This window comes from Candidatus Berkiella cookevillensis (assembly GCF_001431315.2).
GTDB lineage: Bacteria > Pseudomonadota > Gammaproteobacteria > Berkiellales > Berkiellaceae > Berkiella_A > Berkiella_A cookevillensis.
On the sequence record NZ_LKHV02000001.1, the window covers coordinates 2537546 to 2595216 of the forward strand.

At 40.8% G+C, this 57671-nt stretch carries 61 protein-coding genes, 7 tRNA genes and 3 rRNA genes (2 of these 71 running past the window's edge); 8 read left to right on the top strand and 63 right to left on the bottom strand.

What is annotated here, in order from left to right:
- The 46 genes from secY to CC99x_RS10915 all read right to left on the bottom strand — a co-directional run.
- Positions 1-525, bottom strand: the beginning of a protein-coding gene (gene secY / locus CC99x_RS10690; RefSeq protein ID WP_057624136.1) for a preprotein translocase subunit SecY. 810 nt of this gene lie to the left of the window's left edge; the window shows 525 of its 1335 coding nt (coding positions 1-525); its start codon is at positions 523-525; the stop codon falls past the left edge of the window.
- 3 nt (positions 526-528) lie between these two features.
- The gene (gene rplO / locus CC99x_RS10695; RefSeq protein ID WP_057624137.1) at positions 529-972 is read right to left on the bottom strand and encodes a 50S ribosomal protein L15; all 444 of its coding nucleotides are present in this window, start codon (positions 970-972) and stop codon (positions 529-531) included.
- Complete coding sequence (gene rpmD, locus CC99x_RS10700) at positions 973-1164, bottom strand: 50S ribosomal protein L30 (RefSeq protein ID WP_057624138.1); 192 nt, start codon at positions 1162-1164, stop codon at positions 973-975. It abuts the gene before it with no gap.
- The gene (gene rpsE / locus CC99x_RS10705) at positions 1157-1678 is read right to left on the bottom strand and encodes a 30S ribosomal protein S5 (protein ID WP_057624139.1); all 522 of its coding nucleotides are present in this window, start codon (positions 1676-1678) and stop codon (positions 1157-1159) included. Before rpsE ends, rpmD begins: the two co-directional genes overlap by 8 nt.
- Positions 1679-1689: 11 nt before the next feature.
- Complete coding sequence (rplR, locus tag CC99x_RS10710) at positions 1690-2058, bottom strand: 50S ribosomal protein L18 (protein WP_057624140.1); 369 nt, start codon at positions 2056-2058, stop codon at positions 1690-1692.
- Between the two features lie 13 nt (positions 2059-2071).
- Entirely contained in the window at positions 2072-2632 is a 561-nt protein-coding gene (gene rplF / locus CC99x_RS10715; RefSeq protein WP_057624141.1) for a 50S ribosomal protein L6, read from the bottom strand.
- Between the two features lie 18 nt (positions 2633-2650).
- A complete protein-coding gene (gene rpsH / locus CC99x_RS10720; RefSeq protein WP_057624142.1) occupies positions 2651-3046 on the bottom strand; it encodes a 30S ribosomal protein S8 in 396 nt (131 codons plus the stop codon).
- 25 nt (positions 3047-3071) lie between these two features.
- Complete coding sequence (rpsN, locus tag CC99x_RS10725) at positions 3072-3374, bottom strand: 30S ribosomal protein S14 (protein WP_057624143.1); 303 nt, start codon at positions 3372-3374, stop codon at positions 3072-3074.
- A 14-nt stretch (positions 3375-3388) separates the two neighbouring features.
- Positions 3389-3982 (bottom strand): 50S ribosomal protein L5, encoded by a 594-nt coding sequence (gene rplE / locus CC99x_RS10730; protein WP_057624144.1) that lies wholly within the window; start codon positions 3980-3982, stop codon positions 3389-3391.
- Entirely contained in the window at positions 3975-4313 is a 339-nt protein-coding gene (rplX, locus tag CC99x_RS10735; protein ID WP_057624145.1) for a 50S ribosomal protein L24, read from the bottom strand. Before rplX ends, rplE begins: the two co-directional genes overlap by 8 nt.
- Before the next feature lie 11 nt (positions 4314-4324).
- Positions 4325-4690, bottom strand: a complete 366-nt coding sequence (rplN, locus tag CC99x_RS10740; protein ID WP_057624146.1) for a 50S ribosomal protein L14 — start codon at positions 4688-4690, stop codon at positions 4325-4327.
- A 95-nt stretch (positions 4691-4785) separates the two neighbouring features.
- Positions 4786-5052 (bottom strand): 30S ribosomal protein S17, encoded by a 267-nt coding sequence (gene rpsQ, locus CC99x_RS10745; protein WP_057624147.1) that lies wholly within the window; start codon positions 5050-5052, stop codon positions 4786-4788.
- A gap of 5 nt (positions 5053-5057) precedes the next feature.
- Positions 5058-5249, bottom strand: coding sequence for a 50S ribosomal protein L29 (rpmC, locus tag CC99x_RS10750; RefSeq protein WP_057624148.1), 192 nt, complete (start codon positions 5247-5249; stop codon positions 5058-5060).
- Positions 5250-5663, bottom strand: a complete 414-nt coding sequence (gene rplP, locus CC99x_RS10755; RefSeq protein WP_057624149.1) for a 50S ribosomal protein L16 — start codon at positions 5661-5663, stop codon at positions 5250-5252.
- Between the two features lie 10 nt (positions 5664-5673).
- Positions 5674-6351: a 30S ribosomal protein S3 gene (rpsC, locus tag CC99x_RS10760; RefSeq protein ID WP_057624150.1), complete on the bottom strand. Its 678-nt coding sequence runs from the start codon at positions 6349-6351 to the stop codon at positions 5674-5676.
- A gap of 11 nt (positions 6352-6362) precedes the next feature.
- Complete coding sequence (rplV, locus tag CC99x_RS10765; protein ID WP_057624151.1) at positions 6363-6701, bottom strand: 50S ribosomal protein L22; 339 nt, start codon at positions 6699-6701, stop codon at positions 6363-6365.
- Between the two features lie 9 nt (positions 6702-6710).
- Positions 6711-6995, bottom strand: coding sequence for a 30S ribosomal protein S19 (gene rpsS / locus CC99x_RS10770; protein WP_057624152.1), 285 nt, complete (start codon positions 6993-6995; stop codon positions 6711-6713).
- Between the two features lie 2 nt (positions 6996-6997).
- The gene (gene rplB, locus CC99x_RS10775; RefSeq protein ID WP_057624153.1) at positions 6998-7840 is read right to left on the bottom strand and encodes a 50S ribosomal protein L2; all 843 of its coding nucleotides are present in this window, start codon (positions 7838-7840) and stop codon (positions 6998-7000) included.
- A gap of 12 nt (positions 7841-7852) precedes the next feature.
- Entirely contained in the window at positions 7853-8164 is a 312-nt protein-coding gene (rplW, locus tag CC99x_RS10780; RefSeq protein ID WP_057624154.1) for a 50S ribosomal protein L23, read from the bottom strand.
- Complete coding sequence (rplD, locus tag CC99x_RS10785) at positions 8161-8775, bottom strand: 50S ribosomal protein L4 (RefSeq protein WP_057624155.1); 615 nt, start codon at positions 8773-8775, stop codon at positions 8161-8163. Before rplD ends, rplW begins: the two co-directional genes overlap by 4 nt.
- A gap of 12 nt (positions 8776-8787) precedes the next feature.
- Positions 8788-9447: a 50S ribosomal protein L3 gene (gene rplC / locus CC99x_RS10790; RefSeq protein ID WP_057624156.1), complete on the bottom strand. Its 660-nt coding sequence runs from the start codon at positions 9445-9447 to the stop codon at positions 8788-8790.
- A gap of 8 nt (positions 9448-9455) precedes the next feature.
- Complete coding sequence (gene rpsJ / locus CC99x_RS10795) at positions 9456-9767, bottom strand: 30S ribosomal protein S10 (protein ID WP_057624157.1); 312 nt, start codon at positions 9765-9767, stop codon at positions 9456-9458.
- A gap of 17 nt (positions 9768-9784) precedes the next feature.
- Positions 9785-11842 (bottom strand): elongation factor G, encoded by a 2058-nt coding sequence (gene fusA, locus CC99x_RS10800; RefSeq protein ID WP_375338907.1) that lies wholly within the window; start codon positions 11840-11842, stop codon positions 9785-9787.
- Positions 11843-11910: 68 nt separating this feature from the next.
- A complete protein-coding gene (rpsG, locus tag CC99x_RS10805; RefSeq protein ID WP_057624159.1) occupies positions 11911-12399 on the bottom strand; it encodes a 30S ribosomal protein S7 in 489 nt (162 codons plus the stop codon).
- Positions 12400-12445: 46 nt separating this feature from the next.
- Positions 12446-12826: a 30S ribosomal protein S12 gene (rpsL, locus tag CC99x_RS10810; RefSeq protein WP_057624160.1), complete on the bottom strand. Its 381-nt coding sequence runs from the start codon at positions 12824-12826 to the stop codon at positions 12446-12448.
- A gap of 213 nt (positions 12827-13039) precedes the next feature.
- Complete coding sequence (gene rpoC / locus CC99x_RS10815; protein WP_057624161.1) at positions 13040-17248, bottom strand: DNA-directed RNA polymerase subunit beta'; 4209 nt, start codon at positions 17246-17248, stop codon at positions 13040-13042.
- Positions 17249-17330: 82 nt separating this feature from the next.
- Positions 17331-21428: a DNA-directed RNA polymerase subunit beta gene (rpoB, locus tag CC99x_RS10820; RefSeq protein ID WP_057624162.1), complete on the bottom strand. Its 4098-nt coding sequence runs from the start codon at positions 21426-21428 to the stop codon at positions 17331-17333.
- Between the two features lie 164 nt (positions 21429-21592).
- Entirely contained in the window at positions 21593-21970 is a 378-nt protein-coding gene (gene rplL / locus CC99x_RS10825; RefSeq protein WP_057624163.1) for a 50S ribosomal protein L7/L12, read from the bottom strand.
- 49 nt (positions 21971-22019) lie between these two features.
- Complete coding sequence (rplJ, locus tag CC99x_RS10830; RefSeq protein ID WP_057624164.1) at positions 22020-22541, bottom strand: 50S ribosomal protein L10; 522 nt, start codon at positions 22539-22541, stop codon at positions 22020-22022.
- A gap of 392 nt (positions 22542-22933) precedes the next feature.
- Positions 22934-23641: a 50S ribosomal protein L1 gene (rplA, locus tag CC99x_RS10835; RefSeq protein WP_057624165.1), complete on the bottom strand. Its 708-nt coding sequence runs from the start codon at positions 23639-23641 to the stop codon at positions 22934-22936.
- A 3-nt stretch (positions 23642-23644) separates the two neighbouring features.
- The gene (rplK, locus tag CC99x_RS10840; RefSeq protein ID WP_057624166.1) at positions 23645-24073 is read right to left on the bottom strand and encodes a 50S ribosomal protein L11; all 429 of its coding nucleotides are present in this window, start codon (positions 24071-24073) and stop codon (positions 23645-23647) included.
- A 54-nt stretch (positions 24074-24127) separates the two neighbouring features.
- Positions 24128-24685: a transcription termination/antitermination protein NusG gene (gene nusG, locus CC99x_RS10845; RefSeq protein ID WP_057624167.1), complete on the bottom strand. Its 558-nt coding sequence runs from the start codon at positions 24683-24685 to the stop codon at positions 24128-24130.
- 2 nt (positions 24686-24687) lie between these two features.
- Complete coding sequence (gene secE, locus CC99x_RS10850) at positions 24688-25068, bottom strand: preprotein translocase subunit SecE (protein WP_057624168.1); 381 nt, start codon at positions 25066-25068, stop codon at positions 24688-24690.
- Positions 25069-25095: 27 nt separating this feature from the next.
- Positions 25096-25171 (bottom strand) — tRNA-Trp (locus tag CC99x_RS10855).
- A 59-nt stretch (positions 25172-25230) separates the two neighbouring features.
- Entirely contained in the window at positions 25231-26415 is a 1185-nt protein-coding gene (gene tuf / locus CC99x_RS10860; RefSeq protein ID WP_057624169.1) for an elongation factor Tu, read from the bottom strand.
- A 70-nt stretch (positions 26416-26485) separates the two neighbouring features.
- Positions 26486-26560: transfer RNA gene (locus tag CC99x_RS10865), tRNA-Thr, on the bottom strand.
- A gap of 23 nt (positions 26561-26583) precedes the next feature.
- Positions 26584-26657 (bottom strand) — tRNA-Gly (locus CC99x_RS10870).
- 39 nt (positions 26658-26696) lie between these two features.
- Positions 26697-26781: transfer RNA gene (locus CC99x_RS10875), tRNA-Tyr, on the bottom strand.
- A gap of 143 nt (positions 26782-26924) precedes the next feature.
- Positions 26925-26997: transfer RNA gene (locus CC99x_RS10880), tRNA-Thr, on the bottom strand.
- Between the two features lie 91 nt (positions 26998-27088).
- Positions 27089-28072, bottom strand: coding sequence for a biotin--[acetyl-CoA-carboxylase] ligase (locus CC99x_RS10885; protein ID WP_057624170.1), 984 nt, complete (start codon positions 28070-28072; stop codon positions 27089-27091).
- A gap of 62 nt (positions 28073-28134) precedes the next feature.
- Positions 28135-29049: a CPBP family intramembrane glutamic endopeptidase gene (locus CC99x_RS10890; RefSeq protein WP_057624171.1), complete on the bottom strand. Its 915-nt coding sequence runs from the start codon at positions 29047-29049 to the stop codon at positions 28135-28137.
- Between the two features lie 50 nt (positions 29050-29099).
- Positions 29100-29372, bottom strand: coding sequence for a hypothetical protein (locus tag CC99x_RS10895; RefSeq protein ID WP_259596684.1), 273 nt, complete (start codon positions 29370-29372; stop codon positions 29100-29102).
- A 107-nt stretch (positions 29373-29479) separates the two neighbouring features.
- A complete protein-coding gene (locus CC99x_RS10900) occupies positions 29480-30841 on the bottom strand; it encodes a CoA transferase (RefSeq protein WP_057624173.1) in 1362 nt (453 codons plus the stop codon).
- A 160-nt stretch (positions 30842-31001) separates the two neighbouring features.
- Positions 31002-32357, bottom strand: a complete 1356-nt coding sequence (locus CC99x_RS10905; protein WP_057624174.1) for a hypothetical protein — start codon at positions 32355-32357, stop codon at positions 31002-31004.
- 271 nt (positions 32358-32628) lie between these two features.
- Positions 32629-33579, bottom strand: a complete 951-nt coding sequence (locus CC99x_RS10910) for an electron transfer flavoprotein subunit alpha/FixB family protein (protein ID WP_057624175.1) — start codon at positions 33577-33579, stop codon at positions 32629-32631.
- A 1-nt stretch (position 33580) separates the two neighbouring features.
- The gene (locus CC99x_RS10915; protein ID WP_057624265.1) at positions 33581-34333 is read right to left on the bottom strand and encodes an electron transfer flavoprotein subunit beta/FixA family protein; all 753 of its coding nucleotides are present in this window, start codon (positions 34331-34333) and stop codon (positions 33581-33583) included.
- Positions 34334-34462: 129 nt separating this feature from the next.
- On the opposite strand from CC99x_RS10915, the gene CC99x_RS10920 reads away from it, so the two are divergent.
- Together CC99x_RS10920 and CC99x_RS10925 are read left to right on the top strand one after the other, a co-directional pair.
- The gene (locus CC99x_RS10920; protein ID WP_057624176.1) at positions 34463-36094 is read left to right on the top strand and encodes an electron transfer flavoprotein-ubiquinone oxidoreductase; all 1632 of its coding nucleotides are present in this window, start codon (positions 34463-34465) and stop codon (positions 36092-36094) included.
- A gap of 75 nt (positions 36095-36169) precedes the next feature.
- Entirely contained in the window at positions 36170-37039 is an 870-nt protein-coding gene (locus CC99x_RS10925; protein ID WP_083477316.1) for a helix-turn-helix transcriptional regulator, read from the top strand.
- A gap of 73 nt (positions 37040-37112) precedes the next feature.
- On the opposite strand, the gene CC99x_RS10930 is transcribed toward CC99x_RS10925, so the two are convergent.
- From CC99x_RS10930 to rpsP, 6 genes are read right to left on the bottom strand one after another with little or no spacing between them, the layout of a single operon-like run.
- Positions 37113-37874 carry a DsbC family protein gene (locus tag CC99x_RS10930; RefSeq protein ID WP_057624178.1) on the bottom strand — a complete coding sequence of 254 codons (762 nt, stop codon included), beginning with the start codon at positions 37872-37874 and terminating at the stop codon, positions 37113-37115.
- Between the two features lie 46 nt (positions 37875-37920).
- On the bottom strand, positions 37921-38397 hold the full coding sequence (locus CC99x_RS10935; protein WP_057624179.1) for a methylated-DNA--[protein]-cysteine S-methyltransferase: 477 nt from the start codon (positions 38395-38397) through the stop codon (positions 37921-37923).
- Between the two features lie 24 nt (positions 38398-38421).
- Positions 38422-38805 (bottom strand): 50S ribosomal protein L19, encoded by a 384-nt coding sequence (rplS, locus tag CC99x_RS10940; protein WP_057624180.1) that lies wholly within the window; start codon positions 38803-38805, stop codon positions 38422-38424.
- A 16-nt stretch (positions 38806-38821) separates the two neighbouring features.
- The gene (gene trmD / locus CC99x_RS10945; RefSeq protein WP_057624266.1) at positions 38822-39571 is read right to left on the bottom strand and encodes a tRNA (guanosine(37)-N1)-methyltransferase TrmD; all 750 of its coding nucleotides are present in this window, start codon (positions 39569-39571) and stop codon (positions 38822-38824) included.
- 8 nt (positions 39572-39579) lie between these two features.
- On the bottom strand, positions 39580-40146 hold the full coding sequence (gene rimM / locus CC99x_RS10950) for a ribosome maturation factor RimM (RefSeq protein WP_057624181.1): 567 nt from the start codon (positions 40144-40146) through the stop codon (positions 39580-39582).
- The gene (rpsP, locus tag CC99x_RS10955; protein WP_057624182.1) at positions 40136-40402 is read right to left on the bottom strand and encodes a 30S ribosomal protein S16; all 267 of its coding nucleotides are present in this window, start codon (positions 40400-40402) and stop codon (positions 40136-40138) included. The genes rimM and rpsP overlap by 11 nt, the downstream gene beginning before the upstream one ends.
- A 253-nt stretch (positions 40403-40655) precedes the next feature.
- Here rpsP and CC99x_RS10960 point away from each other — a divergent pair, with 253 nt between their 5' ends.
- Together CC99x_RS10960 and CC99x_RS10965 are read left to right on the top strand one after the other, a co-directional pair.
- A complete protein-coding gene (locus CC99x_RS10960; protein ID WP_057624183.1) occupies positions 40656-41597 on the top strand; it encodes a DMT family transporter in 942 nt (313 codons plus the stop codon).
- A 140-nt stretch (positions 41598-41737) separates the two neighbouring features.
- Positions 41738-42235, top strand: coding sequence for a hypothetical protein (locus tag CC99x_RS10965; RefSeq protein WP_057624184.1), 498 nt, complete (start codon positions 41738-41740; stop codon positions 42233-42235).
- Between the two features lie 71 nt (positions 42236-42306).
- On the opposite strand, the gene ffh is transcribed toward CC99x_RS10965, so the two are convergent.
- Positions 42307-43677 carry a signal recognition particle protein gene (gene ffh, locus CC99x_RS10970; protein ID WP_057624185.1) on the bottom strand — a complete coding sequence of 457 codons (1371 nt, stop codon included), beginning with the start codon at positions 43675-43677 and terminating at the stop codon, positions 42307-42309.
- Between the two features lie 88 nt (positions 43678-43765).
- Here ffh and CC99x_RS10975 point away from each other — a divergent pair, with 88 nt between their 5' ends.
- The 4 genes from CC99x_RS10975 to CC99x_RS10990 all read left to right on the top strand — a co-directional run bounded on the left by CC99x_RS10975 (position 43766) and on the right by CC99x_RS10990 (position 47233).
- Positions 43766-44539 carry a cytochrome c biogenesis protein CcsA gene (locus CC99x_RS10975; protein ID WP_083477317.1) on the top strand — a complete coding sequence of 258 codons (774 nt, stop codon included), beginning with the start codon at positions 43766-43768 and terminating at the stop codon, positions 44537-44539.
- Between the two features lie 13 nt (positions 44540-44552).
- On the top strand, positions 44553-45836 hold the full coding sequence (locus CC99x_RS10980; protein WP_057624187.1) for a CNNM domain-containing protein: 1284 nt from the start codon (positions 44553-44555) through the stop codon (positions 45834-45836).
- Between the two features lie 153 nt (positions 45837-45989).
- On the top strand, positions 45990-46619 hold the full coding sequence (locus CC99x_RS10985; protein WP_057624188.1) for a DotI/IcmL family type IV secretion protein: 630 nt from the start codon (positions 45990-45992) through the stop codon (positions 46617-46619).
- A gap of 2 nt (positions 46620-46621) precedes the next feature.
- Positions 46622-47233, top strand: coding sequence for a DotI/IcmL family type IV secretion protein (locus CC99x_RS10990; protein ID WP_057624189.1), 612 nt, complete (start codon positions 46622-46624; stop codon positions 47231-47233).
- Positions 47234-47428: 195 nt separating this feature from the next.
- On the opposite strand, the gene CC99x_RS10995 is transcribed toward CC99x_RS10990, so the two are convergent.
- The 10 genes from CC99x_RS10995 to tyrS form a co-directional block, all read right to left on the bottom strand.
- Positions 47429-48505 (bottom strand): tetratricopeptide repeat protein, encoded by a 1077-nt coding sequence (locus CC99x_RS10995; RefSeq protein WP_057624190.1) that lies wholly within the window; start codon positions 48503-48505, stop codon positions 47429-47431.
- Positions 48502-48915: a cytochrome c-type biogenesis protein gene (locus tag CC99x_RS11000; protein WP_057624191.1), complete on the bottom strand. Its 414-nt coding sequence runs from the start codon at positions 48913-48915 to the stop codon at positions 48502-48504. The genes CC99x_RS10995 and CC99x_RS11000 overlap by 4 nt, the downstream gene beginning before the upstream one ends.
- Before the next feature lie 3 nt (positions 48916-48918).
- Positions 48919-49521 (bottom strand): DsbE family thiol:disulfide interchange protein, encoded by a 603-nt coding sequence (locus CC99x_RS11005; RefSeq protein ID WP_057624192.1) that lies wholly within the window; start codon positions 49519-49521, stop codon positions 48919-48921.
- Positions 49518-51428, bottom strand: a complete 1911-nt coding sequence (locus tag CC99x_RS11010; protein WP_057624193.1) for a heme lyase CcmF/NrfE family subunit — start codon at positions 51426-51428, stop codon at positions 49518-49520. Before CC99x_RS11010 ends, CC99x_RS11005 begins: the two co-directional genes overlap by 4 nt.
- Positions 51429-51522: 94 nt before the next feature.
- Positions 51523-51638: ribosomal RNA gene (rrf, locus tag CC99x_RS11015) — 5S ribosomal RNA — on the bottom strand.
- Between the two features lie 161 nt (positions 51639-51799).
- Positions 51800-54705, bottom strand: a 23S ribosomal RNA gene (locus tag CC99x_RS11020).
- A 191-nt stretch (positions 54706-54896) separates the two neighbouring features.
- A tRNA-Ala gene (locus CC99x_RS11025) sits at positions 54897-54972 on the bottom strand.
- Positions 54973-55018: 46 nt separating this feature from the next.
- Positions 55019-55095, bottom strand: a tRNA-Ile gene (locus CC99x_RS11030).
- Positions 55096-55209: 114 nt separating this feature from the next.
- Positions 55210-56750: ribosomal RNA gene (locus CC99x_RS11035) — 16S ribosomal RNA — on the bottom strand.
- Together the 16S, 23S and 5S rRNA genes with 2 tRNA genes alongside form the textbook arrangement of a ribosomal RNA operon.
- 708 nt (positions 56751-57458) lie before the next feature.
- Positions 57459-57671 carry the 3' portion of a tyrosine--tRNA ligase gene (gene tyrS, locus CC99x_RS11040; protein WP_057624194.1) on the bottom strand. It continues 996 nt past the right edge of the window, so 213 of the gene's 1209 nt are visible here — the last part of the coding sequence; its start codon lies off the right edge, out of view — the gene reads right to left on this strand; the stop codon is at positions 57459-57461.

Below are 57671 nucleotides of genomic sequence, written 5' to 3' on the forward strand. Positions count from 1 at the left end.
GCCCACACCTTTTTCAGTGATTTTTTCACCCAGCCACATTAAGAACATTGTTCCTGTGACCAAAGAAAAGGTTGTTGTAACATAAAATATAACGCCAGTATGCATAGCAGCCGATCCTGCTAATACTTTACTCATACCGAAAGCTTGAAAGAATGCTAAAAACAGCGTTCCATAGCGCGTATACTGCGCAATCTTTCTTCGACCTGTTTCGCCTTCTTTCTTTAACTGCTCTAATTTAGGAGATACTACCGTCATTAACTGCATGATAATGGATGCAGAAATATAGGGCATAATCCCTAGCGCAAAAATAGATAGACGTTGTAAAGCACCGCCCGAGAAAACATTTGCTAAACCTAGAATATTACTTTGTAGATTTCCAAATAACTCGCTTAAACGTCCTGGATCTATGCCTGGGACAGGTATGTGTGCTCCAATTCGAAATACCACGAGCGCCCAAAAAACAAACCATAAGCGTTGTTTGAGTTCTTTTAGTCCACTCGAATGCTGTCCACCCATCCCCTTCATAAATTAATTCCCAGCCTCTACTGTGCCACCTGCTTTCAAAATAGCTTCTTTGGCACCGTTGGTTAAGCGAACTTCTGGCGCAATCTTCAAGGCTTTGTTGATTTCGCCTTTCATCATGACTTTAACAAATTTGATGTGTGCATTAACAATATTTGCTTCTTTTAAAGTCTGCAAATTCACTGTATCCACTTCCATTTGATTAAGTTCATTCAAACGAATTTCTTGTGATAACAATGATTTTCTTGAGCAAAAACCAAATTTTGGCAAACGTCTTTGCAAAGGCATTTGACCGCCTTCAAAACCAACTTTATGGTAGCCACCAGATCGTGATTTTTGACCTTTATGTCCACGTCCACAGGTCTTGCCTAAACCACTACCAGGACCACGACCAACTCTTCTCGCTGTTTGTTTTGAACCAACAGCAGGCTTTAAAGTATTTAACTTCATTTAAAGCTCCCTTACTGAAACCATATAAGAAATTTGATTAATCATTCCACGGTTTGCAGGTGTGTCAAGCACCTCTACTGTCTGATTAATGCGTCTTAATCCGATACCGTTGGCACTTGCAATATGATTTTTTTTTCTGCCTGATAAACTTTTAGTTAAAGTAACAGACACATATTTCGCTTGATTAGACATTTGATTTTTCGCCTGTAATTTCTTCAACCGTTTTACCACGCTTGTCCGCAATTGTAGAAGGAGAATAAGAATTCTTTAAGCCCTTCATTGTCGCACGAACAACGTTAACCGGATTGGTTGAGCCATAGCATTTTGCCAATATATTGTGCAAACCCGCTACTTCGAAAATAGCTCTCATTGCACCACCAGCAATAAGACCTGTACCATCAGACGCAGGCTTCATGAGTACTTTTGAAGCACCATGTTCTGAAATAATTGTATGATGGAGGGTATCCCCTTTCATTGGGATGGTAATGAGATTTCGTTTAGCATTTTCCATCGCTTTACGAATTGCCTCTGGCACTTCTCTTGCTTTACCACGACCGACACCAACTCTACCCTGTCCGTTACCAACAACAGTCAACGCAGAGAAACCAAAGATACGTCCACCTTTAACTACTTTTGCAGTTCTGCGAACTTCAATTAGTCTTTCTTCGTATTGTCCTTCGGTAATTTCATTAGCTGATTGTGACATTAAAAGATTCCTCAAACGTTTACGCCATTTTCACGCACTGTTTCAACAAAAGCTTTCAAACGGCCTTGGTATTTAAAACCACCTCTGTCTGAAGCAACTTTTTCAACACCTGCTTGTTTAGCTCTTGCCGCTAGTAATTTACCAACTTCAGTCGCCACTTCAGTTTTACTTTTGCCATTTAACTTTGCGCGTAACTCTTTATCTAAACTACTCGCGCAAGCCAAAACTTTGCCACCTTCAGCAGCAATAATTTGGCCATAAATATGGCGAGGTGTGCGATGTAAACAAAGTCTAGCAATACCTGTTTCAGCACCAAGTTTTTTAATGTGTAGAGTCGTTTTTTGGCTTCTACGTAAACGCTGTGAACGTTTATTAATCATACACTGCCCTTAGTTATTTCTTTTTGGTCTCTTTCAAAATAATACGTTCGTCATGATAACGGATACCTTTGCCTTTATAGGGCTCTGGTTTTCTAATACCTTTACGAATATTTCTAATATCCGCAGCTACCTGACCAACCAAATGCTTTTCGATACCCTTAACGATAATTTCTGTCGCGCTGGGTGATTCAAAAACAATTCCTTCCGGTGCCGTATATTCAACAGGATGGGATAGACCAAGCGTCAAATTCAGCTTTGTTGTTTTGCCAGCAGCAACTACTTGTGCTCTGTAACCTACGCCTACCAACACCAATTTCTTTTCAAAACCATTGCTGACGCCATGAACATGGTTACTTAACAATGCACGTGTTGTGCCTGCTAATGCATCACCGTTTGTTAGTCCTTCGCTTGGTTTAACGGTTATTTCGTTATTTGCATATTCAACACAAATACCTTGAATTAACGACTGCGTTAATTCGCCTTTAGAACCCTTAACCTTTACAAGACTAGCTTCTATTTTGATATCCACACCGTTTGGAACTGGTATGGGCTTTCTTGCTACTCTAGATGACATATCATTATCCCACTCAGTTTAAGCCACAAAACATAATACTTCGCCGCCTTGACCTAGCTTGCGCGCATCACGGCCTGACATTACGCCCTTAGAAGTAGAAACGATAGCAATACCTAAACCGTCCATTACTTCAGGGATTTCATCGCTGGAAAAATATCTTCTTAATCCAGGCGTACTCACTCTTTTAATCGTGTCGATAACAGGTTTTCCGTTAAAATATTTTAACTGAATTGTTAACTCAGGTTTTGCTTTGTCATCATTAACAGAAAACTTCTCAATGTAACCTTCTGCTTGTAGCACTTTTGCTATAGCAGCTTTAAATTTTGAAGCAGGCATTGTAACACTGTCAAAGTGCGCTTTATGTGCATTTCGAATTCTTGTTAACATATCAGCAATTGGATCTTGCATACTCATAACTTTAATAAACCTCTTTCAGGTGTTACCAACTTGATTTAACTAGGCCAGGAACTTCACCACGCATGGCAAGTTCTCTTAACATATTTCGACAAACACCAAACTTTCTGTAAACGCCTCTTGCACGGCCTGTCAATTTGCATCTATGAGACAAACGAACGTAAGAAGAATCCCTAGGCAACTTTTCCATTTCAGACAATACTTGATATTTTTCTTCAATAGACAAAGATGGATCGCTTAGTTTCTGCTTTAATGCTTCTCTCTTTTCACGATGTCGTTGCAAGTAAATTCTCTTATCTTCACGACGCATCATTCGGTTGCTTGCCATATTAATATGCCTCTTTAAACTTTTTGTTCCCTGAAGGGTAAATTGAACGCTTTTAATAATGCGTATGCTTCTGCATCTGTTTTTGCAGTTGTTGTGATCGTAATATCTAAACCACGAATGCTATCAACCTTTTCATATTCAACTTCTGGAAAGGTGATCTGTTCTTTGAGTCCTAAGCTGTAATTGCCTCTTGAATCAAAAGAACGAGGATTAATACCTCTAAAATCTCTTACACGTGGTAACGCAACTGTAACGAGTCTATCTAAAAACTCATACATTCTGTTGTCGCGTAAAGTAACTTTACAGCCAATTGGCCAACCTTCTCTGATTTTAAAACCAGCGATAGATTTTCTTGTTTTTGTGATAACTGCTTTTTGACCAGCGATCAATGTCAATTGTTCTTCTGCAAACTTAACGATTTTCTTATCTTCAGCTGCTTTGCCAACACCCATATTAAGAGTGATTTTTTCAATTTTTGGCACTTGCATAACATTGCCATAATTGAATTGCTTCATTAACTGAGGCGCAATAACTTCTAAATATTTTGCTTTTAAACGCGCTACATTCGCATTTACTGCTGCAGTTTTTGTTGTTTTTTGCTTAGACATCTACCACCTCGTTAGAAGCTTTAAAATAGCGAACTTTTCTTCCATCTTCTAAAGTCTTCATGCCAACTCGACTTGCCTCATTAGAGGTTGGATCAAGCAACATAACATTGGAATTATGAATAGGCTTTTCCTTAGGGATGATTCCACCTGGTTTTTGCAGTTGTGGATTTCCGCGAGTATGTCTCTTTACAACATTAATCCCTTCAACAAGTACATATAGGCCTTGTTGTGGTTTATTTTTCTTGGTCAAAACGGACAAAATCTTTCCTGTTCGACCTTTGTCTTTACCTGTTATAACTTTGACTAAATCGCCTTTTTTAATTTTACGCATAATGCTCACTCTTAAAGGACTTCTGGTGCTAGAGAAATAATTTTCATGAACTTGTTTCTAAGTTCTCTGGTGACTGGCCCGAATATACGAGTGCCAACAGGTTGCATTTGCTCGGTGAGCAAAACGGCTGCATTACCGTCGAATCGAATTAAAGAGCCATCGTCTCTTCTAATGCCTTTCCGCGTACGAACGACAACAGCAAAAAGCACGTCACCTTTCTTTACTTTGCCTCTAGGAATGGCTTCTTTGACAGTTATTCTGATAACATCACCAATGCCGGCGTATCGTCTCTTTGACCCACCTAACACTTTGATGCACATCACTCTGCGTGCGCCGCTGTTGTCTGCCACATCGAGCACACTTTGCATCTGAATCATGATTTCACTCCGACTTCACAATACGATATGGCCAAAAGGCCAAGATTTTATCACTCTTATGTTCTTTAGTGAATGCCCATATTTAACAATCAAGACTAACTTAATTGGTTTTTAGCAGCTTCTACTATTTTGACCAATGCCCAAGTCTTGGTTTTTGATACAGGACGAACCTGCTTAATCTCAACCAAATCACCCATATGGCACTGATTATCCTCATCGTGAATGTGGTATTTAGTTCTACTTCTCATTACCTTACCGTAGGTTTCATGGCGCTTAGCCCATTCAACAACAACGGTTCTAGTTTTGTCTCTGCTATCACCAATGACACGTCCAACTAAGGTACGAATAATTTTCTCAGCCATTAGGACTATCCTCTTTGCTTCTCAGTTAAAATTGTTTTTACACGTGCAATGTTTTTTCGAATTTCACGAATACGGTGCGTTGTTTTAACTTGACCGTTACTCACTTGCATTTTCAAAACAAACTGCTCTGTACGGAACTCAGAAAGCACTTTTTTTAGAGATTCCATATCAAGAGATTTTAAGCTATCAATTTTCATCTACATCACCGTTCTTGCAACTAGTTCAGTTTTAACAGGAAGTTTTGCAGCCGCTAATTGAAAGGCCTGCATGGCAACTTCTTGTGTTACACCTTGAATCTCATAGAGAACTTTTCCAGGCTGCACGAGTGATACATAGTACTCAACGTTACCCTTACCTTTACCCTGTCTGACTTCCAAAGGTTTTTGTGTAATTGGTTTATCTGGAAATATACGTATCCAAATCTTACCGCCACGCTTAATAAAACGCGTCATTGCTCGTCTTGCGGCCTCGATTTGTCTTGCTGTAATACGACCTCTTTCTACAGTTTTCAAACCGAAATCACCAAAACTCACATCGCTTCCCCGATGCGCTAAGCCTCGGTTACGGCCCTTGTGTTGTTTTCTATATTTTGTCCGTTTTGGTTGTAGCATGAAATGCCCCCTACGCTTCAACAGCAGCAGCGTCAGCGCGACTACCTGCCGTCAAATCTTTATCTAAAATTTCGCCCTTGAAAATCCAAACTTTAACGCCAATGATTCCATAGGTGGTTTTGGCGCGTCCTTCGGCATAATCGATATCCGCACGGAAAGTATGTAATGGCACACGGCCTTCACGATACCATTCAGTTCTTGCGATCTCAGCACCGCCTAATCTACCAGAAACACAGATTTTCACGCCTAAAGCACCAAATCTCATTGCGTTACTGACCGCACGCTTCATCGCTCTTCTGAACATAACGCGTCGCTCTAATTGTTGAGCGATACTTTCAGCAACCAAATAAGCATCTAATTCAGGGCGTCTAATTTCTTCAATATTGACATGCACAGGTACACGCATAATTTGAGAAATTTTTCTTCTTAATTCTTCAATATCTTCGCCTTTCTTACCAATCACCACCCCTGGTCTTGCAGTGTGTATGGTAATGCGAGCATTCTTTGCAGGTCTTTCAATTTGAATACGGCTTACAAATGCACTTGCCAAACGCTGTCTTAGATATTTACGTGTTTTAATATCACTTAATAGTGTTTCAGGGTAGCTCTTTGCATTCGCGTACCACATCGAACGATGTGTTTCGATAATACCTAAGCGTATACCTGTTGGATGTACTTTTTGACCCATGAAAACCCTCTCTACGATTCTATTTCACCAACCACAATTTTAATGTGGCTGCGACGTTTTAAGATTCTGTTGCCTCTACCTTTAGCTCTTGGTCTAAAACGCTTTAACATAGGGGCTTCGTCAACCATGATTGATTGAACTTTCAGATCATCAATATCCAACCCTAGATTATGCTCAGCATTAGATATTGCAGAATCGAGAACTTTTTTAATAATTTGAGCTGCTTTCTTCTCGATATATTGCAACTTCTCAACAGCCTTCTCAACTGGCATTCCTCGTATTTCGTTTGCTACCAGACGACATTTCTGAGGAGATAATTGAGCATTTCTCAATATTGCTTGCGCTGACATTTAACTCTCCTACTTCTTGGTCTTTTTATCACCAGAATGACTACGAAATGTTCTGGTGGCTGCAAATTCGCCGAGCTTGTGGCCAACCATGTTTTCACCAATGAGTACTGGTATAAACTTGTTTCCACAGTGCACCATCAAGGTAATGCCAACGAATTCAGGAATGATTGTGCTACGTCTTGAGTAAGTCTCAACAACGACACGACCTCTGGCGCCTGCTTTGTCACGAGCATTTACCACTTTTTTTAATAATTTTGGACTGCAATACGGTCCTTTTTTTAATGAACGAGCCACCCTTAACCTCTCTCACCTTTCTTTTTGCCGCGACGGCGAACAATTAGTTTATTAGATGGTTTTTTACGACTACGCGTCTTTGTACCTTCCAACAAGCCATTGAAATTACAAGGAGGACGACCACCTGATGTACGCCCTTCACCCCCACCCAATGGATGGTCAACAGGATTTTTCGCAACGCCCCGAACTGTGGGTCGAATACCGCGCCAACGCTTAGCACCCGCTTTACCAAGCACTCTTAAGTTATGCTCTTCATTACCAACAATCCCGATTACTGCGCGACATTCTGCTAATACTTTACGCATTTCTCCAGAACGTAAACGAATGGTGGCATACGCACCTTCTCGCGCCAATAATTGCGCAAAACTGCCAGCACTTCTTGCAAGCTGACCGCCTTTACCTGGTTTCAATTCGATACAATGAACATTCGCACCAACAGGAATGTGAGTCATTGGTAAGCAGTTGCCTGGTAAAATTGAGACATCTGGACCTGATTGAACAGCATCACCAACTTTCAGACCTTTGGGCGCAAGAATATATCTACGCTCACCATCTTTGTACAACAATAAAGCGATACGTGCGCTACGATTAGGATCGTATTCAAGTCTTTCAACTTTAGCAGGTATACCATCTTTTGTGCGTTTAAAATCGATGTCTCTTAAACGTCTACGATGACCACCACCACGATGCGTAATAGTGATACGACCTTGGTTGTTACGACCGCAGGTACGATTCTTCTTTTTTGTTAAGCTTTTAACCGGCTTACCAGTATGCAATCCTACCGTTTTAATATTTGTCTTAAAACGTTGCCCTGGTGTGGTTGGCTTTAATTCAATCACTGCCATAATCTGATACCTTTATTGAGATGCCATTTCAGCAAAATTAATTTCATGACCAGGTTTTAATGTAATATAAGCTTTCTTACTTGCTTTTCGACGGCCTCTGGTTTCACCAAATTTGACGAAATCACGACGCTTAATCAAAGTACGAACGCTCTTAACCTGAACACCCTTAAAAAAAGTCTCAACGGCTTTTTTAATCTGATCTTTTGTTGCTTTTGGATTAACCCAAAAAGCAACAGAATTTTCAGCTTCACCACTTCTAGTCGTTTTTTCAGAGGTTATTGGCGCTACTAGCACATTTATCAAATTATCTTCTGAACAAATCATGCTAATGCCCCCTCAAGATGTCTTAATGCGTCAACAGTCATCACAACATGATCATATTGTACAAGCTGCAGCGGATTAACTTGGTGTGCTAAAGCAACAGAAACATTGGGTAGGTTTCTTTGCGCAAAGTACACATTTTCATCCAGCGTTTGTGACACAATCAATGTTCTATCAAGTTTTAAGTCTTTTAACTTGTCAACAAGTAACTTAGTTTTAGGCTGTGCTAAGGTAAATTCCTGAACAACCTTCATTCTGTCTTGTCGAACCAACTCTGACAGTATGCTTCGTAAAGCACCCTGATACATCTTTTTATTAACTTTTTGTGAGTGATTTCTGGGTACAGCAGCAAAAATTTTACCGCCCCCACGCCAAATAGGACTTCTAATGGTACCAGCACGTGCACGGCCTGTACCTTTTTGACGCCATGGTTTTGCACCACCACCACTTACATCTGATCGGCCCTTTTGAGCTTTTGTACCAGCTCTTCTTCCTGCCATAATGGCAGTCACTACTTGGTGAATTAATGGTTCATTAAATTCACGATTAAATAGTGTTTCGGACACATCAATACTATCTGCATTACCTGATGACATAGCCAAAGCAAGCTTCATTCAACGTTCCTCCTAAGCAGTCACCGCGGTTTGTTGTTTTTTAACTGCGGGTTTAATCATAACATAACCGCCTGGCGCACCGGGCACGGCCCCTTTGATTAACAATAACTGCTTATCTTTATCAACTCTAATAACTTCTAAATTCTGTACTGACACTTGAACATCGCCCAGGTGCCCCGACATTTTCTTCCCTTTGAATACGCGACCTGGCGTTTGGTTTTGACCAATCGAACCGGGTGCACGATGAGAGACAGAGTTACCGTGTGTTGCATCTTGTGTTCTAAAGTTATGACGTTTTACACAACCTGCATAACCTTTACCTTTAGAGTGACTGGTTACATCTATTTTTTGACCTGCTTGAAACATATCAACTTCAATAGATTCGCCAGCTTGCCAATCTTTTTTATCATTGGCACCTAAGGTGAATTCCCATAATCCAACACCTGGCTCAACGTTTGCTTTAGCAAAGTGACCAGCCATTGGCTTATTTACTCTATTTTTCTTCTTTAAACCAGCTGTAATCTGAATAGCTTCATAACCATCAGTTGCTTTTGTTTTGAGTTGAGTAACTCTATTTGGTGCAACCTCAACAACAGTTACAGCTACAGATGTCCCGTTCTCTAAAAAGACACGCGACATACCAATTTTCTTTCCAATCAAACCCAAAGACATGATTCCCCCTAGCTCACAGCAATCTGTACATCTACACCTGCAGCCAAATCTAGCTTCATGAGGGCATCAACTGTTTTATCGGTTGGCTCTACAATAATCACTAGACGATTATGGGTGCGAATTTCATACTGATCTCTTGCATCTTTATCAATGTGCGGAGAAATCAAAATTGTAAATTTTTCTTTACGAGTAGGCATTGGAACAGGGCCTCTCACTTGAGCACCTGTTCTTTTTGCCGTATCTACAATTTCTTTTGCAGATTTATCTATTAGCTTGTGATCAAATGCTTTCAATCGAATACGAATAACTTGACCTTTCATTCTCATTCTCCGCTCAATTATCGGCGACTTTTATTAATAACTTCTTCTGCAACATTTGCTGGCGCCTCAGCATATTTACAAAATTCCATAGAATAGGTTGCTCGACCTTGCGTTGCAGATCGAAGATCTGTCGCATATCCAAACATTTCAGATAAAGGTACTTCAGCCATAATTGCCTTACCAGCAGGGCTATCATCCATACCAAGCAACACACCACGTCTACGACTGATGTCACCCATGACATCACCCATATAATCTTCAGGTGTAGCGATATCAACCTTCATAATAGGCTCTAACAGTTTAGGTCCAGCTTTGAGCGCACCTTCTTTGAAGCCCATAGAACCCGCAATCTTAAACGCCATTTCACTTGAGTCTACTTCATGGAATGAACCATCAAATATTGTTACTTTGACATCTACGACTGGGAATCCAGCAATAACACCATTTTTCATTTGTTCGACGATACCTTTCTGAACAGCTGGTATGTACTCTTTAGGTACAGCACCACCCTTGATCTCGTCACCAAATTCAAAGCCTTCACCAGGTTTTCTTGGCTCAATACGAAGCCAAACATGACCATATTGACCACGACCGCCTGATTGACGAACAAATTTACCTTCTTGCTCAACGGTTTTGGTAATTGACTCGCGGTAAGCAACCTGAGGAGCGCCCACATTGGCCTCAACAGAAAACTCACGCTTCATACGATCAACAATGATTTCTAAATGCAATTCACCCATACCAGCAATAATGGTTTGGCCTGATTCTTCATCGGTTGATACTCTGAAAGAAGGATCTTCTTTAGCCAAACGTCCCAAAGCAACACCCATTTTTTCTTGATCAGCCTTAGTTTTAGGCTCAATAGCAACAGAAATTACAGGCTCTGGGAATTCCATTCTTTCTAAAATAATTTCATTATTTTCATCAGAAAGCGTATCACCTGTAGTGGTATTTTTAAGCCCCACAACCGCAGCGATATCTCCTGTGCGTACTTCTTTGATTTCTTCTCTATGATTAGCATGCATCTGAAGAATACGACCAAAACGCTCTTTTTTGCCTTTAATTGTATTTACAACAGAGGTACCAGCTTGGAGTGTACCAGAGTAAACTCTAAAGAAGGTTAAGGTACCAACGAAAGGATCGTTGATAATCTTAAAAGCTAATGCTGAAAATGGTGCGTTATCATCTGCTGCACGTGTCAATTTCTTATCTGAATCAGAAGTTGATTCACCTTCAACAGGTGGAACATCTAAAGGTGATGGCATGTAATAAACAACCGCATCCAATAATGCTTGTACGCCTTTGTTTTTAAAGGCAGAACCGCATAAAACAGGAACAATTTCACTGTTTAATGTTCTAACACGGATACCTTGACGAATTTCATCAACAGTAAGCTCACCTGTTTCTAAATATTTTTCCATCAACTCTTCAGAAGATTCTGCAGCAGCTTCAACGAGTTGATCATGTAATGCTTTGGCTTCTTCTTGTAACTCTGCTGGTATTTCTTTTTCTTCAAAGCGCATACCTTGAGTTGCATCATCCCAGTGAATAGCTTTCATGATGACAAGATCAATAACGCCTTTAAAATTCTCTTCTGCACCCATGTTAAGGTGCAAAGGAATTGGATTTGCGCCTAATCTGTCTTTAATTTGCTTCACAACACGTTGGAAGTTAGCGCCAGCTCTATCCATTTTGTTTACAAAGGCCATTCTGGGCACTTTATATTTATTGCCTTGACGCCATACGGTTTCAGATTGGGGTTCTACACCACCTACACCACAGAATACAGCGCAAGCACCATCTAATACACGCAATGAACGTTCTACTTCAATGGTAAAATCAACGTGACCTGGCGTATCAATAATATTGATACGATGCTCAGCCATCTCTTGAGCCATACCTTTCCAGTAGCAAGTTGTTGCAGCACTGGTAATCGTTATACCGCGCTCTTGTTCTTGGGCCATATAATCCATAACAGCTGCGCCGTCATGTACTTCACCAATTTTGTGCGATACGCCCGTATAAAATAATATGCGTTCGGTAGTAGTGGTTTTACCCGCATCAATGTGCGCCATAATACCAATATTTCTGACTCTGTTTAGCGGAACTGTTCGTGCCACGCTATTTCTCCCAAGTTCTCAAATTACCAACGGAAATGTGAAAAAGCTTTATTTGCTTCAGCCATACGATGCGTGTCTTCTCTCTTCTTGACCGCACCACCTTTTCCGCGACCGCCGCCTTCTTCATCTGCAGCATCCATAATTTCGGCAGCCAATCTCAATGTAATGCCTTTTTCGCCACGTTTACGAGCGAAATCAACAATCCATCTCATTGCGAGTGTTGCGCTACGTTGCGCACGCACTTCAATAGGAATTTGATATGTCGCACCACCCACACGGCGAGATTTAACTTCAACCGCAGGACGTACGTTATCGATGGCACGTTTGAATACTTCTAAAGGATCGCGATTAATACGTTGCTTGATGATATCGAGCGCACCGTACAATGCCTTTTCCGCAACAGACTTTTTGCCATCCCGCATTAAGTGATTAATAAACTGTGCTAACAACTCGCTTCCGTAAATCGGATCGGGTAGCTTCTTTCTTTTAGCAACAATTCTTCTTCTTGGCATAATAGCTAATTCCTAAATTGAATTAAGATATAAAGTTTTTAACGATCTATGCAGCCGCTTTAGGACGCTTAGCACCGTACTTAGATCTACCTTGTTTACGTTTTGCTACACCTGAGGTATCCAAGCTGCCACGTACAACGTGATAGCGCACACCAGGTAAGTCTTTTACCCTACCGCCTCTGATAAGCACAACAGAGTGCTCTTGTAGGTTGTGGCCTTCACCACCAATGTATGAAGTTACTTCATAACCGTTAGTGAGCTTAACACGGCATACTTTTCTGAGCGCCGAGTTTGGTTTTTTAGGTGTAACGGTATATACGCGGGTACAAACGCCACGACGTAAAGGCGATCCTGTTAATGCAGGACTTTTTGATTTCTTTGTTGATTTTTTCCGCCCTTTACGTACCAACTGATTTATTGTTGCCATAACGCTAGAAAAACTCCTTAAGGTTTATAAATGTGAAAAAGCACTTTACCCATCGCGACACTCACGGGGTAAAATGCTAGATCGTTTGGCACTTATTTTAAGCGCCTACTATAGGACTACGAGTATTTTAATGTAGTCCGTTTTTAATAAGTCAGAATTAAGAACCGAATTCTACTCTTCCTTGAGCACAACCACAAATTTATTTTAAAGATTTTATGATGTTGATGAGTTAAGCATCTCACTAAGAGCATGCTGAACATCACTCGCTGTCATTACATTCTTTTGCTCATCGGGTCCATTATCTAACTGACTAGCAAGCCGTTTGCGTTTTCTCTGCTTATGACTGGCCAAACCAGTACCTGCAGGAATCAATCGGCCTACAATCACGTTTTCTTTCAGCCCTCTTAATTCATCACGTTTACCACTTACCGCAGCTTCCGTTAAAACACGTGTGGTTTCTTGGAAAGATGCAGCAGAAATAAAGGATTCTGTCGCCAAGGATGCTTTGGTAATACCTAATAAAACGCGCTCAATACGAGCAGGCATTTTATCTTGCGGTAAAGCATCATTCACATCTTGAACATGGGTTATTTCAAGTTGATCACCTTTTAGCAATCGAGTATCACCCACGTCAGAGACAATAACTTTTCTCAGCATCTGTCTAACAATGACTTCAATGTGTTTATCGTTGATACCCACACCTTGTAAACGATAAACATCTTGAACCTCATTCACGATGTAATTTGCTAAGGCACCAACCCCCAACAGTCTTAAGATATCGTGCGGATTTGAAGGACCATCAGCAATGACTTCACCACGCTCAACGTGCTCACCTTCAAATACAGCAACATGTCGCCATTTTGGAATGAGCTCTTCATGCGCATCTCCACCATCTTGAGGTGTAATAATCAATCGACGCTTACCTTTAGTCTCTTTACCAAAACTAATCACACCTGACATTTCTGCCAAGATAGAAGATTCTTTTGGCTTGCGTGCTTCAAACAAGTCCGCAACACGTGGCAAACCACCTGTGATATCCCTTGTCTTAGAGGTTTCTTGTGGTATACGCGCTAATACGTCACCGACACGAATTGGCTTATTATCTTCTACGAGCACAATTGCATTCGCAGGTAAGAAATAATGTGCAGGTAAACTGGTACCCGCTAAGCAAAGTTCTTCACCATTTTCATCCACTAACTGAAGCATTGGACGAAGTTCTTTACCAGAACTAGAGCGGTGATGTTTTGCATCACTGACTACAATACTAGACAAACCTGTGACTTCGTCTGTTTGACGATGCATGGTTACGCCATCAATCATATCCACAAATTTAACAAAACCTGCTACCTCAGTGATGATGGGATGGGTATGTGGATCCCAGTTTGCAACGGTTTGCCCTCCCTTCACATCTACACCATCTGCAATACTTAAGACTGCACCATAAGGTAAGCGGTAACGCTCTCTATCTCTGCCGTGTGAATCCATGACAGATAATTCACCAGAACGAGAAACCGTCACAAAGTTACCTGCAGCATTCTGTACTAACTTAACGTTATGTAGCTTAATTCTACCATCTGATTTCACCATTACGCTATTTTCAGCCGTTGTTCTTGATGCAGCACCACCGATATGGAAAGTACGCATGGTTAACTGTGTACCAGGTTCACCAATAGATTGAGCCGCAATAACACCAACAGCTTCACCAATATTAACCAAGTGACCTCTGGCTAAATCACGCCCATAGCATTTAGCACATACGCCATATCGTGAAATACAGGTAATAGGCGAACGCACTACAACTGTATCAACAGCGTGATTTTCAAGTATTTCTACCTTATTTTCATCTAACAATGTGCCAGATTCAAACAATAATGTTTCTGTATTTGGCTGATAGACAGGCGCAGCCAATACACGTCCCAATACACGTTCACGTAAAGGCTCTACGACATCACCACCCTCAACATGTGGAGACATTGGCAAGCCTTCTGGTGTACCACAATCAATTTCTGAAATAACCACATCTTGCGCAACGTCAACGAGTCGACGTGTTAAATAACCTGAGTTTGCTGTTTTTAAGGCAGTATCGGCCAAACCTTTTCGCGCACCGTGGGTTGAAATAAAGTACTGAAGTACGCTCAAACCTTCACGGAAGTTTGCGGTAATTGGTGTTTCAATAATCGAACCATCTGGTTTAGCCATCAAGCCCCGCATACCTGCTAACTGACGAATCTGAGCAGCAGAACCCCGCGCTCCTGAGTCCGCCATGATGAAAACAGAGTTGAAGGAACTTTGGGTTTGCGTTTTGCCTTCTTTGTCTACAACTTCTTCAACAGACAGTTGATCCATCATCGCTTTTGCAACTTGATCGTTAGCACGCGACCAAATATCAATAACTTTATTGTAGCGCTCACCATGCGTTACTAAACCTGAAGCAAATTGTGTTTCAATTTCTTTTACTTCATTTTCTGCGCGATCAACAATTTCTTTCTTAGCATCAGGTATGACTAAATCATTAATACCAATTGAGCTACCAGAAATCGTTGCGTATCTGAACCCTGTGTACATGAGTTGATCTGCAAGAATAACTGCTTGCTTCAAACCAACTTGGTGATAGCACTCATTAACGAGTTTAGATATTTCTTTCTTCGTTAGAATGCGGTTAATTCTGGCAAAAGACATACCTTCAGGCAGAATTTCAAATAAAATAGCGCGACCAACCGTGGTTTCAACTAAGGTTAATTTTTGAACACCTTCTGTCGTAACAGGAACACGTACTTTAATTTTAGCGTGCAGATCAACGCATCTATTGCCGTAAGCTCTTTGCACTTCTCCTATATCAGCAAAGATCATGCCTTCGCCTTTTGCATTAATCTTTTCACGTGTCAGATAATACAAGCCTAAAACGATATCCTGAGAAGGCACAATAATAGGCTCACCATTTGCAGGCGATAAAATATTATTGGTCGACATCATCAATGCGCGCGATTCTAATTGTGCTTCTAAGGTTAACGGTACATGTACGGCCATTTGGTCACCGTCAAAGTCCGCGTTATAAGCTGCGCACACTAAAGGATGTAGCTGAATCGCCTTACCTTCAATCAAGGTTGGCTCAAATGCTTGAATACCCAATCTATGTAAGGTTGGTGCACGGTTTAGCAATACAGGATGTTCACGAATCACTTCTTCAAGAATATCCCACACTTCTGGCCCTTCTCTTTCAACCATTTTCTTTGCAGCTTTGATGGTTGTTGCTAAGCCTCTTAATTCTAATTTGCTAAAAATGAACGGTTTAAATAATTCAAGCGCCATTTTTTTAGGCAGACCACATTGATGCAATCTCAAAGTTGGACCCACAACGATAACGGAACGACCAGAATAGTCCACACGCTTACCAAGCAAGTTTTGTCTAAAACGACCTTGCTTACCTTTGATCATGTCAGCTAATGATTTCAAAGGACGCTTGTTAGATCCAGTAATAGCACGACCACGACGACCATTATCCAACAAAGCATCAACTGCTTCTTGAAGCATTCGCTTTTCGTTACGAACAATAATATCTGGCGCATTCAGATCTAATAATCTCTTCAAACGGTTGTTACGATTGATAACGCGTCTATAAAGATCGTTCAAATCAGAGGTTGCAAATCGGCCACCATCTAATGGTACCAAAGGTCTCAAATCAGGTGGCAATACAGGTAAAACTGTTAAAATCATCCATTCTGGTTTGTTACCAGAACTTAAGAATGCTTCAATCAGTTTGAGGCGTTTTGCCAATTTTTTGATCTTCGTTTCGCTAGATGTAGTTGGAATTTCTTCACGAATATTTTCAGCTTCTGTTTTAAGATCAATATCTTTCAACAGTTCTTTAACAGCTTCAGCACCCATTTTGGCATCAAATTCATCGCCATGCTGTTCAATTGCTTCTAAATATGCTTCTTCAGATAACAACTGTCCTCTTTCCATAGACGTCATACCTGGATCAATCACAACATAGGCTTCAAAATAAAGTATGCGTTCAATGTCTCTTAAGGTCATGTCTAACAACAAACCAATACGAGAAGGTAAGGATTTTAAGAACCAAATATGCGCAACAGGAGACGCTAACTCTACGTGCCCCATTCTGTCACGTCTTACTTTCGCTAATGTGACTTCAACACCACATTTTTCACAAATAACACCACGATGCTTAAGGCGTTTATATTTACCACATAAGCACTCGTAATCTTTAACGGGTCCAAATATCTTGGCACAAAACAGGCCATCACGTTCTGGCTTGAAAGTTCTATAGTTAATGGTTTCAGGTTTTTTCACCTCACCATAAGACCAAGACATGATTAATTCAGGTGGCGCAAGACTAATGGCCACTCTATCAAAATCATGAATCTTATTTTGCTGGCGTATGATAGAAAGTAGATCTCTCAAGGGTATTCTCCGTCATTACGTTATCTTCTAGTCACAGCACACGAACAATGGGCAACACTTTTTATCAGTGCTGCCCATTACATTAATTCTCATGCTCTAATTCAATATTGATAGCCAAGGATCGAATTTCCTTAACAAGTACGTTAAAGGATTCAGGCATACCAGCATCCATTCTATAGTCACCATCGACAATATTTTTGTACATTTTGGTACGACCAGCGACGTCATCCGACTTCACTGTTAGCATTTCTTGTAAGGTGTAAGCTGCACCATATGCTTCTAGTGCCCACACTTCCATTTCCCCGAAACGTTGTCCACCAAACTGCGCCTTACCACCGAGCGGTTGCTGTGTTACCAAGCTATAAGAACCTGTAGAACGTGCATGCATTTTGTCATCTACTAAGTGATTTAACTTAAGCATGTACATGTAGCCTACTGTTACTGGACGATCAAAAGATTGACCAGTACGTCCATCATAGAGCGTTGTTTGGCCGTTATCTGGCAAACCAGAAAACGTCAATAATGATTTAATTTCCATCTCTGTTGCGCCATCGAATACAGGAGATGCGATTGGCACACCTGCTGACAGATTTCTACTCATTTCAAGAATTTCTTCGTCTGACAATTGATTGAAATCAACTCTGTCTTTCTTGCTCATGTTGTAGATCTTGTCTAAATGCTCACGCATTTTCTTCGCAGTTGCTGTTGCACTATCTTTCATCAGCTTGTCAATTTGCTTACCAAGACCTTTAGCAGCCCAGCCCAAATGCGTTTCAAGAATCTGTCCAACGTTCATACGAGAAGGAACACCAAGAGGATTTAAAACGATATCAACCGGCGTACCATCTGCTAAGTACGGCATATCTTCAACAGGTGTAATAGAAGAAATAACACCTTTATTTCCGTGACGACCAGCCATCTTATCACCAGGCTGAATTCTTCTTTTCACTGCTAAATAAACTTTAGCAATCTTCAAAACGCCAGGCGCAAGATCATCACCTTGACTTAATTTCTTACGTTTGGCTTCCAGATTCAGCTCATAATCTTTGCGCAATTCAAGTAAATGTTTTTGATAACCCTCTAGTTGCTCTGTTGCTTTATCGTCACGTAAACGAATTTCAAACCATCTTTCATGACTCAACCCATCTAAATAAGCAGCATCAATGGTAGCGCCAGTTCTGAGCTGATTGGGTCCACCTTCAGCCACTTTATCGATTAAGAGTTTCTTAACACGAATATAGATGTCGCCTTCACGGATTCGCATTTCATCGCCTAAGTCTTTCTTCACGCGATCGAGAGCCATCTTTTCAATTTGTAAGGCTCTGGCATCTTTTTCAACGCCGTCTCTCGTAAATACTTGAACATCGATGACGGTACCATTCATGCCAGTAGGCACACGCAAAGAAGTATCTTTTACATCAGATGCTTTCTCACCGAAAATAGCACGCAATAATTTTTCTTCTGGTGTTAACTGTGTTTCACCTTTTGGCGTTACTTTACCAACCAAAATATCGCCAGATTCAACTTCAGCACCAATATAAACAACACCAGATTCATCGAGCTTGTTGAGCGCACTTTCACCCACATTTGGTATATCTGAGGTAATTTCTTCAGGTCCTAACTTGGTATCACGTGCCACACAAGTAAGCTCTTCAATATGAATACTTGTGAATCTGTCTTCTTCTACAACACGCTCAGAAATCAAAATAGAGTCTTCGAAGTTGTAGCCATTCCAAGGCATGAATGCTACCAACAGGTTTTGCCCCAAGGCTAATTCACCCATGTCTGTAGACGGACCATCTGCAAGTACGTCACCCGCACGAATAACATCGCCCACACTAACTAATGGCTTTTGGTTAATACAGGTATTTTGGTTAGAACGGGTATATTTTGTAAGGTTATAAATGTCTACACCTGCGTCTGCAGCATCTTTGGTTTCATTATCTGCAACGCGCACAACGATACGTGCCGCATCCACAGACTCAACCACACCAGAGTGTTGCGCAACAACCGTTACCCCAGAATCACGCGCTACAATTCGCTCAATACCCGTTCCGACTAAAGGCTTTTCAGCTTTTAAGGTTGGTACAGCTTGGCGTTGCATGTTTGACCCCATGAGCGCACGGTTCGCGTCATCATGCTCTAAGAAAGGAATTAAGGCTGCTGCTACCGATACGATCTGCTTAGGCGACACGTCCATATATTGAACTTTGTCAGGCGTTGTAAAGGTAAACTCATTTTTATGACGGCAAGGCACGAGTTCATCAATTAAATTGAGATCTTTATCTAAAGTAGCATTTGCCTGCGCAATAACGTATCCGCCTTCTTCAATTGCAGATAGATATTCAATATCACCTGTTACTCGTCCATCCACAATCTTACGGCATGGTGTCTCTAAGAAACCGTAGCTGTTTGTTCTTGCATAGACTGACAATGAGTTAATCAAACCAATGTTTGGTCCCTCAGGTGTCTCAATAGGGCATACACGACCATAATGGGTTGGATGTACGTCACGAACTTCAAAGCCTGCGCGTTCACGTGTTAAACCACCAGGCCCTAATGCAGAAACACGACGTTTGTGTGTTACTTCAGATAAAGGATTATTTTGATCCATAAACTGAGAAAGCTGTGAAGAACCGAAAAATTCTTTAATCGCAGCAGAAACGGGTTTAGCATTGATAAGATCTTGTGGCATTAAGTTATCAGATTCAGCCATGCTTAAACGTTCTTTTACAGCACGTTCAACACGCACCAAACCAACACGGAATTGGTTTTCTGCCATCTCACCGACACTTCGCACGCGACGATTTCCTAAATGATCGATATCATCTACTTCACCACGACCATCACGGATATCAATCAGTACTTTTAAGACAGCAATAATATCGTCTTTAGAAAGTACACCAGGTCCAATAATTTCATCTCTGCCCACGCGACGATTGAACTTCATTCGACCAACAGAAGATAAATCGTATCTTTCTTCAGCAAAAAATAGATTATTGAAAAGTGTTTCTGCGGCATCTTTAGTCGGTGGTTCACCAGGACGCATCATTCGATAAATTTCTATGAGTGCTTCCATTTGTGATTTGGTTGGATCAATTTTAATGGTCTCAGATACATAAGGACCATGATCCAAATCATTGGTAAATAAAGTGTCTACTTCAAATACTTTTGCTGATAAGACAGCTTCTAAAACTTCTGGCGTTATTTCTGAGTTAGCAGCAACAACAATTTCACCGGTCTCTGTATCGACGATGTCATTCGCCAAGATTCTGCCATAGATATAATCTCTTGGCACACGTAATCTCGTTAATTTGAGCTTTTCCATTTGACGAACATGTCGAGCCGTAATACGTCGACCTTCTTCAATCAACATATTTCCTTTGCTGTCTTTAATATTGAAGCGAGCTGTTTCGCCTCTCAAACGCTCAGGAATCAAGGTTAAGATCAAGTCGCCATTTTCAAATTTAAAATGATCTTTTTCAAAGAATAGATTTAACATCTGCTCAGTGCTATAACCCAAGGCACGAAGCAAAATAGTTGCTGGAATTTTGCGCCTTCTATCGATACGCGCATAAATTGCGTCTTTAGGATCGAATTCAAAATCTAGCCAAGAGCCACGGTAAGGAATCACGCGAGCAGAATAAAGTAACTTTCCTGATGAATGTGTTTTACCACGATCATGATCAAAAAATACGCCAGGAGAACGGTGCAATTGAGATACAACCACACGCTCTGTACCATTAATAACAAAGGTACCAGAATTTGTCATGAGTGGAACTTCACCCATGTATACTTCTTGTTCACGAATATCTTTTACTTTTTTAGTATCACCTGTTGCCTCTCTATCAAAGATCACCAAGCGAACTAGAACACGTAAAGGCACAGCATAGGTCAAACCACGTTGTTGACATTCTTTGACGTCAAATGCAGGTGCGCCCAAGGTGTATTTGACATACTCCAATTGAGCATTGCCAGAAAAACTAATAATTGGGAATACGGATTTAAAGGCTGCTTCTAAGCCTATATCTATACGCGCATCTTCAGCGCATTCATCTTGTAAAAATTTAGATTTATATGAGGTCAGCTGTATATCCAGCAGGGGCGGAACCTCCAAAGTGTCTAATCGTTTACCAAAGTCTGCACGGGGTCGCTTTTTTTCGGTATAGGATAGTTCCATCGGGAGTCCTCAGTGTAATTTAAAGAATAATATAACTTGCAATGAGCAAAATCGTACATAACAAAACAGGTCTGAGTAAATTGCATGCAATTTAGTCAGACCCATTTTTGTTGCTTACTTGTTTGCTTAAAGCAACAAGCAAGACTTTTTAATCAGTCAATTACTTACTTGACATCAACTTCAGCACCCGCTTCAACGAGTTGCTTCTTGATGCTTTCAGCTTCAGCTTTAGAAACGGCTTCTTTAACAGGAGCTGGCGCGCCTTCAACTAATGCTTTAGCTTCTTTTAAGCCAAGATTTGTAATGGTACGAACAACTTTAATAACATCAACTTTCTTGTCGCCGAAACCTTTTAAGATTACGTCGAATTCAGTTTTTTCTTCAGCAGCAGGCGCAGCAGCACCCGCTACAGCAGCTACAGCCACAGGTGCAGCAGCAGAAACACCGAGTTCGTCTTCCATTTTCTTAACTAATTCAACAACTTCCATGATTGAAAGTTTAACGATGCTGTCATAAATTTTTTGTACAGTAGATTCAGACATTATTTTTCTCCCGAAATATCAACTGGTATTTTAAAAGTTCTGTTAAAACTTATTGTTGTTGTTTTGACAAATCATCCAAAGCTCTAACGAGCATCTGAGTTGGCTCTTTGATGGTACGTGCTAACTGTGTAGCAGGCGCCATTAACATTGCAGCTAATTGGCAGAGTGCTTCGTGTTTGGTTGGCAATGAAGCAACGGCTTCTAAGTGGCTAGGTGCATAATATTCACCCGCAACTGATAAGCCTTGAACTTTAAATGCTTCATTTTCTTTTGCAAAATCACGAAACAGCTTTGCAGCTGCACCTGGCTCATCTTTGGAAAAACCAAAAACAAGAGGTCCTGTTAATTTGTCATCTAAGCACTCAAAACCAGTACCTTTAATTGCTCTACGTGCTAAAGTATTTCTGATTACACGTAAATAAATACCAGACGCTCTTGCTTTTCTTCGCAAGTCCGTCATTTTAGGTACTGCTATGCCACGATAATCTGCCACTACTAACGAAATAGATTCGCTAGCGACAGTAGAGACTTCGGCGACGATTGCTTTTTTATCTTCAAGATTTAACGCCACCTGATTGCTCCTCATCTATCTAAAAGCTAGATTATATTGTGCTATTCATACATATAATTTTTAGACACTTTGGTTATTGATAACTTGCAAAGCACATGTAAAAATCATGGCAGCTCGTCACACAATCCCTATACCAAAAAACTATTTGTACTCATCATGCAGCAACATAATCACTGCGGTTTGCAACTGAATAATCAGTTGCATGCTTTAGCCTACGCAGGTAAACTCAAAACGTTACATTAAGGAAATCGTTTTATACGCTTCACACCTGCGGTCTTTGTACTGTAACCGCTCTTACTCTTAACTGAGGGGCCTCTGTGACCTTTCGGTTTCAAGACCTCAATACCAGCTCGAGAATGCTACAGCAAACCACTTTTCATTGAATCTCTAAATTAGAGATCCAATGAAGATTTATCTACGACGAGACCAGGTCCCATTGTGGTAGATAGAATAACTTTCTTAAAGTAAACACCTTTAGATGTACTGGGTTTTGCTCTGCGCAAATCAGCCATTAATCTATCAAGGTTTTCACGTAATGCTTGCACAGTGAAATTTGCTTTTCCTATTGTGCAATGAATAATACCGCCTTTGTCTGCACGGAAGGTAACCTGACCTGATTTAGCATTATTAACAGCTTTCTCAACGTCTGTTGTTACAGTGCCGACTTTAGGATTTGGCATTAAACCACGTGGGCCTAATACACGACCTAATAAACCAACAATTCTCATCGCATCAGGGGTTGCAATAATAACATCGTAATCAATCTTACCACTGTCTGCTTTTTGCTTAAGTTCTTCAGCCAGATCTTCAAAACCAACAGCATCAGCACCTGCTGCTCTTGCTTTATCAGCATTTGGGCCTTGAGCGAACACAGCAACACGCATTGTTTTACCTGTGCCATTTGGCAGAATACTTGCGCCACGTACCGCTTGATCAGATTTCTTAGGATCAACACCTAATATAATTGCGGCATCAACACTTTCTAAAAATTTTGTATTAGAAAGACTGGTTAATAATTTAAGCGCATCATCAGGAGCATAGATCTTCGCCTTGTCATATTGCTGGCGAACTTGTTTCATTCTTTTTGATATTTTTGCCATGGTTTAACCCTCTACCTCAATACCCATACTACGTGCGCTACCAGCGATTGTTCTTACAGCACTTTCAAGACTACTTGCTGTTAAATCGGGCATCTTGGCATTAGCAATTTCTTCTACTTGCTTGAGGGTTACTTTACCCACTTTTTCAGTATTGGGTCTGCCACTTCCTTTTTGTAGGCCTGCAGCTTTAATTAATAAGAAGGCAGCTGGAGGCGTTTTGATGATAAAGGTAAAACTTTTATCACTATAAACTGTAATAATTACTGGCAAAGGCAAGCCTTTATCATAACTTTGAGTTTGTGCATTAAACGTTTTGCAAAACTCCATGATATTAACACCATGCTGACCTAATGCAGGACCAACAGGTGGACTTGGATTTGCTTCTTGTGCTTTTACTTGTAACTTAATATAGGCCGTTACTTTCTTTGCCATTATTTCACCTCTGCGGGTTCAAACGCTTATTACAATGAATAAGCTCCCCAATTTTTAAGTTTTCTCAACTTGACCAAATTCTAATTCTACAGGTGTAGAACGGCCAAAAATCAAAACAGCCACTCTTAAGCGACTCTTTTCATAATTAACTTCTTCAACAACACCGTTAAAATCAGCAAATGGCCCTTCAATCACTCGAACCACTTCACCGGGTTCAAATATGGTCTTAGGTTTAGGTTTATCAACACCTTCACGCATTCTGTCTAATATTGCTTTGGCTTCTTTATCACTGATAGGTGCAGGTCTATCAGAGGTGCCACCAATAAATCCTAATACCCTAGGTGTACGACGTACTAAGTGCCAAGTGTCTTCATCTAAAGCCATTTGAAGCAGTACGTAACCTGGGAAAAATTTTCTTTCGCTTTTATATTTATGGCCATTGCGAATTTCAATCACCTCTTCAGTTGGGACTAAAATTTCGCCAAATTTATCATCAAGATGATTAACCCGAATACTTTCTTTTAAATTTCTTACAACTTGATTTTCATAACCAACCAAAGCTTGAATAACATACCAACGCAGTTCGGTTACTTCACTTTTTTCAATATCCATCGTTAATGCGCCCCATATCCGGTCAGCAAAGCAATAAGTTTTAGAAGTAGAGCATCAATACCCCACAAAAGGAATCCGACGATAGATACGATTGCTAAAACCATGAGGGTTGTTTGAATAGTTTCTTGGCGATTAGGCCATACGACCTTTCTTAATTCTGCTCTCGCTTCGAGCGCAAATTGCCAGAATTTTTGTCCTTTACTTGTTCGCAGCGCCACAAAACATGTAGCGGCAACAACAAATAACAATACAAGTAAACGAATCAATACCGATTGATCAGAAAAGTGGTGGTTGCCGATTACACCAGATGCAATCAATGCAACGACTACTGCCCATTTAAAGGAATCCATGCTACCACCGTGGGTTTTGGTCTGATGACTCATTTATGGAACTACCACCTATATGTAAGTTGGCAGGCCAGGAGGGGCTTGAACCCCCAACCTGCGGTTTTGGAGACCGCCACTCTACCAATTGAGCTACTGGCCTAATACACAAACAACTGCACCCAAGGAGCACTTGGGGCAGTTGCTTTAAGAGACAATATACTAGTCGATAATCTTAGCAACAACACCCGCACCAACGGTCTTGCCACCTTCACGAATAGCAAATTTCAATCCATCTTCCATTGCGATAGGTGATATCAATGTAACGGTTACAGTAATGTTATCACCAGGCATAACCATTTCGGTACCTTCTGGCAAGTCAATCATGCCTGTTACGTCAGTGGTTCTGAAGTAGAACTGAGGACGATATCCACTTAAGAATGGTGTACGACGTCCGCCTTCTTCTTTAGATAAAACGTAGATTTCAGCTTGGAACTTGGTATGTGGGGTGATGCTCTTTGGAGCAGCAAGAACCTGACCACGTTCAACGTCTTCACGTTTTGTACCACGTAATAATAAACCAACGTTGTCGCCCGCTTGACCTTCTTTAAGCATCTTACGGAACATTTCAACACCTGTTACAGTTGTTTTGACGGTGTCTTTCAAGCCGATGATTTCAATTTCTTCACCAACTTTAACAATACCTCTTTCAATACGACCTGTTACTACAGTACCACGGCCAGAAATAGAGAATACATCTTCTACTGGCAACAAGAATGGCTTGTCAACTTCACGTGTTGGCAATGGGAAGTAAGAATCCATTGCTTCAACTAATTTGTAAATTGCACCTTCGCCGATATCACTTGTATCACCTTCAAGTGCTTTTAAAGCTGAACCGGTAATAATAGGAATATCATCGCCAGGGAAACCATAGCTAGACAATAAATCTCTTACTTCCATTTCAACGAGTTCTAATAATTCAGCATCATCAACCATGTCTGCTTTGTTTAAGAACACAACAATGTGTGGCACACCTACTTGGCGCGCTAACAGAATGTGCTCACGTGTTTGTGGCATTGGGCCATCAGCAGCAGAACATACTAAAATAGCGCCGTCCATTTGAGCAGCACCCGTGATCATGTTTTTAACGTAGTCAGCATGTCCTGGGCAGTCTACATGTGCATAGTGACGATTGTCAGATTCATATTCGACATGCGACGTAGAAATTGTAATACCGCGCTCACGTTCTTCAGGTGCTTTATCGATATTTGCGTAATCAACAAATTGCGCTTGGCCTTTAGACGCCAATACTTTTGTAATTGCCGCAGTTAATGTGGTTTTACCATGGTCCACATGCCCAATTGTACCCACATTGACATGTGGCTTAGTACGTTGAAATTCAGCCATTTTATTAAGCCCCCTGATATTTAACTAAAATTGCATGCCTAAAAAAAAATAAAACTAAACTCCAGAATTCTGGAGCCCACAACCGGGATTGAACCGGTGACCTCTTCCTTACCAAGGAAGTGCTCTACCACTGAGCTATGTGGGCATAGCTGCCACATAATCAGCTTTTGGAGCGGGTGATGGGAATCGAACCCACGCTATCAGCTTGGAAGGCTGAAGTTCTACCATTGAACTACACCCGCAAAAGCAATACGCCCACTGACGATTACGCTTTAAAACTTTGGTGGAGGGGGGAGGATTCGAACCTCCGAAGGCAGAGCCGTCAGATTTACAGTCTGATCCCTTTGGCCGCTCGGGAACCCCTCCCAAAATGAGAAGCACGTATTCTGCTCAACCCATCATGTCTTGTCAACTTTTAACAGGCGAAAAAAGTCAACCGACATCGCTCTCTGGGATTAGCCGAGAATAAACGCCTTCACTATTACTAGATCTTTACCTGCCTAATTTGAAGCTGGCAACAGGATTTGAACCCGCGACCTGCTGATTACAAATCAGCTGCTCTACCAACTGAGCTATGCCAGCAAAATGAGTCAATAAGATAACTTGATAACAGTCACCTAGTCAGGCCATTCTACTGCCATGCTGCGCGCTAAGCAATTACTTAATGAAAGAATTATTCGTATTTTATGCTTACATTTCCGTATGTGAGCGCTTTTAGGGCTCCAGCTACCTCAACAAGCAGCTCTCCACGCTTATTAATGCCTCGATATTGCCCCTGTTCTTTTGAAAACGGGGTGCTAATTTCAATTTGCTTATCCTTTAAAAGATCAAAACGCTCCCACTGTGAATAAAAATGATCAAAGCCAAATTGATCAAATAATACAAAGTCTGTTAAAAGTTTATTAATTAACTTTCCAGCAAATAGGTTACGCCCCAAAACCTGCCCCAGCACAGATTTCAAATCAGTCCATTGTTTATCAGCAGGCTCAAATCCCTCCATATCAAAATTAAGACCTATTCCAATAACCACATGGATGATTCCTTCCGCTTGCTGAGCAGGATTGCTTTGTGTCTCAATTAAAATGCCACCAATTTTTGCAGATCCATACATAAGATCGTTAGGCCACTTAATACCTAAGCCTTCTGGCAATGTGCAAAAGCCTTCAATGGTATTCAGAATGGTCGTTGCAATGCTTAGGCTAAATCCTGATATATTTTGCACAGCATTGAAACAACCATAGACGGACAGGTAAAGATTTCTACCAAAGGGTGATTGCCACACTTTGCCTTGTCGGCCTTTACCTTGGGTCTGAGATTCACTCAAACAAATGCTGAAGGGCTTCTGACCATAAGCAATTTGTGACAATAAATAATCATTAGTAGACGCAACAGCTGGTAAAACATCAAATTGATAAATTTGCTTTTGTACAAGATCGCTTAGCTCAGACAATATCTTATCCTTGTCTAACAACTCCAATGGCTGTGTTAATTTGTAGCCACGAGAACGAACAGCATCAATAGACACGCCCAACGATCGTAAATATCGGATTGCTTTCCACACGGTTGTACGACCAACCCGCAAATCTTTTGCGAGTTCAACCCCCGAATGAAACTTAGCATCTTTTAAACGTTCAATGATCTCAAAAGCCACTTGCATTTTGAAAGCCAAATAAATTATTTAAGACAAAAAGCTATTATAGCGCGATCACCGTGCTATTTTCATGTCGCCATACGCAAAGCTGGATAGCTAAAAGCCAAAAAGTGAATGCTGTTCACGGTGAAATGAACAAAAATACTCGCTTCTATTTTCTTAGTGCGGATATAGGCATATCCAATAAATAAACCAAAGATCCCAGCTAATAATATATGAAGCCAGCCCCCCTGAAAGTGAAACAGCCCAAATAAAGCGGAAGCAAGAATCAACGCCAACCACTTTCCACCTGATACATTTTGAAACTGCAACATCAGAAAATGTTGGATCATGCCGCGAAAAATAGCCTCTTCTGCAAGACAAACAAACAATAAATTATGAAAAGCCCATAGAAAGAAAAAATTAGTCGGCTTAATATCAATACCAACATACTGAAAATAAAGCGCCCCCCCCATAACAACAGGTACGCATAAACAAAGTGGTAGTAAAGATAATTTTAATACTGGCTTCCATGCCCCTTCATTCATGAGAGAGCTTGAACTAAACCATAGAAAGAATAACCCTACTAAAAAGGCTTGTATGCTTAAATTCATACTAAAAGGCGCAGCATTATGGCTAAAGCTAAATGATTTCACAATGTGCCAGTTAGTGATGCCTGGAATAGGATAAAGCAAACAATAAATACCCGCTATAATCCCCAACAAGAAGGCGATGCCGCGAATAGAGCGTGTCACTGCATTTTGACCATAATAGATAAAGGTCGCAAGCAGCATAATACAGGGTAAGCCTATCCAATCAATGCGCCGAATATAAATACCCGTACCTATTACCATGACAAATATACCAATGCGCGCAAACTCATCTTTAATGTAATAAAATGACATAAACATAAGTGCGATCAAACTATAGAAAAAAGTAGAGAGGTGATCTTGCATCAATACAGCATAATTAAAATGGTGCCTGCTAAGGTGATAAGCAATCATTATTCTTCATTCCCTTGTCTTAAAAATTCTTTGATTTCTGTCTTTAGCCTTTAAGGGGTCGTCAAGTGATGTGCACAAATACCACACACCCCAGTGAATGCTCCCACAGTTAATCCCATTAAACCACCCAAACCTGCGCCTGCCGCTATCCAGATTGGAAACAAAAACAGCTGCCAAGGATTAAAGCTTGGAGAATTGAGAGCGATATAACCACCCAGTCCAGCACCTAACAATGTCCCCCCCATGACTGATCCACTAAAGATATCAAAATCACTGATCCCTGCTGCAATGCTGCCTACTTCTGATTTGTTTAACTCTCTCATGATATACTTCCTTGATAAGTTATAGTTTGTTGCTAAGTTATTTCTCAGTTTTGCAACTCAAGTAGGAGTATTCTCACGACCTCTCCTACTTAATTCATTCATTTTTTCTATAATTTTGCCCGCATGCCAAGTAGCATTTTACGCGCATTTTCTTGAGCATTACTCACATGAGGTGTTACAAAGGGTGGTCTTTGCTGCGCTTGATAACGCATCGTGTATTGCGGCGCTCTTTCTCGCATATTCAATTGTAAATCAAACTGCTGTTTTACATCAGAAAAAGTTCTCTTGCTTAAGTCATACTGTTGACGATATGCAAGTAGTGCTTGTAATGAAGCTTTATTTGCATCTAAGTTAGGTGCGCCTTGTATTAGCTGACTTTGATACAAACTTGACGTACAAGAATCAGCGATAATCGCCGTGCCATCCTGTGTTTTTGCAATCATTTGAGAAGCAAAGGGCTGTTGCAGCATCTGTGTGATCGTATTTACTTGAGAACACACGATATTATATTGTCTGCACAGCGCAATCCATTCTTCGGATGTTTTTTCAGCTAAGCGTGCGCACAAGATACTTTCAAACGCAGCAATATTTTCTATACGACTTTGATTGGTCGGGTATTGCTCTGCAAGCTCTTTTTGCTGCAAAACTTTATCACAAAAAATAGCGAATAATGCATCACCAATAATTGCTAATGAAATCATACCATTTTTTGTCTTATAAAAAGAGAAAGGCGCAACCCACAAATCACGATTCCCTTCTCGAAAAGCATCTTTACCCTGTGCATATGCTTGAAGATATTGGCCTGTCATGAGCAAAGCAGATGTTTTTGCCATACTTTGTTCAAGAAAAATAACATTTTTCTGATGTGCATCACATCTCATACCACGTTGCAAGGCTAATAAATGATCTTTGATGCTTGATGCAGCCTGCAAGCCTGTCACCGTATCAACCACGACAAACCCAACTTTTAAAGGTTCATGCGCAGAAGCCGCATTCACCATTGCCATTCCTGTTTCTGCTTGCACAGCAACATCTAGTGCAGGTCTGTCATGGTAATCTGCACTATCGTAACCAACAATAGAACAGAAAATAATGGGATTTAATTTATCATTGTGTAAAAATCTCTGTAATATCTCATCGCGATGCTTCGCATCAGGCGAACGATTATCAATCACCACATCTGCTAAGCTAAGCAATTCTGTATACATCTGATTGTCATGTTCATTATGCTTATCTATCACAATGCTGGCTTTACTCGCATTGCAGGAAGTAAAAATAGAGGGTGATAGGTAAGAACGAGCAGGATCACCAATACCCGGCATTTCTATTTTGACAACAAGTGCACCTCTTCTTGCAAGTTCTTCACCCGCCATTGGGCCAGAGATATTGCCACCAATCTCTAACACTAAATAACCATTTAAAGGCCCTTGAGGCGCTAAAGCAAAAAGTTGCTGTATTTTTTCTAACATTCAATACCCTTATAACAATAATAACAACAGGGCACTCAGAGAAGTGCCTTCCTCTTTGATAAACAGCCGGGAATTTTACTAGACGCTATTGGCGTTTTGCTACCCAGCTCAAAAATATCTGTAACGAAGGATCAACACAAAGGGAAATTTTTGAAAATAATTAACGTAGCTTAACACTACGACTTTTTTCAGGTGTTTCTGGATCTACGGCACGCTCAGTATGTTGTGATTTCTGATAGCTATTGAACATATTTATCATCGACTTAACTTGAGTGCGCTGTGGTATGGTTTCACTGTCTTGAGATTTTTTGCTTTCTACTTTTTTCTCTGTCGTGTGCCCTTCAAGCTGAGCAATCCTTGCTCTTACACTTAACGTACCTGTACTGTCTTCTAAGGCACTCTGCAATTTAGACAACAAGGAATCTGCATGCATAACAGGCATAGACTGTGTATTGAGATCGTCCTTTTGGGCGATCTTTGGGGATTCCTCTCTTGGTGACTTCTGTTCATCAGACTGCGCCAATACTTCTTTCTGCTCTTGTTGTTCCGACTCAAGCTCGGTTGCTAATGCTTCTGGCTCAGCTTCGGGATCATACGTTACCTGTTCTAGTTCTACTTGCTCTTCTTTTTCTTCTTGTTCTTCCTGTTTTTCTGATTCCTCTATTTCTGAAGCGCTATAAAGCGTTGCTTCTTGTGTTTCGCTCACAGCTTCTAATTTTTTAGGCTCTACGCTCTTCGCTTGCTCTAATTCTCTCGCTTTTTTTCTTATTAACTCATCAAATTGAACATTCACAGACTGTTGTTTTGCAAGTTCATCAATGGCAGCATCCATGTTGTTTTGATGAGCGACAAAACTGAGCCCCCCCAATAATTCTACTCTTATCTTTCTATCTAGTTTCTCATCGACTTTTATACCGGCTAACGCCATACAATTTATAACTGTATCGTATGCGCTATCATAGAGCTTCATTTCTTGTTTTGTTTGTTCTTTAATTCTTTCACGAAATTCAGGTGTAGAGAGAAGCTCTTTAATCTTAGCTATAAAAGCTTCTCGAGTCTGCATACTCGCTTGTAACTCCAGTGCAGATTGCGCTATCAATGGATGAATAAGTGCATTCATCTTTTGAACACTTTGATCTGTCACGGCTGCACCATGTCCCAAAAAATATAGCTTATTGTTTATTAAAGAAAATTTTTGCTTTCCAGTCAATTTCTTCCAACCAGCTTTCGGAGATTTCCCTATTTTCTCAAGATTTTTTATAAATTCTTCTTCAATGTTTTGCGTCTGAAGGTATTTTTTAGCTTGTTCTTTGCTAATTTTTAGCGCTTTTGGTGGGGCGGTCTCTGTGTGAGATAGTTTTTGATAATTTTTCTCAATAGAGGATAAAACACTGCCTTTTTTCCCTTCTAAATATGCTTTTGCGCGTTTATAAACAGAACCTATTCTTGCACCTATACTTTTATGTGCTTTTTGAGAATCTATCGGTTCTTGTTTTTCCTGAGAATTTTCTTTCATTATGTTTACCTACAACTTATAAACACTAATAAAAAACAATCTACTTATAAATGTACCTTATATACAAAAAAATAAAAACCATTAAAAAAACAATAGCATTAGCGCCCCTCTTGTGGCGCCTTAATGTTTACAGAAGAAATCTAAACGTTGGGGAAAGTCTCTGTCAAAGGAAAAGTGTAAATACATCTATTCTAGAAAAAAACCTTCTCCACCACTTATTCATAAGGACAATCTATAAGCAGAAAAGGTTCATAAGAATTAAATAAAGGGCTTAAACTTTTAGGTCGCCGATCGCCTGTTCTAGCTGTGGCAGAATCTCAAACAAATCACCCACTAAACCATAATCTGCAATCTGAAAAATCGGTGCTTCAGGATCTTTATTAATGGCAACGATGATTTTGCTATCTTTCATGCCCGCAATATGCTGGATGGCACCAGAAATACCAACCGCAATATATAAATCTGGCGCAACAATTTTACCCGTTTGCCCCACTTGAAAATCATTGGGAACAAAACCAGCGTCCACGGCAGCACGTGAAGCACCAACAGCAGCATGCAATGTATCCGCAATTTTTTCAATCAATTTAAAATTTTCAGCACTGCCTAAACCTCTACCGCCCGAAACAATTCTCTTTGCTGAAGTTAACTCTGGTCTGGTAAGCTCAGGTGCTTCTTCTTTTTCAAAAATGACCTGTTCAGAAGGGGAAAATTGCAGCGCAATGGCCTCGATTTCACAAGCAGTTTCTTTTTGTGTAATAGCAGAAAATGCAGTTGCACGCACAGTTAGCACTTTAATTTCCTCATGCGTGCAAATATTTTCAAAAGCATTTCCCGCATAAATAGGCCTTTGAAAATTATGCGCATCTATGATTTTAACAACATCGGATAGCTGCGAGACATCAAGCGTAGCAGCAACTCTTGGCATAAAATTTTTTCCAAAGGTAGTGCTTGCTGCTAAAATATGTGTATAGTCTTTTGTAATGCTTAAAACAACTTGAGCAATATTTTCTGCTAACATATGTGAAAAACAAGCATGTGAAAAAACTCGCACTTTAGTTACATTTTGTAATTTTGCACATTCAGATGCCAAATGCTCCACTGCATCGGCAATAACTAAAACCTCACATTGCTGCGCAATTTGGCACGCAGCCGTTACCGTTGCTAAGAAGGCGGGTGTTAATTTTCCTTTATGATGTTCGGCAATAACCAATACTTTTTCCATATCAAATCACCTTCTCAATATTATGCAACGCATGCATTAATTCAGACACATCTTTAAGCATTTTCCCCGCTTTACGAGGCGCAGGAGGCTCAACTTTTGTGACTTGTACTTTTGATTCGAGTTCTAAGGCAGTCTCTTCCAAGGCCATCACTTTTAATGGTTTCTTTTTTGCTTTCATAATATTCGGCAAAGCAGGGTAACGGGGTTCATTCAAACGCAAATCCGTGGTAATTACACAAGGAAGTGACACTTTTATTGTTTCTAAACCGCCATCCACTTCACGTACCACACGCACTGTTTCAGCGTCTATGAACTCAATATGGGATGCAAAGGTTGCTTGTGGCCATCCCAATAATGCAGCCAACATTTGGCCTGTTTGATTGCAATCATCATCAATGGCTTGTTTTCCCATGATAATGATATCAGGCTTATGTGTTTGTGCTACCCACTGTAAGATTTTGGCAATCTGCAATGGCTGTAAAGATTTATCTGTCGCAATATGAAGCGCTTCATCTGCGCCTAATGCTAAGGCATGACGTAGTGTTTCTTGTGCTTGCGTTTCACCAATTGAAACAGCAACAATTTCCTGGACAGTATTTTTTTCTTTCCATCGAATTGCTTCTTCCATCGCAATTTCATCAAAAGGATTCATACTCATTTTAACGTTCTGTGTTTCTACGCCACTACCATCTTTTTTAACATGTATTGTGACGTAAGGATCAACAACGCGTTTCATAGGAACCAATACTTTCATCCCAACCTCTTCCATACTGGTGTTAGAATTTTTTGAATTTATCATGATACCATGATTCATTCATATCAGAATTAATTAGATACATTTGAGTATTGCCGTTAAACTTAGATATATAGCTAAGGGGGATTAGTGGAACGAGAATCAATGGAATACGACGTTATCATTGTAGGTGCAGGTCCCTCAGGCTTATCATCGGCTATTCGCCTTGCTCAATTATGTAGGGAACATAACAAAGAGCACAGAATATGCGTACTCGAAAAAGGCGCTGAAGTCGGTGCACACATACTTTCTGGCGCAGTCCTTGAACCTCGCGCCTTAAATGAATTGATACCTAACTGGCAAGCATTGAATGCACCTTTAAAAACAGCGGTAAGCCAAGATAATTTTTACTATTTAACAGCTTCAGGGCACTACACACTCCCCACACCGCCCCCCATGCGCAACCATGGAAATTACATTATTAGTTTGGGACAGCTCTGCCAATGGCTCAGTACACAAGCAGAAGAGCTAGGTATAGAGATATTCGCAGGCTTTAGCGCCAGTCAATGCTTGTATGGCGAAAATAATGAAGTCATCGGCATACAAACAGGCGATATGGGCATAGATAAAAACAACCAACCTAAATCAAGCTTTCAGCCTGGCGTGAATATTTATGCTAAATATACGCTATTTGCAGAAGGCTGCCGTGGTCATCTGAGCCAACAGCTTATTCATAAATATCAATTACAACAACATTCACAACCACAAACTTATGGTATTGGCATCAAAGAACTCTGGGAAATACCTACAAGCCAACACCAGCCAGGTCGTATCATTCATACAGTGGGTTGGCCCTTAGATCCACATACCTATGGTGGCAGCTTTGTCTATCACTTAGCCGATAACCTCGTCAGTATTGGTCTTGTCGTCGGTTTAGATTACAAAAACCCATACTTAAGCCCTTACCAAGAGTTTCAACGCTTTAAGCATCACCCTTTGATTGCAAGCATGCTGCAAGAAGGACGCTGTATAAAATATGGCGCAAGAGCACTCAATGAAGGTGGCTGGCAATCAATACCTACCCTCCATTTTCCGGGTGGTTTACTCATCGGTTGTGCTGCAGGTTTTTTAAATGTCGCTAAAATAAAAGGCTCTCATACTGCGATGAAATCAGGCATGCTTGCTGCCGAGAGCATCTTTGAAGCACTCAATAGCAACGCACCGAAGATCATTACCACCTATCAAGAGAAGATTCATAACAGCTGGATAAAAGAAGATTTATATCCTGTCAGAAATCTTCGTCCTAGCTTTAAATGGGGCCTATGGCCTGGACTCGCCTATAGCGCAATGGATTATTACTTACTAAGAGGGAAAGCGCCTTGGACTTTTGCGCATGGCAAAGATAATAAAGCAACACTATTAGCTTCCCAATCCAAAATAATCGATTATCCCAAACCAGATGGAAAACTGAGCTTTGACAAAATGACCTCTGTTTCTAGAGCCAATGTATACCATGATGAAGATCAACCCTGTCATTTGCACCTGCAAGACAAGACCATTGCGGTCAATGTGAATTATAAACAATATGCAGGCTTAGAAGCCCGTTATTGCCCTGCCGGTGTCTATGAGTTTGTAAAAAGCACGGGAGGCAATGATGTCGCTTTACAAATCAATGCGCAAAACTGCATTCATTGTAAAACCTGTGATATTAAAGATCCTTCTCAAAATATTTGCTGGGTTACACCTGAAGGCGGTGGTGGGCCAAATTATTCAAATATGTAATCTATTGATAAATAAATATTTTTTCACTTAAGTATTCATTTTACCGCAATAATAATTGAAGTTTATTTATCGTTAATGTACAATTTAGTAGTCAAACATAAAAAATATGTTTATATGCAGGTATTAAAAATGGGTATTGCTTTAGCTGAAAATCATTATTTCTTAAATAATTATCAAGATATGCGTGAGATCTTTGCACCTTTTAAAGATAAGCTGCAAATAGCGCACTTTACGCACCGTCGTTATTTTTTTAGTGATCAATCTATACAAATTAGCACCACACATCCATCTCTCGTGCAACACCACTTAAGCAAAGGATACCCAATTCTACCTAATATTTCTCCCAACCTTATACAACAAGCATTCTGTTACCTAGCATTACAAAATAACAACAATGATAGATATAATCAGGCAATACATGACTATATCCATATGTTTGATATACATTTTCCATTTTTCCTCATGGAACAAAAAGAACACTATCTTGATATATTTGCATTTTCTTCTACAGGTGGAGAAACATTCGTTATAAATAATTTATTGAATAAAATCTCTGATTTGCAAAACTTTAAAGACTATTATCTAGATGTTGCAGAAACCTTTGTCCAAAAAGCAAAACAACATAAACTGCCCGTTCCTATTGAAATGCAGCCTAATCTATCTCAGAATTCAGATTTTCTCTCACCCAATAACCTCCCCCACATAGAAGAAGGCGTATCTTTATATTTAGAAGCAAAGAAACAACTTATTAATAAGAAATTTCCAAATGCCTACTTAACAAGCAGAGAAGTAGAATTACTCTATTTTCTCTCTCGAGGATATTGTGCTAAGGAGGTTGCAACATTGATGGGCATTTCACCTCGAACAGTGTCAATCTATTTCAGTCATATCAAAGATAAAATGGCGGGAAAAAAGAAATCTGAACTACTTTCTTTTTTCTATTAGGCGTTGTTGACATGACTGATATGAACACATGATATAAGCCATGTCATTTCTTTGTGAAAAAAAGCAAATCTACTTATATTTCATTGAGACGTGCTAATACTTCTTCTAATTTTTCTGGTGGTAAGTAGCCAGGAATCATCACACCATTTTCAAGTATCAGTGTGGGGGTTCCTGTAATACCCATTAATATACCCAATTCATGCTCACCATCCACCGGATTTTTATCACAAGTTGTTTTTTGCACTTCTTTTTGTAGCTTAGCAGCTGTCAATGCTTCGTTCGGATTCTTAGCACACCAAACGCTGATCGCTTTTTGATAATTCTCAGAGCCTGGCTCTCCCCTAGGAAAAGCCAAGTATTTAACAGCAATACCTTTATCATTTAAGGCTTTTATGTTGGAGTGAAATTTTTGACAATAACCACAGTCTAAATCAGTAAATACTGTTACCGTGTGTTTGACTGTTTTAGGAATAAAATTGATTGATTGCTCTGGTTTTAATTGTTGCAAAGCCTTGATCCTTGCCTGACGTCGCGCAAGCTCGGTGATATTTTTTAATTTATCTTGAGTATCAATAATATCACCCAAAAATAAAAAACGCCCTTCGGTAGAAATATAGAGAACCTTAGGACCATGCGTTACTTGATAGATCTCTTTGATAGGGGTTGCAACAATCTCTTCAAGCTTTATATCTGGAAAATGGCTTTGTAATATTTTAACAAGATTTTGTCTAGTTGCTTCATCCTCTGTTGCAAAGCTTAAAACAGAACCAAAGAAAGTGCATAAAAATACAAAACTTAAGATGAGCTGCTTGCATGGGAAATTCAATTTTTTCATATATTTCCTTTTATTGTAGTGTCCGTATTTAATATAAGAGAAAAATTTATATTGTCTGCTCGTGTTTGAGCAACCATTTTTTGATATTCATTTTTTCACCTGCAGTAAAACCCGCATATCCTCCTAAACCTTGCTTTGATACAACACGGTGACAAGGAATGATCACTGGCAAGGGATTTTCTCGACAAGCATTACCAACTGCGCGCGCAGACGTTTGCAAGCGAAGTGCTAAGTCACCATAGCTAATGGTTGTTGCAAATGGAAGGGTGATAAGTGCTTGCCAAACTTTACGCTGAAAGGGTGTTCCTGGCGGAATCGCCCCTCGATACATAATAGGCTTTTTATGCTCAAAATAATTGAGCAGAAGACTTGAGGCTTCTGTTAAACAGTTGGGAAGCAAATGTGGAGGCTTATTCGAATTGGCAGCTTCATCTGCGCCAATAAAAGATATTTGGCAAAGCCGATCCTCAAAAGCCTCCAGCGCCAAATATCCAATGGGCGTCTGAAGGCTTAAGCGTTGCATGATAATTCGTCGATCTCAAAACAATTATTGTTGTTGAGCTTCTTTGAGCTTATCTTTTTGTGTCTTAGCAAGATCTTCTTTAATACGCGCAGCACGGCCACTTAATGCACGTAAATAGTACAGTTTAGACTGACGTACTTTACCACGACGATTTAATTCAATGCGCTCAATGATGGGGCTGTGGGTTTGGAATACGCGCTCAACGCCTTCGCCATGAGATATTTTTCGAACGGTGAAAGAGGAATTAATACCTCTGTTTTTGATAGCAATTACAACGCCTTCAAAAGCCTGCAATCTTTCTCTAGTACCTTCCACAACCTTAACATAAACCGTTACAGTATCACCTTGTGAAAAAGAAGGTATTGTGCGTAATTGTTCTTTTTCTAGTGCTTGTATAATTAAGCTCATCTTACTCTCCCAAAACTTAAAGTCCCGACTCTATTTGAAATTCTTTTAGTAATTGTAAATCATCCTGGCTCATTTTATTGTCCTGCAATAAATCAGGCCTCAATTTCCAGGTTCTACCAATCTTTTGCTTCCTGCGCCATCGATGAATTGCTGCGTGATCACCACTTAGCAACACGGCAGGCACTGTTTGTCCATCTAACTCGGGAGGCCGAGTATAGTGAGGACAATCTAAAAATCCGTCATTTTCTTCAGTAAATGCATCTTCTTTATTAGAAGCCTCATCTCCCAAAGCACCAGGTATAAAGCGCGTGACAGCATCCAATACCACCATCACCGGCAACTCTCCCCCGGTTAAGACATAATCACCAATGGATATCACTTCATCGATATCACGCTCTATAATGCGTTGATCAATGCCTTCATAGCGACCTGAAACAAAAATAATTCCTGGCCAAGTCGCTAAATCTCTTACTAATTCTGTATTCAGTTGCTTACCATCTGGCGCAAGATAGACAACCTTCGTTCCAACAGGTGCTTGCTGCTTCGCTGCGTGAATCGCTAAGCGTAATGGTCGCGCTTGCATTACCATGCCTGGCCCACCACCATAAGGCCTATCATCTACCGTGCTGTGCTTATTACCTGCAAATGATCTGGGATTCCAAAACTCACAGTGCAATAATTCTTTTTTTTGCGCTTGGTGCACAATGCCATGCTCTAAAAAACCAGAAAACATCTCTGGAAAAATAGAAATAATACCACACCACATTTTGGCCATTAGTTTATATCAAAATCCCAATCCAAGGTGACTAGCCTCGATTGTAAATCAACACCAACAACCGTTTCTTGCCATATAAATGGCACATGACGTTCTTTTGCTTTATCTTTGATAACCATGATATCTAAACCTGTATTTTCATAAAGATAATCAATAGTTCCTAAAGCAACACCTTCTTTTGTAACAACTGCTAGACCTTCTAAATCTGACCAGTAAAATTCACCCTCAGATGGCGCTGGCAATTCACTACGCAAAACAGCAATGGGCTTATTACTCAATAAAGCTGCTTGCTCTTTTTGCAGAATGCCACTTAAGTGCACAATCCAAGACTTGCCGTGCATTTTACTGTGCTCAACCGTCATCGGTTGCCACTCATTACGTTGTAAAATAAACCAACGCTTATATTCAAAAATATTCTCAATCGGGTGGGTAAATGATTGAACATGTTGCCACCCTTCCAGGCCATAAGAGCGTCCAAGACGTCCTATAATCACATATGACTTGTCTTCTGTCGCTCTTTGAGAACTGTGCATCATCGCAGGCATTTCAGGTGAATTAAGCTTCAACCGCTACACCACTTTTCTTTTCCCACTCTTTCCATAACGCCGCTACACGTAAAGAAGGCTGAGCACCACGCTCTATCCAATACTGGACGCGCTCATTTACCATTAATAATTTGGTTTCTTTGCCTTGCGCAACTGGATTGAAATAGCCAACCCTCTCGATATATCGACCATCGCGTGCAGAACGTTTGTCAGAAACAACGATACTGTAAAATGGACGTTTTTTAGCTCCCTTACGGGCTAAGCGAATGACAACCATAACCTTTCCTCTTGATTTTATATGTTAGCTAACAAATTACAAAAGCGCAGTCTTTTGCAAAGTAAAGGGCACTCATTTTACGCTAAAGATAACAGTTTGAGAACCAGCCCTACGCAAACAGAACCATAAAAATACAATAAATCACCCCAAATGAATAAAATAACGACCCATTGATTTAAGTTTCTAAATTAAATAGAATGGGCGCCCATGAACTCAAACTATCTCTGCAAAACGCAGAAAGCAGACTTATACCATGAACTTGTTTCTCTATTTGACGATTATTTTGCTTTGGGGCACAACCTGGATTGCAATGAAAAACCAAGTGGGCGTCGTACCCTACGATGTCTCAATCATTTACCGCTTTGCTACCGCTGCTTTTATCTTATTTTTCATACTATTATTGAAAAATGCGCGATTTCGCTTCTCGCTTAAACAACATCTCTCTATGGCAACCTTAGGTATTTTGTTGTTTTGTACAAATTTTGCTTTTTTCTATAGAGCAGCAGCATATATCACCTCAGGCTTACTCGCTATTATTTTCTCCACCAGCGTTATCATGATTATGCTCAACAACGCTTTATTCTTTAAGAAAAAAACCACTACACGTATGCTCGCGGGTGGTACGCTAGGAATTATGGGACTCTGCCTCATTTTTTGGCCAGAACTCGAAAACTTTAGTTTCAATGATGCAACCTGCATTGGTATCCTCTACGGACTGGTTGGCACCTACTGCTTTTCTTTAGCTAATCAACTATCAACTTACTGCACAAAACTGAGCATTCCGTTATTGAGCAGCACCTTCTTTGGTATGCTCTATGGCGCAACATTCCTCACGATTCTTTGCTTAGTTCGTGGTCTTGAATTCACCTTTGATCCCTCTTTGCCCTATGTCTTGTCTTTGTTGCACTTAGCCATTCCTGGCTCAGTGATTGGCTTTTTAACCTATTTAACACTGATTAAGCGAATAGGCCCTGAAAGAGCTGTTTATGCAACCTTGTTTTTCCCATTGGTTGCTCTCACCATCTCTACTTTTTATGAGTCTTTTGAATGGGTTTGGGAAGATTTTGCAGGATTTACCCTCATCTTAATTGGTAATTTCCTGGTCATGGTAAAAGCAACCACCTTAGCCTTTATCAAGCGCAAGCTCAGTTTTCAAGGAACTACCACCTCTATGACAAATACGCCTGCTCAATAATGACTTATCACGTACTTGCTCTAGCAACAGGGCGAGTGCGCCCCCTTGCAACATGCTCTACACAAACGATCAGTTTTATAACTGAAGCAATTCACATAAGATTTTCTTAAGTATTCTTACTTCATCAAGGATGGGATATTATGGCGAATGCAATGCACAGAAACCACTTGCACAACGGTATTACTGCAGGATTTACGGTTATTTTTTCAGCTTGTTTATATTCAGCGGGTTGGTCATCATTAGCCAATCTAAGCATTGCACTCTCATCAGGCGTAGGTATTTTCGTCTTGCTCAAATTAGCCGATCTCTGTGTTGCTTTACAAAGAGTTTCTGACAATGCAAATCAAACCGTAACATATTTCAATGAAGACATCATAAATGAACTCAAGCAAACGATTGATAAAGCCAACAAAGTGCTTGATAAATCGGAACAGACGCTAGGCAGTGTAAACCAAGAAATGGTGCCCAATCTTACCCAAACACTCGATCATGTGCGAGAGACAGCTCAGCAAGCAAAAAGTCTTGTGGAGAAAACGAGTGGAAAAGTAGATGAAATGCTTTCTGGTCAATTAGTATTGCAGCTGGGTACTGCGCCACAATCCAATCCAAACCATAGTAAAAAAGATAAGCCTCACTAAAATATGCTCATAAGCATACAACTCAAATAAAAAAGCAGCTCGTATTACGGAACTGCTTTTTATTTGGCTTATTAATTCATGCCACTAGGCGGCATCAATTTATCAAAATCTTTCATTCCACGCATCATTTTAGCCATCCCCCCTTTTTGAGAGAGTTTTTTCATCATCTTTTGCATTTGTTCAAATTGTTTTAGGGCACGATTCACATCTTGGATGCTAGTACCAGAACCCAATGCAATTCTCTTCTTACGAGAGCCTTTAATAATGATTGGCTTTTTACGTTCTTGTTTGGTCATAGAGTTAATGATAGCCAACATTTGATCCATCACTTTGTCATTCGCCTTAGACTTCACTTCGGTTGGTAAAGCGCCCATGCCTGGCAGCTTGTCCATCAAACTGGCCAATCCACCCATTTTTTTCATCTGCATAATTTGAGAGCGAAAATCTTCAAAATCAAAGCCTTTACCCTTCTGAATTTTTTTACTTAAACGCTCAGCTTCACCTTTATCAATTTTACGCTCTAGCTCTTCTACCAGCGATAAGATATCCCCCATCCCCAAAATACGAGAAGCCATCCGATCGGGATGGAAAGGTTCAAGCGCATCAATTTTTTCACCCATACCAATAAATTTGATAGGCTTATCAGTGATCTTCTTAATAGATAAAACAGCACCCCCACGTGCATCACCATCCATCTTGGTGATCACAACCCCTGTTAAAGGCAAGGCATCATTAAAAGATTTAGCTGTTTTCGCTGCATCTTGACCGGTCATGCCATCCACAACAAAGAGCGTCTCTGTGGGTTTGATGGCCTGATGAATGGCTTTAATTTCTGCCATCATGGCATCATCAATATGTAAACGACCTGCCGTATCAATAATGACCACATCACAATTTTGCTTCTTAGCCGCATCAATCGCTTGCTGTGCAATAGAAACAGGCGGGGTGTTTTCAGGTGCTTGATAAAAATCAGCGCCCACTTCTTGAGCCAATCTTTCAAGCTGCGCAATTGCCGCAGGCCTGTAGATATCGCAACTGGCTAATAGTGCTTTTTTATTTTGTCTTTCAGAAAGCCACTTTGCCAACTTTGCTGTGCTTGTGGTTTTACCAGAACCTTGTAAGCCAGCCATTAAAACAACAACAGGTGGCGCAGCCCTCAAATCGAGGCTCTCGCACTTCTCACCCATAATCTCAACTAACTTATCATTGACGAGCTTCACCAAAGTCTGTGCTGGTGTTAAGCTCTTCTTAACTTCCAGCCCTCTGGCAACCTCTTTCAAGTCATTTACAAATTCTTTGACGACTTCTAAAGCAACATCCGCCTCAAGCAAAGCTTTTTTGACTTCACGAAGGGTTTCCTTCATGTTTTCATCTGATAGCTTGCCACGACCGACAACATTTCTAAAAGTTTTACTAAGGCGCTCAGTTAAATTTTCAAACATAGGGATCAACCAATCCTGAAATAAAAAGTGTTAAACTTGTGTTTTGGCTTATTATACCTAAAACGGCAAAAAGAATTTTATTTAAATTATGCTATATCTCACTATAATTAGTTGCTTATCGTACATATTATCTGCTGGGTGTCAAGCCAGACAGCTATTTCATAGCCCCCAAGCCCGTACTTCACTACTATTTAGGCTCTCAAGCTTTATCAGTATCCTCTGCCACGGCTACTTATTATACTTACTGATAGAAACGCCCAATGGGCAAAATCTCTATAGCTTGATCTTACTCTCACTTATCTTTTGGCTCCTAAATATAACGATTTTTCTCAGTGTACATCTAGCTAAGGTTGAGAATTTAGCTTTATTTGCTTACCCTCTAACAACCTTTATTTTAGTGCTCACCTATCTTTACCCAGGGAAAACAGTTGTACAAACGGCTAATTTTGAAGGTATGGTCAGCCATATTTTTCTATCCTTGTTTGCAACAAGTACCCTGTGTCTCGCCTTCTTGCAGTCTATTTTACTCGGCTTACAGAATTATTATCTCAGACATCGCGCACCTGCAGCGCTCTTAAAATTATTGCCGCCACTACAAACGATGGAAGGTCTACTCTATGTGTTCTTATGGTTAGGGCTTTCTTGTCTCTCGCTCGCCTTAATAAGTGGCATTTGGTTTCAAGCAAATCACCCAGAACTGAAACACACACCTCAAATATTTTTATCGCTGATTACTTGGCTCATTATCTGCACGCTATTGATAGGACGTTATAAACTAGGTTGGCATTTACAAAAATCCGTGCTAGGCACAACCATTGGATTTGCCCTTATTTTTATGTCCTATTTTGGTACCCACTTATAAGCGTAGGTGAACAGTGAATGATATTCCGCTTCCTATTTTAAGCATCTTACTCATTATTCTACTTTTGCTCTCAGCTTTCTTTTCTGCGTGTGAAACCGGCATGATGACGATTAATCGCTATCGACTCAGACACTTAACAAAGACATCTCGTGCAGCAAGACGTGTCCAAAAATTATTAGAGCGACCCGACAGACTCTTAGGCGCCATCTTATTGGGCAACAATTTTGCCAATATTACTGCTGCCGCGATTGCATCAGTCATGGCCATTCGGCTCTGGGGTGACTATGGTGTGCTCATCGCCAGCTTTCTTTTAACGATTATTATTCTAATTTTTGCAGAAGTTTCTCCCAAAACATTAGCTGCTATTTATCCTGAAAAGATAGCGTTTCGCGCTTCTTTGACGCTGTCTGCTATCTTACGAGTACTTTATCCACTCGTTTGGATCATCAATGCTTTTTCAAATGGTCTTTTGCGACTCATCGGCGTAAAAATACGCAAACAAAAACATTTAAGCATTTCACCAGAAGAACTGCGCACCGTCGTCCATGAAGCCGCTGGCCGCATCTCCTCTCAACATCGTGCCATGCTACTTGGGATCTTGGATTTAGAACAAGTAAGCATTGAAGACATCATGATCCCGAGAAATGAAATTATTGGTATTGATATCAATAATGAATGGGAGGCCATTAAATCTCAATTAGCCAGCACACAGCACACCTTTTTGCCTGTATATGAAGATGATTTAAATGATATGATTGGCGTACTTCATGTAAAAGATGCGATACACATCTTCGCTCAACATGCAGGCACCAAAGAACAATTACGTGATGTTTTAATGGATGTCTATTTTGTGCCAGAAGGCACGAGCCTTGCAACTCAACTCTTAAATTTTAAAAATAACAAAAAACGCTTTGCTTTAGTTGTTGATGAATATGGTGATTTACAGGGCCTGATTACGCTAGAAGACATTTTTGAAGAAATTGTTGGAGAGTTCACAACAGATATGGTGTCTGAAACACAAGCCTTTATTCATCCACAACAAGATGGCAGCCTGTTAATCGATGGCAGTACAGCCTTGCGCGATTTAAATCCTATGCTTGGATTAGATTTGCCCATGAACGGTGCAAAAACCTTAAGCGGTCTCATCATCGAATATCTTGAAACGATTCCAGAAAGCGGCACCTGTTGTAAAATTAATCAAATTCCAATGGAAATCATTCAAGTACAAGACAATAAAATTAAGACCGTTAAAATTGTTTCAAACTTTACACATCCTGCGGGCAATAAGGTGAGATAAGCTATTAAATATTATTGATTGACTGACTCATGCACTCGGGTGATATTACTAGCTATGCTGTCATATTCTATTAAAGTCATCAAATCAAATAATATGAGAAAACAGACGCTTCTACTTAAGTCATTTTTATATTCAATCTTATTTGGCTTCAGCATGCATGTTTTTGCCAAAAATAAAGAGACAGATTTTAGCTTAAATCCTGTGCCTCCTGATTTAAAAACACTCGAAAATCGACTGGATAATCTAGAATCCTATACTTCAAATCTACAATACATTGTGAATCATCTGGAAAAAAATGTGGTGATGTTACAAGTAACCCCTTTATCTGAAGCACATGCTTCTTTTTCTGAGGTATGCACCTTCGCAAGCACAGCTATTTCTGAAGCCCTCAACTTTAATCCACAAAATTTTCGCTATGCTTTATCCAATGCGTCTAAATATTTTTCTGAGAATGCATTTACTAAGTTACAAAAATTTCTAAACGATAATAATATTATCGTTGATTCAAAAATGCATGCTATTGCAAATCATGCAGTATTAATGGCACAACCCATCGTTACAAAAACCTATGTGGATCAACGCATTTCTTATTCAAACCGTGCACGTGACGTATACGTCTGGAACCTTGAAATGCCGATCTTTATAGAAATCAACAATAAAAATGGCTCCTCAATATTAACAAAAAATGTTCAATTGGAAATTGTTCGAGCCTCTATTGAGTATTCCCCTGATCAAATGATCATTGATAACATTAGTCTCAAAGATTACAACGCAGGTATTTAACAATGCATATATCTAAGAAAATTATTTTTTGGCTAACGCTTTCATCACTTTCTGTTCCCGCACTCGCGCTATCAGGTATTTCAAAAGATAACCCTGATCTCTCTAAAATGGTGCAGCGAATTGATTCTCTTGAGAATCAAATAAAAATTTTGGAAGATAATTTACCCAAACGCATCCGTAAATTACCGCTTGATCTGCCGCATTTGACATCCAATGGCGCGATCCAAGAAACCATGACGCGTCTCTATGATATGTTTAATCTCAACTTCGTTGCTTATCGCCAACAAATCAATAATAACCGCCAATTCTTTAGTGAAGAAGCTTTTGAGCAATACACGACTTTTCTTAAAAACTCTAAGTGGCTCGATCAAATTTCCAGCCAAAAAATGTTAATGCATACCAAGCCCAATCATGCGCCTAAAATTATTAAAGAAGGTGCAAAAGACAAAAAATATTCCTGGTTAATTGAAGCGCCATTAACAATTTCTTTAGAAAATATTAACGAGAAAAAAGATGTTAATATGACTGCGACTATTATTATTCAACGCGCTTCTGAATTAGTGCACCCCTCCGGGATCTTAATCACTGCGATAGACTTTAAGATTAAATCTTAAGGTATAAAAGTTGATAAGTTATTTCTCAGTGGCGCAAAGCGCCCTAGACTCCCTTTGCTGTCAAAGGGAGTCGCCGTCTGCGGCAGAGGGATTTTTAAAACAAAGATTTAAAAAAATCCATCTGCTCACTCTAGTGAGCCTCTTCCCTTGATACCAAGGGAAGATAATCATTCACTTCGTTCATTTTAACAAACATCACTCTATCATGTGATCAATTTCCACCAACACATTTGAAGGGATTGATGCCATCTCTAAAGTATCCGTATACCCTTCTAGATCGCCCTTTTGTGCAATGGGTTGTCCGGTCTTAGATATCCGCGCAAATATTTTTACATGCTTTAAGCTACTCAGCATTCTGTCTTTCAGCATAGCATGTTCATCACTCAAGCTTATCTGCATCGGAAAATTTTGTACCGTATATTTTCTCACTGCAACAGGCATGGGGCTGCCTGTAGGATCTTTAGCAATAATAAATAAAGTATCACCAACCGTAAGTTTGTCTTTTAAGGCTTGCGATAATTTCAATTCAATCTCTAATTTAAAAGCAGGAGCGGTATGGACAGTTTCCCCACCCATAATAAGCCTTTGTGCTTTTGCAATGGCTTGATGAATCGCAGCAGCTTCTGCCTCATCCAGATTTTGTGGATTTGCCAAGATACGTTGCCAATAAGCAATAGCAGATGAATAATTTGAGTCCTGATAAGCATGTAATGCTAACAAATTCAAAGCCCCTTTATGTTCTGGTGCTTTTTCTAAAACATGTTTGAGCATAGACAGTGTTTTTTCATCGACTTTTCCATCATTGATCATGACTTGGCAGTAGGCAAGTTGTATCTCATAGGCTTCAAAGTGAGGATGAAATTGCAAGGCTTCATGATAAGCATGCGCTGCTGCTTCATATAAATTAAGTGCCTGATAGGTATCGGCTAATCTTGCCCAAGTACGCTCTGAAGCAGAAAGCCTCTTCTCTGTATTTTTTAAACTTGAAATAACCTGCTCTTTCGTCAATTGAGACTCTTGATGTAAAGTCATTAACGTACGATCGATTTCTTCAAAACTATATCTATCTTTTAAATCTTTGTAATATCCTAAATTTAAATACAATCCAAAGGCAAAAAAGACCAAACCACTCCCCAAGATCGTAGCCAATACACGTCGCAATAGCCCATTGTGTTTATTAGATGTAATACAATTAAAGATCACAATGGCTACATAGCTTGCCAGCAAGAGCATCATTGCCCACATTAAATAGTATTCGTATATTCGACTCATAAATTTTCTATCCGTCGACGGTTCATATGGGTGATGAGGATTACAAGCCCAGCAAACAAAAATACAAGAGGTCCTAACCAAAGCACCCAAGTATTTGCTTTAAATTCAGGTTTATAGAGAACGTAATCACCATATCTATCGAGAAAATGTTGTTCAATCTCTGCTTCTGGAACATTATTTAGAATCATTTCATGGATCTGCTCACGCATAGACTCTGCAACAGGCGCATGAGAATCAGCCAGACTTTGGTTTGGACAAGTCACACACCGTAGCTTCCTGCTCAATCTCTCAAAGATCAGCTGTTGTGAAGCATTTTCAAAAACATAAGTATCTTGTACTGCTACAGCCTGACTTAGTAAAAGGCAACTGATGATGCTCACAAGCACTACATTTCGTATTCGCAAAAACATTCTTTAGCCTACCTGCTGATTTTTCACAGCCATTTGTGTCTCTAATTGCTGGATGATTGGCAAAATTTCTTTTTCAAAGCGATTCGTATTTAAGCCACCAACGTAACGAAACTTGATCACACCATTACCATCAAGCACATAGGTTTCCGGTGTTCCATATACCCCTAGATCTAAAGCCAATCTTCCCATATTGTCATTGATATGCAATTTATAAGGATCGCCATTGTCAGACAACCATTTTAAAACACGCTCTGGCTGATCTTTGTAGCTCACACTGTAGATAGTTGGATGCCATTTATTTTGGATGTTGATCAATTCTTGATGTTCATCAAGACAGACACCACACCAAGTTGCCCAAACATGCACGAGACAAGGCTTACCTAGTATATCGCTATTTTGAATCATTTTTTTATCATGCACACTTTTCAGATTGAAGACAGGAAAAGGCTTATCAATCATCTGCGATGGCAATAGATTAGGATTTAGGCGCAAACCCTTAGCTAAAAAAATAACCAAAATGATAAACAACAACCAGACAAGCCACAAATTTCCTTGTAAAAAACGCTTTTTTTTCGGTTCAGACATCATAGCTTCTATTTCTTTCATCCTTTACGATCCGTTGACTTATTCAGTGCTAATAAAGATAAAGCTGCACCCACAGCAATCAAGAGACCACCTATCCAAATCCAAATAATATAGGGTTTTACATAAATACGAACCGCCCATGCTCCATTCGTGGTGGGTTCAGACAAGGCAATATATAAATCCCTAAATGGACTATGTGCAATCGCTGTTTCTGTCATTGGCATATTTCTGGGTATGTAATATCTCTTTTCAGGATGCAAAGTTTTAATCTTATGTCCTCCCTTTTCAACCCAAAATTTTGCACGCACTCCCTCATAATTAGAACCTGTTACTTTTTTGAGTTCAACAAAACGGAAACGATACGGTGCAATCTCAACCATTTCCTCTACAGAAATATCAACATCTCTTTCAGTGCTCAAATGGCTGCTGAGGCTAACACCTAAAATAAAAATACCTACGCCCAAATGCGCTGTTAACATGCCAATCGTATTTGAGCGCGACAGCATCGACTTTTGATATTTATCAATGCCTACTTTTAAGGTTGCGAAGATAAGCCATCCCCCAATCCCCATGCCAATACAAAAAAGTAAAGACTGAGTGAAAAACCACAAGCAAGCACACAAAATACACAACAGAATAAGTAAGAATGCATGCGCTTTAATGTGTGGCCATAGCTTATCTTGATAGAAATGAATATTAGGTGCCAATCCCATGATTAAAATTAAAGGCAAGATCATGGGGATAAAAACGGCATTAAAATAAGGCGCACCCACAGATATTTTTTGTGCAAACAATGCATCGATAAATAATGGATACAGTGTACCTAAAAGGATAGTGCTAGCAATTGCAACCAGAAATAAATTGTTTAGGAGCAAAATAAGTTCTTTTGAAACAGCTTTAAAATAGCCTTGATTCTTAATGATGTGCACTCTTGCACAAAATATGGCTAATGCGGTAGCAATCACGACACTTAAAAAGATTAAAATATAAAGCCCTCTTTCTGGACTTACCGCAAAAGCATGAACAGAGGTTAAAACACCACTTCTAACTAAAAATGTACCGATCAAACTAAGCGCAAAAGCATAGATTGCTAATAAAACAGTCCATGCTTGGAAAATGCCACGCTTATCAGTAATGATCAAAGAATGCACTAAAGCAGCCGTTACAAGCCAAGGCATAAAAGAGGCATTTTCAACTGGATCCCAGAACCAATAGCCCCCCCAACCTAATTCGTAATAGGCCCAATAACTTCCCAACACAATGCCTACTGTCAAAAAAGCCCAAGCACTCAAAGCCCAGGTACGTGTCCAACGTGCTAATATTTGACCATATTGTGGAAAGAATAAGACACACAATTGTGAGGCAAAAGGGACACACAAGCCCACATATCCCATATAAAGTAAGGGCGGATGTACAATTAAACCAGGATCTTGCAGTAAAGGATTTAAATCGCTGCCTTCTACAGGTGGCACCGGCAAAATGCGTATAAAGGGGTTGGAGGTGAGGAGTAAAAATAAAATAAAGCCAACAGACAGCATACCTAAAATACAAAGTAAAACAGAATGAACCGGAATAGGTAAATCTGCACGTTTTTTACTTACCCAGTAACTCCAAACACAAAAAATCCCAACCCATAACAACATGGAGCCTTCATGTGCTCCCCACAAAGCTGTTAATCTATAATAAAAAGGCAAATTATGATGTGCATTTGCTTGTACATACTGCACACTAAAATCATTGCTATAAAAAGCCCAAAATAAGCTCGCTAAACTAAAAACAACTAAGCAAAATTGCAGCCAAGTAAGCTTTATTGCAATAGCATTGAAGCGATCAATTGGAATTGCCTTTAAACCAATAGGTAGCAAGGCCAAACTGCAAGCACAGCAAAATGCTAAAATGAGAGAGAAATGTCCAAGTTCTGGAATCATAAATGCTCAGTATCCATTTTTTAAAACAATAAAAATTTAAAAAATAAGCAAAAAAAAACCCTAAAGATTTCTCTTTAGGGTTTTCGAATATAAAGCCTGGCGGTGTCCTACTTTCACATGGGGAAACCCCACACTATCATCGGCGCTGAGTCGTTTCACTTCCGAGTTCGAAATGGAATCGGGTGGTTCCCACTCGCTATTGCCACCAGGCAAACCTGCTTCCTTATTAGGAATTTCTTTTACTTCTCATGTTCTTTTGTACTTACTAGGCACTTGGTGCGTATTATACAACATTTGATACCTAATGAGAAATATTAAATTCGAGAAATCACGCAATTGCTTTATAAATTATCAAACTATTTGGGCGTTATATGATCAAGCCGCACGGTCAATTAGTACAGGTTAGCTCAACGCCTTACAGCGCTTACACACCCTGCCTATCAACGTCATGGTCTATGACAAACCTTTAGGAGATTTACATCTCGTGAGAACTCATCTTGAGGTGGGCTTCCCGCTTAGATGCTTTCAGCGGTTATCCCTTCCGTACATAGCTACCCGGCAATGCCACTGGCGTGACAACCGGAACACCAGAGGTACGTCCACTCCGGTCCTCTCGTACTAAGAGCAGATCCTCTCAATTCTCAAACGCCCACGGCAGATAGGGACCGAACTGTCTCACGACGTTCTGAACCCAGCTCGCGTACCACTTTAAATGGCGAACAGCCATACCCTTGGGACCGACTACAGCCCCAGGATGTGATGAGCCGACATCGAGGTGCCAAACACCCCCGTCGATGTGAACTCTTGGGGGGTATCAGCCTGTTATCCCCGGCGTACCTTTTATCCGTTGAGCGATGGCCCTTCCATTCAGAACCACCGGATCACTAAAACCTACTTTCGTACCTGCTCGACTTGTCAGTCTCGCAGTCAAGCACCCTTATGCTTTTACACTATCAGCATGATTTCCGACCATGCCTAGGGTACCTTCGCGCTCCTCCGTTACTCTTTAGGAGGAGACCGCCCCAGTCAAACTACCCACCATACACTGTCCACGTCCTCGATTCAGAGGACTGTGTTAGAACCTCAAGCACTTAAGGGTGGTATTTCAAGGTTGGCTCCACGCTATCTAGCGATAACGCTTCAAAGCCTCCCACCTATCCTACACATAAATACTCAAAGTCCAGTGCAAAGCTGTAGTAAAGGTGCACGGGGTCTTTCCGTCTTGCCGCGGGTACACTGCATCTTCACAGCGATTTCAATTTCACTGAGTCTCGGGTGGAGACAGCGTGGCCATCGTTACGCCATTCGTGCAGGTCGGAACTTACCCGACAAGGAATTTCGCTACCTTAGGACCGTTATAGTTACGGCCGCCGTTTACCGGGGCTTCGATCAAGTGCTTCGCCGAAGCTAACACTCTCAATTAACCTTCCGGCACCGGGCAGGCGTCACACCCTATACTTCCTCTTTCAAGTTTGCAGAGTGCTGTGTTTTTGATAAACAGTCGCAGCCACCTAGTATCTTCGACCACCTCTAGCTCAGTCCGCGAGGGACTTCACCTGAGATGGCACACCTTCTCCCGAAGTTACGGTGTCATTTTGCCTAGTTCCTTCACCCGAGTTCTCTCAAGCGCCTATGTCTTCTCAACTTGTCTACCTGTGTCGGTTTACGGTACGGTTTAATAGTGTTTATGCTTAGAAGCTTTTCTTGGAAGCATGGTATCAATCACTTCAATTCCCTAAGGAATCTCGTCATCATCTCTCAGGATTGTCAGCCCGGATTTACCTAAGCCAACTCCCTACGGACTTAAACCGATACAACCAATCATCGGCTGATATAACCTTCTCCGTCCCTCCATCGCAACACTACCAAGTACAGGAATATTAACCTGTTTCCCATTAACTACGCCTTTCGACCTCGCCTTAGGGGCCGACTCACCCTGCTCCGATTAACGTCGAGCAGGAAACCTTGGACTTTCGGCGAGCAGGTTTTTCACCCGCTTTATCGTTACTTATGTCAGCATTCGCACTTCTGATACCTCCAGCATGCTTTACAACACACCTTCACAGGCTTACAGAACGCTCCTCTACCGCGTGCACAAAAGTGCACACCCGTAGCTTCGGTATGTGGTTTGAGCCCCGTTAAATCTTCCGCGCAAGCCGACTCGACCAGTGAGCTATTACGCTTTCTTTAAAGGATGGCTGCTTCTAAGCCAACCTCCTGGCTGTCTATGCCTTCTCACATCGTTTCCCACTTAACCACAATTTTGGGACCTTAGCTGACGGTCTGGGTTGTTTCCCTCTTCACGACGGACGTTAGCACCCGCCGTGTGTCTCCCGTGATAAAACTTCTTGGTATTCGGAGTTTGCATCGGGTTGGTAAGCTCTACGAACCCCCTAGCCGAAACAGTGCTCTACCCCCAAGAGTCAATTGCACGAGGCGCTACCTAAATAGCTTTCGAGGAGAACCAGCTATTTCCGAGCTTGATTAGCCTTTCACTCCGATCCACAACTCATCCCCGTAATTTTTCAACATTAGTGGGTTCGGACCTCCAGTAAGTGTTACCTCACCTTCATCCTGGTCATGGATAGATCGCCCGGTTTCGGGTCTATTCCCAGCAACTAAATCGCCCTATTCAGACTCGGTTTCCCTACGCCTACCTAAAAAAAGTTAAGCTTGCTACTGAAAATAAGTCGCTGACCCATTATACAAAAGGTACGCAGTCACACGACTAAATCGTGCTCCTACTGCTTGTACGCATACGGTTTCAGGTTCTATTTCACTCCCCTCTCCGGGGTTCTTTTCGCCTTTCCCTCACGGTACTTGTTCACTATCGGTCAGTAAGGAGTATTTAGCCTTAGAGGATGGTCCCCCTATCTTCAACCAGGATACCACGTGTCCCGGCCTACTCTTCGTCACCCACTCAAATAGATTTTTGTTTACGGGGCTATCACCCTGTATCGCCAAATTTTCCAAAATGTTCAACTAATTTATCTGAGCTTGATGTGACTGGGCTGTTCCGCTTTCGCTCGCCGCTACTAACGGAATCTCGGTTGATTTCTTTTCCTACGGGTACTTAGATGTTTCAGTTCCCCGCGTTTGCTTTACTTTCCTATGAATTCAGAAAGTAATAACTAGGCAAGCCTAGTTGGGTTTCCCCATTCGGACATCTCCGGATCAAAGCTTGTTTGCCAGCTCCCCGAAGCTTATCGCAGGCTACTACGTCCTTCATCGCCTCTTACTGCCAAGGCATCCACCGTATGCGCTTATTCGCTTGATCATATAACCCCAAACAGTCTGGAATTATATTTGTTGATAAACATAAGCATTTATGCAATTTCACTCACAATTAAAATTGTGAAATGTCAGTGCCCATTGCGTGATTTCCGAATTTTTAAAGAACAAATTTTGCATTTTTAAGCGCAAACAATACTAATACTTCTTAAAATATTATATTGTTTGAGCTTAATTTGGTGGAGCCAGTCGGGATCGAACCGACGACCTCCTGCGTGCAAGGCAGGCGCTCTCCCAGCTGAGCTATGACCCCTTCAATTTCTTGCCGTCATAAAAAGACCTGAAAATTGACCTCTATCTGGTGGGTCTGGGTGGACTCGAACCACCGACCTCACCCTTATCAGGGGTGCGCTCTAACCAGCTGAGCTACAGACCCAATATTGGTTGCACTTGCGCTAACCTTAGCGGTCTGCATCGCTTGTGCTTTGCTCTCTTTACTATTATTAACCATGTTATAAATGTGAGCACTCATTGCTTGAGTATTCATCGATAAGGAGGTGATCCAGCCGCAGGTTCCCCTACGGCTACCTTGTTACGACTTCACCCCAGTCATGAATCATACCGTGGTAAGCGACCTCCTTGCGGTTAGTCTACCTGCTTCTGGTACAACCCACTCCCATGGTGTGACGGGCGGTGTGTACAAGGCCCGAGAACGTATTCACCGTGGCATTCTGATCCACGATTACTAGCGATTCCAGCTTCATGGAGTCGAGTTGCAGACTCCAATCCGGACTACGACCAGCTTTTTGAGATTAGCTCCCCCTCGCGGGTTGGCAACCCTTTGTACCGGCCATTGTAGCACGTGTGTAGCCCTACCTGTAAGGGCCATGAGGACTTGACGTCATCCCCACCTTCCTCCGGTTTATCACCGGCAGTCTCCTTAAAGTCCCCGACATAACTCGCTGGTAACTAAGGACAAGGGTTGCGCTCGTTACGGGACTTAACCCAACATCTCACGACACGAGCTGACGACAGCCATGCAGCACCTGTCTCACGGTTCCCGAAGGCACTCTCACATCTCTGCGAGATTCCGTGGATTCAAAGGTAGGTAAGGTTCTTCGCGTTGCATCGAATTAAACCACATGCTCCACCGCTTGTGCGGGCCCCCGTCAATTCATTTGAGTTTTAACCTTGCGGCCGTACTCCCCAGGCGGAGAACTTATCGCGTTAGCTGCGATACCAGATGGTCTAAGCCACCTAACATCTAGTTCTCATAGTTTACGGCGTGGACTACCAGGGTATCTAATCCTGTTCGCTCCCCACGCTTTCGTGCCTCAGTGTCAGTTATGGTCCAGGAAGCCGCCTTCGCCACTGGTGTTCCTTCCGATATCTACGCATTTCACCGCTACACCGGAAATTCCACTTCCCTCTCCCATCCTCTAGCTAGACAGTATCAAACGCAATTCCCAGGTTAAGCCCAGGGCTTTCACATCTGACTTATCCAACCACCTACGCACTCTTTACGCCCAGTAATTCCGATTAACGCTCGCACCCTCTGTATTACCGCGGCTGCTGGCACAGAGTTAGCCGGTGCTTCTTCTGTGGGTAACGTCAATTCTCGATGGTATTAACATCAAGACCTTCCTCCCCACTGAAAGTGCTTTACAACCCGCAGGCCTTCTTCACACACGCGGTATTGCTGGATCAGGCTTTCGCCCATTGTCCAATATTCCCCACTGCTGCCTCCCGTAGGAGTCTGGGCCGTGTCTCAGTCCCAGTGTGGCTGGTCATCCTCTCAGACCAGCTACGGATCGTAGCCTTGGTAGGCCTTTACCCTACCAACTAGCTAATCCGACGTAGGCTCATCTTATAGCACAAGGCCCGAAAGTCCCCTGCTTTACCCCGTAAGGCACATGCGGTATTAGCTTAAGTTTCCCCAAGTTATCCCCCACTATAAGGTAGATTCCTACGCATTACTCACCCGTCCGCCACTCGTCAGCATCTAGCAAGCTAGACCTGCTACCGTTCGACTTGCATGTGTTAAGCATACCGCTAGCGTTCAATCTGAGCCATGATCAAACTCTTCAATTAAAGTTTTTGGCTAAGACCGTTAAGCCTTTCGCCTATCTTGGCTTGCTTCACCAACCGTTTAAGGCTGATTCGCAAAATTTATTTACTCAAATGTTGCAACAAGTGCCCACATTTATAACATGATTGATAATTTGTTAAAGAACATACACGCTTTCGCTTCTTAGAGGCGGCTATTTTATCTTCTTCAGATATTTTGTCAACCTCTTTTTTCAACCCTTCTCAGCATCTTTTCAAGCCTTTTAACTTGACTGTTTTGCTGAAGAGGATGCAGATTTTACGCTTTTCTTCGTCAGTGTCAACAAGATTTTTCATTTTACTTTTCAATCTGTTTTCACTTTCATCTGCCACTCTCTTTACTGAGAGGATGCAGATTTTACGCTTTTCTTCGCTAGTGTCAAGAAGATTTTTTATTTTACTTTCTAATCTACCTTCACTTTTATCTGCTTCGTCTCGCTATCGAGAGGATGCAGATTCTACGCTTTTCTTCGTCAGTGTCAACAAGATTTTTCATTTTACTTTTCAATCTGTTTTCACATTTATCTGCTTCATCTCTCTACTGAGAGGATGCAGATTTTACGCTTTTCTTCGCTAGTGTCAACAAGATTTTTTATTTTATTTTTCAATCTGTTTTCACTTTCATCTGCTACACCTCGTTGCCGAAATGTGAGGTGCATATTAATCAGATCATGAACATAAAGCTAGTACTTTTTAAATTATTTTCGCAATTCGTATCTTAGCAAACTTTCTTTTACCCACTTGCAAAACAAAGAACTCATCTATAGGTAATAGATGACTTGCTACGTCCACCTTCTCACCATTAATACGCACAGCACCTTGCTTAATCATACGTAGTGCTTCAGATGTACTCGAAGAAAGATCACTATCTTTCATGACGTTCGCAAGCGGATAATCTTCTGGCTT

Bases quoted from the DNA above. Each gene is read 5' to 3' on its own strand.
- tuf (WP_057624169.1), bottom strand. From the start codon at position 26,415: ATGGCTGAATTTCAACGTACTAAGCCACATGTCAATGTGGGTACAATT.
- rpmC (WP_057624148.1), bottom strand. From the start codon at position 5,249: ATGAAAATTGATAGCTTAAAATCTCTTGATATGGAATCTCTAAAAAAA.
- CC99x_RS10885 (WP_057624170.1), bottom strand. From the start codon at position 28,072: ATGCAAGTGGCTTTTGAGATCATTGAACGTTTAAAAGATGCTAAGTTT.
- CC99x_RS10990 (WP_057624189.1), top strand. From the start codon at position 46,622: ATGCATATATCTAAGAAAATTATTTTTTGGCTAACGCTTTCATCACTT.
- CC99x_RS10905 (WP_057624174.1), bottom strand. From the start codon at position 32,357: ATGAAAGAAAATTCTCAGGAAAAACAAGAACCGATAGATTCTCAAAAA.
- rplO (WP_057624137.1), bottom strand. From the start codon at position 972: ATGAAGTTAAATACTTTAAAGCCTGCTGTTGGTTCAAAACAAACAGCG.
- trmD (WP_057624266.1), bottom strand. From the start codon at position 39,571: ATGTGGTGTGGTATTATTTCTATTTTTCCAGAGATGTTTTCTGGTTTT.
- rpmD (WP_057624138.1), bottom strand. From the start codon at position 1,164: ATGTCTAATCAAGCGAAATATGTGTCTGTTACTTTAACTAAAAGTTTA.
- rpsG (WP_057624159.1), bottom strand. From the start codon at position 12,399: ATGCCAAGAAGAAGAATTGTTGCTAAAAGAAAGAAGCTACCCGATCCG.
- CC99x_RS10890 (WP_057624171.1), bottom strand. From the start codon at position 29,049: ATGATTGCTTATCACCTTAGCAGGCACCATTTTAATTATGCTGTATTG.
- rplW (WP_057624154.1), bottom strand. From the start codon at position 8,164: ATGATTTGTTCAGAAGATAATTTGATAAATGTGCTAGTAGCGCCAATA.
- CC99x_RS11010 (WP_057624193.1), bottom strand. From the start codon at position 51,428: ATGATTCCAGAACTTGGACATTTCTCTCTCATTTTAGCATTTTGCTGT.
- rplC (WP_057624156.1), bottom strand. From the start codon at position 9,447: ATGTCTTTGGGTTTGATTGGAAAGAAAATTGGTATGTCGCGTGTCTTT.
- CC99x_RS11005 (WP_057624192.1), bottom strand. From the start codon at position 49,521: ATGAAAGAAATAGAAGCTATGATGTCTGAACCGAAAAAAAAGCGTTTT.
- rplR (WP_057624140.1), bottom strand. From the start codon at position 2,058: ATGATTAATAAACGTTCACAGCGTTTACGTAGAAGCCAAAAAACGACT.
- rplN (WP_057624146.1), bottom strand. From the start codon at position 4,690: ATGATTCAGATGCAAAGTGTGCTCGATGTGGCAGACAACAGCGGCGCA.
- rpsE (WP_057624139.1), bottom strand. From the start codon at position 1,678: ATGTCACAATCAGCTAATGAAATTACCGAAGGACAATACGAAGAAAGA.
- ffh (WP_057624185.1), bottom strand. From the start codon at position 43,677: ATGTTTGAAAATTTAACTGAGCGCCTTAGTAAAACTTTTAGAAATGTT.
- rplS (WP_057624180.1), bottom strand. From the start codon at position 38,805: ATGAGCTTAATTATACAAGCACTAGAAAAAGAACAATTACGCACAATA.
- rpoB (WP_057624162.1), bottom strand. From the start codon at position 21,428: ATGGAACTATCCTATACCGAAAAAAAGCGACCCCGTGCAGACTTTGGT.
- CC99x_RS10965 (WP_057624184.1), top strand. From the start codon at position 41,738: ATGGCGAATGCAATGCACAGAAACCACTTGCACAACGGTATTACTGCA.
- rplB (WP_057624153.1), bottom strand. From the start codon at position 7,840: ATGGCAGTGATTGAATTAAAGCCAACCACACCAGGGCAACGTTTTAAG.
- CC99x_RS10975 (WP_083477317.1), top strand. From the start codon at position 43,766: ATGCTATATCTCACTATAATTAGTTGCTTATCGTACATATTATCTGCT.
- CC99x_RS10915 (WP_057624265.1), bottom strand. From the start codon at position 34,333: ATGAAAGTATTGGTTCCTATGAAACGCGTTGTTGATCCTTACGTCACA.
- fusA (WP_375338907.1), bottom strand. From the start codon at position 11,842: ATGGCGCACATTGATGCGGGTAAAACCACTACTACCGAACGCATATTA.
- CC99x_RS10930 (WP_057624178.1), bottom strand. From the start codon at position 37,874: ATGAAAAAATTGAATTTCCCATGCAAGCAGCTCATCTTAAGTTTTGTA.
- rplF (WP_057624141.1), bottom strand. From the start codon at position 2,632: ATGTCATCTAGAGTAGCAAGAAAGCCCATACCAGTTCCAAACGGTGTG.
- rpsP (WP_057624182.1), bottom strand. From the start codon at position 40,402: ATGGTTGTCATTCGCTTAGCCCGTAAGGGAGCTAAAAAACGTCCATTT.
- CC99x_RS10895 (WP_259596684.1), bottom strand. From the start codon at position 29,372: ATGAGAGAGTTAAACAAATCAGAAGTAGGCAGCATTGCAGCAGGGATC.
- rplX (WP_057624145.1), bottom strand. From the start codon at position 4,313: ATGCGTAAAATTAAAAAAGGCGATTTAGTCAAAGTTATAACAGGTAAA.
- rpsJ (WP_057624157.1), bottom strand. From the start codon at position 9,767: ATGAAAGGTCAAGTTATTCGTATTCGATTGAAAGCATTTGATCACAAG.
- CC99x_RS10935 (WP_057624179.1), bottom strand. From the start codon at position 38,397: ATGCAACGCTTAAGCCTTCAGACGCCCATTGGATATTTGGCGCTGGAG.
- CC99x_RS11000 (WP_057624191.1), bottom strand. From the start codon at position 48,915: ATGTTTTTGCGAATACGAAATGTAGTGCTTGTGAGCATCATCAGTTGC.
- CC99x_RS10900 (WP_057624173.1), bottom strand. From the start codon at position 30,841: ATGTTAGAAAAAATACAGCAACTTTTTGCTTTAGCGCCTCAAGGGCCT.
- secE (WP_057624168.1), bottom strand. From the start codon at position 25,068: ATGAGTCATCAGACCAAAACCCACGGTGGTAGCATGGATTCCTTTAAA.
- CC99x_RS10925 (WP_083477316.1), top strand. From the start codon at position 36,170: ATGTACAATTTAGTAGTCAAACATAAAAAATATGTTTATATGCAGGTA.
- rplE (WP_057624144.1), bottom strand. From the start codon at position 3,982: ATGTCTAAGCAAAAAACAACAAAAACTGCAGCAGTAAATGCGAATGTA.
- rpsL (WP_057624160.1), bottom strand. From the start codon at position 12,826: ATGGCAACAATAAATCAGTTGGTACGTAAAGGGCGGAAAAAATCAACA.
- rplL (WP_057624163.1), bottom strand. From the start codon at position 21,970: ATGTCTGAATCTACTGTACAAAAAATTTATGACAGCATCGTTAAACTT.
- CC99x_RS10960 (WP_057624183.1), top strand. From the start codon at position 40,656: ATGAACTTGTTTCTCTATTTGACGATTATTTTGCTTTGGGGCACAACC.
- rplD (WP_057624155.1), bottom strand. From the start codon at position 8,775: ATGAAGCTTGCTTTGGCTATGTCATCAGGTAATGCAGATAGTATTGAT.
- nusG (WP_057624167.1), bottom strand. From the start codon at position 24,685: ATGGATATTGAAAAAAGTGAAGTAACCGAACTGCGTTGGTATGTTATT.
- rpsQ (WP_057624147.1), bottom strand. From the start codon at position 5,052: ATGGCTGAGAAAATTATTCGTACCTTAGTTGGACGTGTCATTGGTGAT.
- rpsC (WP_057624150.1), bottom strand. From the start codon at position 6,351: ATGGGTCAAAAAGTACATCCAACAGGTATACGCTTAGGTATTATCGAA.
- CC99x_RS10985 (WP_057624188.1), top strand. From the start codon at position 45,990: ATGCATGTTTTTGCCAAAAATAAAGAGACAGATTTTAGCTTAAATCCT.
- rplK (WP_057624166.1), bottom strand. From the start codon at position 24,073: ATGGCAAAGAAAGTAACGGCCTATATTAAGTTACAAGTAAAAGCACAA.
- rplP (WP_057624149.1), bottom strand. From the start codon at position 5,663: ATGCTACAACCAAAACGGACAAAATATAGAAAACAACACAAGGGCCGT.
- rpsH (WP_057624142.1), bottom strand. From the start codon at position 3,046: ATGAGTATGCAAGATCCAATTGCTGATATGTTAACAAGAATTCGAAAT.
- rpsN (WP_057624143.1), bottom strand. From the start codon at position 3,374: ATGGCAAGCAACCGAATGATGCGTCGTGAAGATAAGAGAATTTACTTG.
- rplV (WP_057624151.1), bottom strand. From the start codon at position 6,701: ATGTCAGCGCAAGCAATATTGAGAAATGCTCAATTATCTCCTCAGAAA.
- CC99x_RS10910 (WP_057624175.1), bottom strand. From the start codon at position 33,579: ATGGAAAAAGTATTGGTTATTGCCGAACATCATAAAGGAAAATTAACA.
- rplA (WP_057624165.1), bottom strand. From the start codon at position 23,641: ATGGCAAAAATATCAAAAAGAATGAAACAAGTTCGCCAGCAATATGAC.
- CC99x_RS10995 (WP_057624190.1), bottom strand. From the start codon at position 48,505: ATGAGTCGAATATACGAATACTATTTAATGTGGGCAATGATGCTCTTG.